Origin of the sequence: Bacillus siamensis, from assembly GCF_051628075.1 — a bacterium.
Lineage (GTDB): Bacteria > Bacillota > Bacilli > Bacillales > Bacillaceae > Bacillus > Bacillus siamensis.
The window spans coordinates 3366397-3424067 of the sequence record NZ_CP155579.1 but is presented as its reverse complement, the minus strand read 5'-3'; the positions used below and the strand labels follow the sequence as shown (position 1 = coordinate 3424067).

Annotated in this window: 55 protein-coding genes (2 of these 55 only partly in view); 47 read left to right on the top strand and 8 right to left on the bottom strand. The window is 44.8% G+C overall.

Annotated elements, in window-relative coordinates; all coding sequences use genetic code 11:
• The 4 genes from ABDB98_RS16965 to tagH all read left to right on the top strand — a co-directional run.
• Positions 1–985, top strand: partial view of a glycosyltransferase family 2 protein gene (locus ABDB98_RS16965; RefSeq protein ID WP_438420762.1) — the 3' portion only. The gene continues 554 nt to the left of window position 1, outside the view; the window shows 985 of its 1539 coding nt (coding positions 555–1539); its start codon lies off the left edge, out of view; its stop codon occupies positions 983–985.
• A gap of 49 nt (positions 986–1034) precedes the next feature.
• Entirely contained in the window at positions 1035–3209 is a 2175-nt protein-coding gene (locus tag ABDB98_RS16960; protein WP_438420761.1) for a CDP-glycerol glycerophosphotransferase family protein, read from the top strand.
• 184 nt (positions 3210–3393) lie between these two features.
• The gene (locus tag ABDB98_RS16955; protein WP_016937750.1) at positions 3394–4221 is read left to right on the top strand and encodes an ABC transporter permease; all 828 of its coding nucleotides are present in this window, start codon (positions 3394–3396) and stop codon (positions 4219–4221) included.
• Positions 4222–4241: 20 nt separating this feature from the next.
• Positions 4242–5786, top strand: coding sequence for a teichoic acids export ABC transporter ATP-binding subunit TagH (gene tagH / locus ABDB98_RS16950; protein ID WP_438420760.1), 1545 nt, complete (start codon positions 4242–4244; stop codon positions 5784–5786).
• Positions 5787–5825: 39 nt separating this feature from the next.
• Here the strand turns inward: tagH and galU are convergent, their stop codons facing one another.
• Positions 5826–6710: a UTP--glucose-1-phosphate uridylyltransferase GalU gene (gene galU / locus ABDB98_RS16945; RefSeq protein ID WP_016937752.1), complete on the bottom strand. Its 885-nt coding sequence runs from the start codon at positions 6708–6710 to the stop codon at positions 5826–5828.
• A gap of 229 nt (positions 6711–6939) precedes the next feature.
• Here galU and wecB point away from each other — a divergent pair, with 229 nt between their 5' ends.
• Positions 6940–8079, top strand: coding sequence for a non-hydrolyzing UDP-N-acetylglucosamine 2-epimerase (wecB, locus tag ABDB98_RS16940; RefSeq protein WP_060964130.1), 1140 nt, complete (start codon positions 6940–6942; stop codon positions 8077–8079).
• 30 nt (positions 8080–8109) lie between these two features.
• On the opposite strand, the gene tagU is transcribed toward wecB, so the two are convergent.
• A complete protein-coding gene (gene tagU, locus ABDB98_RS16935; protein ID WP_060964131.1) occupies positions 8110–9027 on the bottom strand; it encodes a polyisoprenyl-teichoic acid--peptidoglycan teichoic acid transferase TagU in 918 nt (305 codons plus the stop codon).
• A 181-nt stretch (positions 9028–9208) separates the two neighbouring features.
• On the opposite strand from tagU, the gene ABDB98_RS16930 reads away from it, so the two are divergent.
• The 12 genes from ABDB98_RS16930 to ABDB98_RS16875 all read left to right on the top strand — a co-directional run bounded on the left by ABDB98_RS16930 (position 9209) and on the right by ABDB98_RS16875 (position 23530).
• Positions 9209–9526, top strand: a complete 318-nt coding sequence (locus ABDB98_RS16930; protein WP_438420759.1) for a LytA — start codon at positions 9209–9211, stop codon at positions 9524–9526.
• A gap of 32 nt (positions 9527–9558) precedes the next feature.
• Positions 9559–11679, top strand: coding sequence for a SpoIID/LytB domain-containing protein (locus ABDB98_RS16925; protein WP_188154381.1), 2121 nt, complete (start codon positions 9559–9561; stop codon positions 11677–11679).
• Between the two features lie 21 nt (positions 11680–11700).
• Positions 11701–13191: an N-acetylmuramoyl-L-alanine amidase gene (locus tag ABDB98_RS16920; RefSeq protein WP_060964133.1), complete on the top strand. Its 1491-nt coding sequence runs from the start codon at positions 11701–11703 to the stop codon at positions 13189–13191.
• Between the two features lie 218 nt (positions 13192–13409).
• The gene (locus ABDB98_RS16915; RefSeq protein WP_060964134.1) at positions 13410–14069 is read left to right on the top strand and encodes an exopolysaccharide biosynthesis polyprenyl glycosylphosphotransferase; all 660 of its coding nucleotides are present in this window, start codon (positions 13410–13412) and stop codon (positions 14067–14069) included.
• 35 nt (positions 14070–14104) lie between these two features.
• Positions 14105–15553 carry a teichuronic acid biosynthesis protein TuaB gene (gene tuaB / locus ABDB98_RS16910; RefSeq protein WP_438420758.1) on the top strand — a complete coding sequence of 483 codons (1449 nt, stop codon included), beginning with the start codon at positions 14105–14107 and terminating at the stop codon, positions 15551–15553.
• On the top strand, positions 15550–16746 hold the full coding sequence (gene tuaC, locus ABDB98_RS16905) for a teichuronic acid biosynthesis protein TuaC (protein WP_438420757.1): 1197 nt from the start codon (positions 15550–15552) through the stop codon (positions 16744–16746). Before tuaB ends, tuaC begins: the two co-directional genes overlap by 4 nt.
• Before the next feature lie 4 nt (positions 16747–16750).
• The gene (gene tuaD, locus ABDB98_RS16900; protein ID WP_438420756.1) at positions 16751–18091 is read left to right on the top strand and encodes a UDP-glucose 6-dehydrogenase TuaD; all 1341 of its coding nucleotides are present in this window, start codon (positions 16751–16753) and stop codon (positions 18089–18091) included.
• Between the two features lie 67 nt (positions 18092–18158).
• Positions 18159–19646: a teichuronic acid biosynthesis protein TuaE gene (gene tuaE / locus ABDB98_RS16895; RefSeq protein ID WP_438420755.1), complete on the top strand. Its 1488-nt coding sequence runs from the start codon at positions 18159–18161 to the stop codon at positions 19644–19646.
• Complete coding sequence (gene tuaF, locus ABDB98_RS16890) at positions 19643–20323, top strand: teichuronic acid biosynthesis protein TuaF (RefSeq protein WP_438420754.1); 681 nt, start codon at positions 19643–19645, stop codon at positions 20321–20323. The genes tuaE and tuaF overlap by 4 nt, the downstream gene beginning before the upstream one ends.
• 23 nt (positions 20324–20346) lie before the next feature.
• On the top strand, positions 20347–21105 hold the full coding sequence (gene tuaG, locus ABDB98_RS16885; RefSeq protein WP_438420753.1) for a teichuronic acid biosynthesis protein TuaG: 759 nt from the start codon (positions 20347–20349) through the stop codon (positions 21103–21105).
• 19 nt (positions 21106–21124) lie between these two features.
• Positions 21125–22321: a teichuronic acid biosynthesis protein TuaH gene (gene tuaH / locus ABDB98_RS16880; RefSeq protein ID WP_438420752.1), complete on the top strand. Its 1197-nt coding sequence runs from the start codon at positions 21125–21127 to the stop codon at positions 22319–22321.
• Positions 22322–22453: 132 nt separating this feature from the next.
• Positions 22454–23530: a glycosyltransferase family 4 protein gene (locus ABDB98_RS16875; protein ID WP_438420750.1), complete on the top strand. Its 1077-nt coding sequence runs from the start codon at positions 22454–22456 to the stop codon at positions 23528–23530.
• Positions 23531–23637: 107 nt separating this feature from the next.
• On the opposite strand, the gene ABDB98_RS16870 is transcribed toward ABDB98_RS16875, so the two are convergent.
• Positions 23638–24876 carry an LCP family protein gene (locus ABDB98_RS16870; RefSeq protein WP_438420749.1) on the bottom strand — a complete coding sequence of 413 codons (1239 nt, stop codon included), beginning with the start codon at positions 24874–24876 and terminating at the stop codon, positions 23638–23640.
• Positions 24877–24880: 4 nt separating this feature from the next.
• Positions 24881–25528, bottom strand: a complete 648-nt coding sequence (locus tag ABDB98_RS16865; protein WP_007614107.1) for a YigZ family protein — start codon at positions 25526–25528, stop codon at positions 24881–24883.
• 222 nt (positions 25529–25750) lie between these two features.
• Here ABDB98_RS16865 and degS point away from each other — a divergent pair, with 222 nt between their 5' ends.
• From degS to ftsX, 26 genes are all read left to right on the top strand, one after another.
• On the top strand, positions 25751–26914 hold the full coding sequence (gene degS, locus ABDB98_RS16860) for a two-component sensor histidine kinase DegS (RefSeq protein WP_047475788.1): 1164 nt from the start codon (positions 25751–25753) through the stop codon (positions 26912–26914).
• Positions 26915–26990: 76 nt separating this feature from the next.
• Entirely contained in the window at positions 26991–27680 is a 690-nt protein-coding gene (gene degU, locus ABDB98_RS16855; RefSeq protein ID WP_003219701.1) for a two-component system response regulator DegU, read from the top strand.
• Positions 27681–27777: 97 nt separating this feature from the next.
• Positions 27778–28626 (top strand): DegV family protein, encoded by an 849-nt coding sequence (locus tag ABDB98_RS16850; RefSeq protein ID WP_438420748.1) that lies wholly within the window; start codon positions 27778–27780, stop codon positions 28624–28626.
• A 107-nt stretch (positions 28627–28733) separates the two neighbouring features.
• On the top strand, positions 28734–30119 hold the full coding sequence (locus ABDB98_RS16845) for a DEAD/DEAH box helicase (RefSeq protein ID WP_438420747.1): 1386 nt from the start codon (positions 28734–28736) through the stop codon (positions 30117–30119).
• 57 nt (positions 30120–30176) lie between these two features.
• On the top strand, positions 30177–30461 hold the full coding sequence (locus ABDB98_RS16840) for a late competence development ComFB family protein (protein WP_438420746.1): 285 nt from the start codon (positions 30177–30179) through the stop codon (positions 30459–30461).
• Positions 30462–30466: 5 nt separating this feature from the next.
• A complete protein-coding gene (locus tag ABDB98_RS16835; protein ID WP_438422166.1) occupies positions 30467–31156 on the top strand; it encodes a phosphoribosyltransferase family protein in 690 nt (229 codons plus the stop codon).
• A 73-nt stretch (positions 31157–31229) separates the two neighbouring features.
• Entirely contained in the window at positions 31230–31649 is a 420-nt protein-coding gene (locus ABDB98_RS16830; protein WP_438420745.1) for a TIGR03826 family flagellar region protein, read from the top strand.
• Between the two features lie 69 nt (positions 31650–31718).
• Complete coding sequence (gene flgM / locus ABDB98_RS16825; protein WP_016937773.1) at positions 31719–31985, top strand: flagellar biosynthesis anti-sigma factor FlgM; 267 nt, start codon at positions 31719–31721, stop codon at positions 31983–31985.
• A 14-nt stretch (positions 31986–31999) separates the two neighbouring features.
• Entirely contained in the window at positions 32000–32482 is a 483-nt protein-coding gene (locus ABDB98_RS16820) for a flagellar protein FlgN (protein ID WP_438420744.1), read from the top strand.
• 15 nt (positions 32483–32497) lie between these two features.
• Entirely contained in the window at positions 32498–34015 is a 1518-nt protein-coding gene (gene flgK, locus ABDB98_RS16815) for a flagellar hook-associated protein FlgK (protein WP_049627498.1), read from the top strand.
• A 12-nt stretch (positions 34016–34027) separates the two neighbouring features.
• Positions 34028–34945 (top strand): flagellar hook-associated protein FlgL, encoded by a 918-nt coding sequence (gene flgL, locus ABDB98_RS16810; protein WP_060964149.1) that lies wholly within the window; start codon positions 34028–34030, stop codon positions 34943–34945.
• Positions 34946–35034: 89 nt separating this feature from the next.
• Positions 35035–35604: a DUF6470 family protein gene (locus ABDB98_RS16805; RefSeq protein ID WP_060964150.1), complete on the top strand. Its 570-nt coding sequence runs from the start codon at positions 35035–35037 to the stop codon at positions 35602–35604.
• 29 nt (positions 35605–35633) lie between these two features.
• Positions 35634–36065, top strand: a complete 432-nt coding sequence (gene fliW, locus ABDB98_RS16800; protein WP_016937778.1) for a flagellar assembly protein FliW — start codon at positions 35634–35636, stop codon at positions 36063–36065.
• Positions 36059–36283, top strand: coding sequence for a carbon storage regulator CsrA (gene csrA / locus ABDB98_RS16795; protein WP_003151402.1), 225 nt, complete (start codon positions 36059–36061; stop codon positions 36281–36283). The genes fliW and csrA overlap by 7 nt, the downstream gene beginning before the upstream one ends.
• A 144-nt stretch (positions 36284–36427) precedes the next feature.
• Positions 36428–37582 (top strand): flagellin, encoded by a 1155-nt coding sequence (locus ABDB98_RS16790; protein ID WP_438420743.1) that lies wholly within the window; start codon positions 36428–36430, stop codon positions 37580–37582.
• 248 nt (positions 37583–37830) lie between these two features.
• Positions 37831–39351 (top strand): flagellar hook-associated protein 2, encoded by a 1521-nt coding sequence (locus tag ABDB98_RS16785; protein WP_438420742.1) that lies wholly within the window; start codon positions 37831–37833, stop codon positions 39349–39351.
• A gap of 19 nt (positions 39352–39370) precedes the next feature.
• Entirely contained in the window at positions 39371–39772 is a 402-nt protein-coding gene (fliS, locus tag ABDB98_RS16780) for a flagellar export chaperone FliS (protein ID WP_188154393.1), read from the top strand.
• On the top strand, positions 39772–40116 hold the full coding sequence (locus tag ABDB98_RS16775; RefSeq protein ID WP_438420741.1) for a flagellar protein FliT: 345 nt from the start codon (positions 39772–39774) through the stop codon (positions 40114–40116). Before fliS ends, ABDB98_RS16775 begins: the two co-directional genes overlap by 1 nt.
• Positions 40117–40125: 9 nt before the next feature.
• Positions 40126–40503 carry a hypothetical protein gene (locus ABDB98_RS16770; RefSeq protein WP_438420740.1) on the top strand — a complete coding sequence of 126 codons (378 nt, stop codon included), beginning with the start codon at positions 40126–40128 and terminating at the stop codon, positions 40501–40503.
• Positions 40504–40697: 194 nt separating this feature from the next.
• A complete protein-coding gene (hpf, locus tag ABDB98_RS16765; protein WP_060964155.1) occupies positions 40698–41264 on the top strand; it encodes a ribosome hibernation-promoting factor, HPF/YfiA family in 567 nt (188 codons plus the stop codon).
• Positions 41265–41429: 165 nt separating this feature from the next.
• Positions 41430–43955: a preprotein translocase subunit SecA gene (gene secA / locus ABDB98_RS16760; RefSeq protein ID WP_438420739.1), complete on the top strand. Its 2526-nt coding sequence runs from the start codon at positions 41430–41432 to the stop codon at positions 43953–43955.
• 74 nt (positions 43956–44029) lie between these two features.
• Positions 44030–45131, top strand: a protein-coding gene (gene prfB, locus ABDB98_RS16755; protein WP_438420738.1) for a peptide chain release factor 2 whose coding sequence is annotated in 2 segments (ribosomal slippage) — positions 44030–44101 and positions 44103–45131 — 1101 coding nt in all. Because the reading frame shifts where the segments join, the coding sequence is not laid out codon by codon here.
• Positions 45132–45299: 168 nt separating this feature from the next.
• Positions 45300–46148, top strand: a complete 849-nt coding sequence (locus tag ABDB98_RS16750; RefSeq protein WP_438420737.1) for a YitT family protein — start codon at positions 45300–45302, stop codon at positions 46146–46148.
• Between the two features lie 35 nt (positions 46149–46183).
• Positions 46184–46525 (top strand): cytochrome c551, encoded by a 342-nt coding sequence (cccB, locus tag ABDB98_RS16745; RefSeq protein WP_016937788.1) that lies wholly within the window; start codon positions 46184–46186, stop codon positions 46523–46525.
• A 218-nt stretch (positions 46526–46743) separates the two neighbouring features.
• On the top strand, positions 46744–47430 hold the full coding sequence (gene ftsE, locus ABDB98_RS16740) for a cell division ATP-binding protein FtsE (RefSeq protein WP_003151418.1): 687 nt from the start codon (positions 46744–46746) through the stop codon (positions 47428–47430).
• Positions 47423–48313 (top strand): permease-like cell division protein FtsX, encoded by an 891-nt coding sequence (gene ftsX, locus ABDB98_RS16735; RefSeq protein WP_013353766.1) that lies wholly within the window; start codon positions 47423–47425, stop codon positions 48311–48313. The genes ftsE and ftsX overlap by 8 nt, the downstream gene beginning before the upstream one ends.
• Before the next feature lie 46 nt (positions 48314–48359).
• On the opposite strand, the gene ABDB98_RS16730 is transcribed toward ftsX, so the two are convergent.
• On the bottom strand, positions 48360–49766 hold the full coding sequence (locus tag ABDB98_RS16730) for a right-handed parallel beta-helix repeat-containing protein (protein ID WP_438420736.1): 1407 nt from the start codon (positions 49764–49766) through the stop codon (positions 48360–48362).
• A gap of 209 nt (positions 49767–49975) precedes the next feature.
• On the opposite strand from ABDB98_RS16730, the gene ctpB reads away from it, so the two are divergent.
• The 4 genes from ctpB to ABDB98_RS16710 all read left to right on the top strand — a co-directional run bounded on the left by ctpB (position 49976) and on the right by ABDB98_RS16710 (position 54678).
• Entirely contained in the window at positions 49976–51334 is a 1359-nt protein-coding gene (ctpB, locus tag ABDB98_RS16725; RefSeq protein ID WP_438422165.1) for a carboxy-terminal processing protease CtpB, read from the top strand.
• Between the two features lie 374 nt (positions 51335–51708).
• Positions 51709–52062 (top strand): swarming motility protein SwrAA, encoded by a 354-nt coding sequence (gene swrA / locus ABDB98_RS16720; protein WP_012118562.1) that lies wholly within the window; start codon positions 51709–51711, stop codon positions 52060–52062.
• Positions 52063–52136: 74 nt separating this feature from the next.
• A complete protein-coding gene (locus ABDB98_RS16715) occupies positions 52137–53333 on the top strand; it encodes a PDZ domain-containing protein (RefSeq protein WP_438420735.1) in 1197 nt (398 codons plus the stop codon).
• Positions 53334–53610: 277 nt separating this feature from the next.
• Entirely contained in the window at positions 53611–54678 is a 1068-nt protein-coding gene (locus ABDB98_RS16710; protein ID WP_438420734.1) for a DUF3810 domain-containing protein, read from the top strand.
• Positions 54679–54778: 100 nt separating this feature from the next.
• Here the strand turns inward: ABDB98_RS16710 and ABDB98_RS16705 are convergent, their stop codons facing one another.
• The 3 genes from ABDB98_RS16705 to ABDB98_RS16695 all read right to left on the bottom strand — a co-directional run.
• Positions 54779–56116: an MFS transporter gene (locus ABDB98_RS16705; protein ID WP_438420733.1), complete on the bottom strand. Its 1338-nt coding sequence runs from the start codon at positions 56114–56116 to the stop codon at positions 54779–54781.
• Positions 56117–56141: 25 nt separating this feature from the next.
• Entirely contained in the window at positions 56142–56711 is a 570-nt protein-coding gene (locus ABDB98_RS16700) for a TetR/AcrR family transcriptional regulator (protein ID WP_438420732.1), read from the bottom strand.
• Between the two features lie 71 nt (positions 56712–56782).
• Positions 56783–57671, bottom strand: the final stretch of a protein-coding gene (locus ABDB98_RS16695) for a PEP/pyruvate-binding domain-containing protein (RefSeq protein WP_438420731.1). 1613 nt of this gene lie beyond the right edge of the window; 889 of the gene's 2502 nt are visible here — the last part of the coding sequence; the start codon falls outside the window, past its right edge; it ends in the stop codon at positions 56783–56785.

The following is a 57671-nucleotide window of genomic DNA, read 5'->3' as shown; positions in this document are numbered from 1 at the left end:
TATTTTCTATCATCTCGGCCCGCGGGCAAGAATGATGAGCTTACAATTTCTAAAAGATAATGATATCAGATATCCGGAAATGAAATTTGCTGAAGATAAGCAATTTTTTATGGATGTTCTTTTGTCGTGCGGAGATATTTCAACGTCAACAGAACCGGTTTATTATTTGAACAGAATGGACAATAATGAGTCGCTGACAAAAAAGACGAATATTATGGAAAAAACCGATACGAACATAGCCGTAATGAAGTATATTCTGAACAAAAAATTAGATACTGAGAAAGAAAAGATGGCGATGAACCGTCTGATTGAATTCGATTCCATTACGCGGCTTTTCGATCGGATGCACTTCCTGAAAAGCGAAAATAAAGAAGCTTACTACAATAAATTCAATGAAATTCTGAATGTATTAAAGAAGACGAAGTACGATATTTCCGAGACGTTTTTTCATCCGATCCATAAAACAGCCTACCGCCTGCTGATTCAAAAACGGTATGATGAAGTCGAAAAGCTGTTCCGATGGTCTAAAAAAGAGCCCAATAAAAACATCGTGATCCGGGACGGACTGGCTTATTTAGAAAGCCCGCTGACGGATGAAGAAAATAAACTGGTCGAACTGCGCATGCACGGGGAAACGGAAAGCGCGGTGTTCGCCGATGATAAATTCACCATTACGTTCCGCTTGTTCGGACAGGACAGAAATAATGCCCAATATATTCAGTTTCAGCACAGAGAAAAAATGAAAGAATACCACCAGTTTCCGGTACAGTCACTGGGAGACGGGCGGTACGTCCTTGAACTCCCGTTACGTGACATTGAAAAAGTCGGACTTGGCGGTTATATTATGTATGTCATTTATAACGATTATGAACGGGTCATGTTAAACAGAGAAGACGATGAAAAGGTAACTGCAGAAGCGAACGGACTGCACTATCAATTCTACCGGACAGTGAAGGAGAACCTATCGCTGAAAGTATCAAAATGATGATTGTGATTGGATATGTTTAATTGAAACAGAGGAGTAGACTTATTTTATGGGTATAGAAAATCCTGTCAGATACAAGTTAAAACATCTTAATATAAAGGAAGATACATTCAGTATTACGATATCCTGTGAAAATGCCGCTTTAGAGGAAGAGCCTTCTCTTCAGATTATAAATCGTAAGACAAAAGCGGAACTTTCCGTCCCTCTGAAACGGTTGCCCGGAGAAAGCGGGGAGTACCATGCTGTTATGGGCACGGAGCTGCTTTCTGAACATACGGACGGCAAAGGATGTCTTGATTTCTATGTCTCCTTTATCAATGATGACAGTGATATCAATAAAAAACGGTTAAAATCCAGCCTTGAACCTATTGAACTGTCTTCTTATAAAGATGAGGCTCATCATATGTTCTTTTTCCCTTATACGACCAAGAAAGGGAATTTCTCCTTAAAGCTGCTGCAGAGAAAGTTCGTCACGCGAATTGATGAAATGGAGCTTGAATCTGACGGCAGCTTACATCTGAAAGGTTTTGCATTCCGGCTGAATGCAGCAGAAACCTTAAAGATAAAAGAAAAAAACCTGATTCTGAAAATGAAAAAAGGTAAAGATGAGGAGCCTCTCATTCTGAAGTATCCGCTTCATGACGTGCCGAGACACGACCTTGATGAATATGTTCAGGATACAACGGCACTTGACACGATAGGCTTTGATACAAAAATTGATTTGAATGCCATTTATAAAGAATTGAATCAGCAGCTTATCTTTCAATTCCATATTCAATTCATTTTTGAAGATGCCGGGACGGGTGAAGAGGTTATCACCAACAGCAAGCCGTTAAAGGCACTGAAATCTGAACAAGTAAACCCTAACCAATTCACGATTCTGAAAACGGAAAAAGGACCTGCCAGATTTCATGTTTTCACGAAAAAGAAAACAAAAAATCTCCATCTGAGAATGAATGATTACAGTTTCAGCACCCGCGTCGAGTATTTTGTGAAAGGAAAGCTGAAACGGGGAGCATCCTTTGTACGCAAAAGAAAGAATAAGCTGAAAAAGTTTATTGAGAAAAGAATACAAAACACTTATAAAGCAGGATTCAGGCTTGCAGGGAAAATGCCCGTCAAACAGAAATTTGTCATGTTTGAAAGCTTTGCCGGAAAACAGTACAGCTGCAATCCGCGGGCAATTTACGAATACATGAGCAAAGAAATGCCTGAATACCGTCTGTGCTGGAGTGTAAATCCCGCTTATACACAGACATTTAAAGATAAAGGAATTCCTTATATCGAACGTTTTACGTTTAAATGGCTGTTTGCCATGGCAAGAGCCGAGTACTGGATTGTCAACAGCCGTATGCCGCTGTGGATCCCGAAACCCGAGCATACGACATATGTCCAGACATGGCATGGAACGCCTTTAAAGCGTCTTGCCGTTGATATGGATGAAGTGCATATGCCGGGAACAAACACTGAAAAATATAAGCGCAATTTTACGACAGAGGCTTCAAAATGGGATTATCTGATTTCACCGAACGCATATTCAACAGAAATTTTCGCTCGGGCGTTTCAGTTTAATAAAACCATGATTGAATCTGGATATCCGCGGAATGACTTCCTTCAGACGGATAACAGCCCTTCTGTCATCAGAGCGCTGAAAGAAAGAATGAACCTTCCGCAAGATAAAAAAGTGATCATCTACGCACCGACATGGCGGGATGACCAATTTTATAAGAAGGGAAAATACAAGTTTGACCTTGATTTAGACCTTCACCAATTGAGAGAAGCGATCGGCGACCGTTACGTCATTATTTTACGGATGCATTATCTGGTTGCGGAAAACTTTGATCTCGGACCGTATGAAGGATTTGCGTATGATTTCTCCAGCTACGAAGATATCCGTGAGCTGTATATGGTCTCTGATTTACTTATAACGGACTATTCATCTGTCTTTTTTGACTATGCAAATCTGAAAAGACCGATGCTGTTTTATGTGCCTGATATCGAAACGTATCGGGATAAACTCAGAGGGTTTTACTTTGACTTTGAAAAAGAAGCGCCCGGCCCGCTGGTCAAAGAAACGGGTGACGTTATCAAGTGGGTGAATGAAACGGAATCAGACAATTATAAGCTTCCGGATTCGTTCGGGCCTTTTTATGAGAAGTTCTGTTATTTAGAGACCGGGGAATCGTCTGAAAAAGCCGTAAAAGTGATTTTCGGGGACAAGTAAATAAGTGCAAAAAAGCATAATTTAACCACGTTAATTATGCTTTTTTGCTTAAAAGACGGCATGTTGCGCTCACCGGCCGCAGGCTTGTTATGAAGTGAAAAATACATCGTAATCTGTTACAATTATGAGCGGTGCTTTTGTAAGTCAAAGCTATTACCAAAACTTACGACTAAGGAAGATTAGAATGAATGCATTGGTAAAAATTCTGAAAGAGCAATTCAACTCTTTTCCGCTGATTATGCGGCTTGCAGTGTACGAAACGAAATCAAAGTATCAAGTGAACTATTTGGGTATATTGTGGCAGTTTCTCAACCCTATGATTCAAATGCTGGCTTATTGGTTCGTATTTGGTCTCGGGATTCGCGGCGGACATGATATGGTGCTTGGAAATGGAGACAGCGTACCGTTCATCGTCTGGATGCTGGCCGGCTTAATTCCTTGGTTCTTTATCAGTCCGACGATATTGGATGCATCTAACAGCGTTTTTAAACGGATAAATTTAGTATCGAAAATGAACTTTCCGATCAGTTCACTGCCTTCTGTAGTGATAGCATCGAATTTATTCAGTTACTTTGTGATGATGGCGATTTATATTATTGTGCTGCTGAGCAACGGGCTGTTTCCGACGCTTCACTGGCTGCAATATATTTATTACTTGTTTTGCATGATCAGTTTTATGTTTGCTTTCGGCCTGTTTAATTCGACCATCAGCGTATTAATCAGGGACTATCAGTTTTTGCTTCAGGCCGTCACAAGGCTTCTCTTTTTTCTTCTGCCGATTTTCTGGGACATTGCCGAGAAATTTGGAAACAGACCTGAAGTTTTGACCATCTTGAAGTTAAACCCTCTTTTCTATATTATCGAGGGCTTTAGAGACAGCTTTATGGAAGGGCAGTGGTTTTTCCACGATATGAAATATACGCTGTATTTCTGGTTCGTCACACTGCTGTTGTTAACAGTCGGTTCACTTCTTCATATGAAATTCAGAGATAAGTTTGTTGACTTTCTTTAATATAGTAAGGAGATTATACGATGAAACTAAAAGTTTCGTTCAGAAATGTTTCAAAACAGTATTTTCTATATAAAAAACAGTCTGACAAAATTAAAGGGCTGTTTTTCCCAAACAGAAATCAAAAAGGTTTTTTCGCTGTCCGAAATGTTTCTTTTGACGTCTATGAAGGAGAAACGATCGGATTCGTAGGAATCAACGGTTCGGGAAAATCAACGATGTCTAATCTGCTTGCAAAAATCATTCCGCCGACAAGCGGTGAGATTGATATGAACGGGCAGCCGTCTTTAATCGCCATTTCTGCCGGATTAAACAATCAATTAAGCGGTAAGGACAACATTCGTTTGAAATGCTTGATGATGGGTCTCAGCAATCGGCAGATAGACGAGCTTTATGAAAAAATCGTTGAATTCGCGGATATTGGCGACTTTATAGATCAGCCTGTTAAAAGCTATTCAAGCGGTATGAAATCCCGTCTCGGTTTTGCCATATCGGCGCATATGGACCCTGACATCCTTATTATCGATGAGGCGCTCTCAGTAGGGGACCAGACTTTTTATCAAAAATGTGTGGACCGCATTACGGAATTTAAAGAACGCGGCAAAACGATCTTTTTCGTCAGTCATTCCATCGGACAGATTGAGAAAATGTGTGATCGGGTGGCTTGGATGCATTACGGCGAAATGCGTATGTTTGATGAAACAAAAGCGGTTGTGAAAGAATATAAAGCTTTTGTGGATTGGTTCAACAAGCTTTCAAAGAAAGAAAAAAAGAAATATCAAAATGAGCAGATTGAAGGCAGAACGCGGGCTGCCGAGGAACAGCAAATCACTCAGGCGCAGCAAAAGAAAGCGAAGCCCAAATTCATTGCCAATACGATTCAGATTACGCTGCTTGCATTGCTGGCTGCAGGAGCGGCTGCTTCGATGTTTTCAGACAAGCCTCTGCGTGCGATCGCATCTTTCGGCGACGTCAAACAGAGCGATGCCGGCCTTTATGAGTCTGTGAATAAACCTGCTTTGGTAAAAGCTGAAAAAGCGGATCTTTACGCCGGAAAAGATATAAAAGGGAAAATCTCGGCAAGTGTAAGTTTCGGTACGAAGGTGCAGGTAGAAGCCGAGAATAACCAAGCGGCCAAAGTGAGATTAAACGATAAAGAGTACTTTATGAAAAAGACTGATTTGCATAAAGTGAACGCTTTAAAAACGACGGATGTTCAGCTCAGCGATTTAAGCAGCAGTTTATCAGGCGAAACGACAGAAGAGTTTCTCTCATATATCAATAAGAGCCTTGACGACGTGCGGAGTAAATTGAAAAATCCAGCTGACGGGCAAACGGATGACGGACGGAAAGTATTAAAAGTATCCGATGCGAAAACGGATTTTGTGATTGACAATGATACAGTCTCCGAAGTGATATTTCATTTATCGCGTCCCGCAGACATCTCAGCTTTAAGTAAAAAAGGCGGCAGCAAAATCAATCAGAACTTGTTCATGCTCAAAAACCAGAAATATACTTTCTCTGTGAACAACGCTGATCAAACACTGACCGTAACATCTAAAAAGTAAAGATCACATAAAAAAAGCTGCCGGACTCGGCAGCTTTTTCTATTCGTCAGCTTCTTCTTTTTCAAGAAGATCCTTCATAAACGGAATTAATTTATGGCGGATATCTTTGTCCTGTAAGGCAAATTCAAGCGTCGTTTCGATGAACCCCAGTTTTTCTCCGACGTCGTAACGTTTTCCTTCGAAATCATAAGCGAAGACACGCTGAATGTCATTGAGCTTTTGAATGGCGTCCGTTAGTTGAATTTCTCCTCCTGCACCGACTTCCTGCTGTTCCAAATACATGAAAATTTCAGGAGTGAAAACGTATCTTCCTAAAATCGCCAAGTTGGAAGGAGCTGTGCCCGCTTCAGGCTTTTCTACGAAATTTCTGACTTGGTAACGGCGTCCTTCATTTGTTAACGGGTCAATTATTCCGTATCGGTGTGTATCACTTTCAGGAACTTGCTGAACCCCGATAATGGAAGACAATGTTTTTTCATATTCGTCCATCAGCTGGCGAAGTCCCGGTTTTTCGGCCTGGACAATATCATCGCCGAGAAGAACGGCAAAAGGTTCATCGCCGATGAAGTTGCGTGCGCACCAAACGGCATGACCGAGTCCTTTTGGCTCTTTTTGGCGGATATAGTGGATATCCGCAATGTTTGATGATTTTTTCACTTTTTGCAGCAGTTCGATTTTACCCTTCTCTTCCAAATTGCGCTCCAGTTCAGGCGCATTGTCGAAATGGTCTTCAATTGCTCTTTTTCCTTTTCCGGTTACGATAATAATGTCTTCGATGCCGGATTCGACAGCTTCTTCGATAATATACTGAATTGTCGGCTTATCAACGATTGGGAGCATTTCTTTAGGCATTGCTTTTGTGGCAGGCAAAAAACGTGTGCCTAAACCTGCTGCCGGAATAATGGCTTTGCGTACTTTCTTCACTGAATAACACCATCCTTGTTTCTGCTGAATCTTTTTTTCAGAACTATAACCTAGTCTTTTTCCACTTTACCACAATTGATTAAAATTCACACCTTTTAATCCGCTTTCAAAGAGTCTTGTAAAGGATTTTGCTTTGTTTGCCGTTAAGCTTTACAATATCTAAGAAACGGCATAAATATGTTAACATGAAGGGAATATCCGACATATAAAACGAGGTGCAGACAAACCGTTGAAAAAACTAAAAGTAATGACCGTATTCGGTACAAGACCTGAAGCAATTAAAATGGCTCCGCTCGTGTTAGAGCTTGAAAAATATCCGGAAATTGATTCACTGGTGACTGTAACCGCACAGCACAGACAGATGCTGGATCAAGTGCTTGAAGCATTCAGCATTAAGCCTGATTATGATTTGAACATTATGAAAGAGCGTCAGACGCTTTCTGAAATTACATCTCATGCCTTGCTGAAACTGGACAAGCTGTTCCAAGAAGTAAAACCAGATATCGTTTTGGTCCACGGAGATACGACGACAACTTTCGCGGGAAGCCTTGCCGCCTTTTATCATCAAATCGCCGTCGGCCATGTGGAGGCCGGTCTGCGTACGCAAAATAAATACTCTCCTTTCCCTGAGGAAATCAACCGGCAGATGACGGGCGTGATCGCTGATGTGAATTTTGCGCCGACAAGCCAGGCTGAACAGAATCTGCTTGCGGAAAATAAAAAGCCGGATTCTATATTTGTCACGGGAAATACGGCGATAGACGCACTCCAAACGACAGTGCGGGAAGATTATTTTCATCCGATTTTTGAGAAACTGGACGGAAGCAGGATGATCCTCCTGACAGCGCACAGACGTGAGAACTTAGGAAGGCCGATGGAACAGATGTTTAAGGCTGTCAGAAGAGTCATTGAAGAGTTTGAGGACGTACAAGTCGTTTATCCCGTCCATTTGAATCCCGCAGTACGTGAGGCCGCAGAAGCCCATTTCGCTGATTCGGACAGAGTGCATTTAATAGAGCCGCTGGAGGTTGTGGATTTTCATAATTTCGCTGCGAAAGCCCATTTCATTATGACCGACTCAGGCGGAGTGCAGGAGGAAGCGCCTTCCCTCGGTAAGCCGGTCTTGGTGCTCCGGGATACAACTGAACGCCCCGAGGGAGTGAAAGCAGGAACATTAAAGCTTGCGGGCACAGATGAGGAAACCGTGTATCAGCTGACAAAACGGCTTTTAACCGATCAGGCCGAATATGAACGGATGTCAAAGGCGTCCAACCCCTATGGTGACGGATCTGCGTCAAAACGGATTGCGGAGGAGCTGCTTTATCGGTACGGCTATAGAAAAAAACGTCCGCAGCCTTTTACAGAATAAAAAACTCTGCATCGCATGCAGAGTTTTTTATTATTTCAGGCTTTCTTTTAATTCTTTTTTGACTGAAGCGAGGCTTGCTTCATCTAATTTGTAATAATAGATATTGTTGATTCTCGTTCCCGTTCCCTTCAGTTCATGCTGAATAACTTTGCCGCGGGCGTTTTTATAGTCAGTCATAACCGTCCACATATCATCGAATGACATGTTTGTTTTCATATTGTTTTCAATGACCTTAAACATATCTCCGAATTTTGTGACAGACGAGATGTTTGCCCCTTTAGATATAATCCCTTCAATCACTTGGCGCTGGCGCTGCTGCCTGCCGAAATCCCCCCGGGGATCTTCTTTTCTCATACGCGTGTAGGCGAGTGCTTCTTCACCGTTCAGGCTGATATTCCCCGTTCCGAAAGAGTGCCCGTCGTAGTTGAAGGCAAACGTGCTGTTCACCGTAATCCCGCCGAGTGTATCCACCGTATCTTTGAAGCTCTCCATGTTTACTTTCACAAAATAATCTACCGGCACGTCAAGCAGGTCCTCGACGGTATCCGCGGCCATCTGCGTCCCGCCGAAAGCATAGGAGTGGTTGATTTTATCCATCGTACCTTTGCCGGAGATTTTCGTATACGTATCACGCGGAATGCTGACCATTTCTGTTGTATTCGTTTTAGGGTTGACGGTCATATAAATCATCGTATCCGCGCGCCCCTTATCATTTTTCCGTTCATCGACGCCCATGATTAAAACAGAAATCGGGTCCTTCTTTCCGAGATCTATATCTGTGTCACGTTTGTCCGATTTTTTTAAGTCTTCCTGAATACTTGCCACCGTTGAAGCTGCTTTGTGCCACAAGTAGTAGACGTAGCCTCCTGATGATAAAACTAACAGCCCGATGATCGTTACGATTGTCAGAAGAACTTTTTTCTTCTTTCTTTTTCGTTCAGCCCTCATTTGTCATCACCTTTTCTATTAACTTTCACGATGCAATTTACTAATCTTTATAAACCCAGTCATATTTTTACTTCTAACCGTGTAATAGACGAAATTCTTAAAAAAAAGGTTACAAAAAGACCTTAAAATTACCTTAAAAAAAAGTTAGTATAAGACGATACATAAAGATGAGGTGAAAAAAATGAAAAAAATTGTTGCAGCTTCGTTCTTAATACTGCTTTTTTCAGTTGTGTTAGCAGCATGCGGAACGGCGGATCAATCAAAGAAGGGAAGCGGTTCTTCGGAAACGCAGGCTCAAAAAGAAACGGCATATTATGTCGGTATGGCGGATACGCACACAATTGAAGTAAAAGTCGATGATCAGCCTGTCAGCTTTGAATTTTCTGACGACTTCTCTGATGTTCTGAATAAATTCAACGAAAATGACAAAGTCAGCATTACTTATTTCACAAATGATAAAGGCCAAAAAGAGATCAAGGAAATCGAGAAAGCAAAATAATACATCATGATCAGCAAAAGGCGGGATAAAAATTGAAGAAAACAATATGGGCTGTCTGTTTTTCTGTGATATTCAGCCTGGCTTTATTACCGGAAAGCACTTTTGCGGCCAGTTCTGATATCTCAGTAAAACTGACGAATTATATTGGTAATAAATCGACTCTGAATATCGAACCCTCCGGAACTTATAAACTGACGGGAAGCGGTGTGTCCTCCGTTGTCAGATTGGGAGGCGCATCCAAATATGATACGGCAAACGCCGCGACATCAAAGTATTGGAAAAATCCGTCCAACGTAGTCGTCGTTAATACGGATGCTTATTTTGCGGACACGCTTTCCGTCATTCCTTTAGCGAATAAACTGAAAGCGCCTGTTCTGCTGACTGAATCGAAAAAACTCAGCAGCAGCACGGAAGCGCAAATCAAAAAATACAACCCGGATAATATTTTAATCATCGGCGGGGCGAACAGTATTTCGTCAGCTGCGGAAAAAACATTGAAAAAATACGGCCGCACGAAACGGATCAGCGGAAAAAACAGATATGATCTGTCCAAAAATATCGCGGCCGAAATGGGCAGCTATGACCAGGCAATCGTAGTAACCGGAGATGTTTATACGGATGCGCTGGCAATCGCACCTTATGCCGCGCAAAACGGCTATCCGATTCTCCTGACGAAAAAAGACTCCCTCCCGAGCTACAATCTGCCTAAAAAAGTGATCATCATGGGAGGCACTTCAAGCGTCAGCAAAGATGTGGAGAATCAAATTAAAAAGAAAGCTTCAGTGACAAAAAGAATTACCGGTTCAAACAGATATCAAATATCAGCAAATGCAGTCACTTCGCTGGGCATGGATGCAAGCAAAGCAGTTGCTGCCAACGGGACAAAATTAGCGGACATCGTTGTCGGCTCGAATATTGCCGCCGCAAATCATATGCCGCTTGTATACATCAAAAAAAGTGAAACGCCGGCCGACGAAGCCAGCCTTTTTAAAGCAAAAGGCACCTATTCTTATACATTAATAGGCAGCACGAATTCAATTGCAGATTCAGTTAAGGATGCTTATGCAAAAGAGTTTTATCTCGTAAACGGAAAAACGTACCGCATTGAAACATCCGGCGGCAAACTAGGCGTTGCCGGTATTAACAGCGGAAAAACGTCTTTCAAGGCGGTTCCTGAAAAATATTCAACATCGAACACAATCAGTATTGACGGAAAACCGTATTTGGGGAATATGAGTTTTTCTGCGGAATCCGGCAAATATGTAAGACCTGTAAATGAAAACATTCCTTTTGAGGATTATTTGAAAGGTGTCCTGCCGAATGAAATGCCGGGAAGCTGGCCGACAGAAGCGCTGAAGGCTCAGGCTGTTGCCGCCCGCACCTACTCTATCAGCAAGACGGGACAAACAGTTGCGGATTCAACGGCTTTTCAGGTATACGGGGGATACAGCTGGTATCCAAACGCCACCGCAGCCGTTGACGGAACAAAGGGGAAAGTGCTCACTTATTCCGGCAGATTGATAGATGCCACCTACTCGTCAAGCAATGGCGGCTACACTGAAGCCGGCGATGAAGTATGGGGCTCAAAAGTGCCGTATTTAGTAGCCAAAAAGGATACAAAAGATCCGGAAATCAGCTGGTCTTTAACATTGCAGAAACAGCAGCTGCCAGCCGGTCTGGATATGAAAAACCCCGCATCCTGGTGGTCCAAAACAAACGAAGCAAATGCTGCGCAGCTCAACGGAATAAAAAATTGGCTGATGAAAAATAAAGAAACCAATGCAAATTCCATAAAAATTGCAAGCATCTCTGATCTCTCGCTCACCGGAAAAACAAAAGGGCAGCGGGCAGAAGACGCCGCGGTGAAGGTGACATACCATGTGAATGACAAGTCGAAAGGCTATGTCATGAACAAGACTGCATCCTTTGAGGTGAAGGCGTCAGAACTCAGAACGATGATCGGAGCTTCATCTTTTAAAAGTACATACGCCAGTGCGTCCGCTGATTCTGCGAAAATCACGATATCAGGAAAGGGATACGGACACGGCGTGGGAATGAGTCAATACGGAGCGAGAGAAAGAGCGGAGGCCGGAGAGCCGTATACTTCTATTCTTGCGTTCTATTATCCTAATACAGCACTTACAAACTACTAAACTTCTGTGGAGGAGATCGGATTGAAATTCATCATAAAATGTCTCCCTGTCTTCATTCTCGGGGTCATTCTTTTTGTCCCATCCGCTTTGGCTGACAACACGGTCAAAAGGATCGGCGGAAGCACCCGGTATGATACGGCTGTACAGGCGGCAAAACAATCATGGAGCGAAGCAAAAACGGTTATTATCACCGGCGGGACTTCATATGCCGATGCGATTGCTGCTGCGCCGCTTTCATATCAAAAAAATGCGCCGCTGCTGTTTACCAATAAAGATCAGCTGTCTGCCGGCACAAAAAAGGGATTAATTGATTTAAAAACGAAAAATGTGATTATCGTAGGCGGCACACCTGCCGTTTCGAAAAATACCGAGAATCAAATTGCTAAATTAGGCATCAGCGTCAAACGTTTATCAGGAAGCACGAGATATGCCACAGCCGCAAAAGTGGCGGGTGAAATGACAAGATCTTCTACAGCCTTAGTGGTAAACGGGTTTGTTGATGCAGATGGAATGGCTGCGATTTCTTATGCATCCGCGAAAAAATATCCGATTTTATTCACCAATGATTCAACACTGAATGGATCCACGTCAAATGCGATCAAAAGCCTGGGGATTAAAAATACGATTGTCATCGGCGGCACCGGCAGCATCAGCAGCTCACTTTACAATAAGCTGCCGAATCCTTCAAGAGTCAGCGGCAAAAACCGCTATAACCTGTCTGTGAATCTTGCGAAAAAGACAGGCCTCAGCACAGGCTATACGTTTGTTACCAATGGTTTTAAAGAGCCGGATACCATCGTCGCAGGCGTTTTAAGTGCCAAACAGGGAAGAGTTCACCTTATGACGAATGGGGACAGTCTGTCAAAGGACGTCCGGACGTATATCGGAAGTAAACGCATCACCAGCTTCACCGTCATAGGGAGTGCATCATCTTTAAGCAACAATGCGGCATCGCAGCTTAAAAATCCAGTTGTCGGCAAAACGGTCTTTATTGATCCGGGACACGGCTACCAGGATTCAGGAGCAACGGGCAATGGCCTGCTTGAAAAAAATGTGAACCTTGATATCGCAACACGCCTAAACAATCAATTATACGGTGCGGGTGCGCTTACTGTAATGTCGAGGACAGGCGACACCTTTGATTCGCTTGAGGAGAGAGTGAGCAAAGGGGCGAAGGCGAACGCCGATATTTTCATCAGCGTTCATGCAAACGCGAATGATAACAGCAGTGCAAACGGTACGGAGACATATTATGATCCAACCTACCAATCCGCAAACAGTCTGAGACTTGCCCAAAATATTCAGCCGAGAATGGTTTCTGCTCTCGGCACGCGTGACCGCAGTGTGAAAACTGCCGGATTTTACGTCATTAAGTATTCTAAAATGCCGAGTGTCTTGTTAGAAACCGGTTTTGTCACAAGCCCGATTGATGCCAATATTTTAAAACAATCAACGAAAAAGGACAGACTCGCGGCGGGGATCACCCAAGGCGTTTCCTCCTATTTCAGATAGTATTTTCCATTTAAAACAGACCGATTCATACCGGTCTGTTTTTTTATTTTTCATTATGGTTTGACTCAAATATGGATATGAATAGATTTACAATAAAAAAACAATAATCGAAACATTCTAATAAACATTAACGTTTCCTTTACTTCCAATTAACATCCATCTGCTAAACTCACGGCATAGGTCATCAAACATCCCAACAAATCGTGAGGTGTGTGTCAGTGGGAGCAGAGAAAAGCATGAATGTAAATAATAACTATGCAGTGCGGCAGGGGACTTCCGCTGCCGTAACGGAAAGAACGGCCCGTTATTTGGCTTTTAAGCGATTCATGGATATTGTGTTTGCGCTTGCGGGGCTTTTGGCGGCGCTTCCGATAATAGGCCTGTTCTCCATACTGATTCGTTTGGAGTCGCCCGGCCCGGCTTTTTATAAGCAGGAGCGGGTAGGCAAAGACGGGAAGCCGTTTTATTTGTATAAGCTCCGCTCTATGAAAATAGATGCTGAAAAATCGGGTGCGGTCTGGGCGCTGAAAAAGGATCCCCGCGTGACAAAGGTCGGCGCTTTTATCAGAAGGACCCGTATTGATGAGCTGCCGCAGCTGGTAAATGTGCTTCGGGGAGAAATGAGCCTGATCGGCCCGCGCCCCGAACGGCCCGTGTTTACGGAACAGTTTCAGGCAGAAATCCCGGGATTTACGGAGCGGCTGGCTGTTAAGCCGGGATTAAGCGGCTGGGCGCAGGTCAATGGGGGATATGACATGACACCGAGGGAAAAGCTGATGTTTGACTTATACTATATCCGCAACCTGACCTTTTCATTGGAACTGAAGATTATGCTCAAAACGTGCAAAGTAATCTGGACCGGTGACGGGGCACGATAAAAATTCTGGTCAGCAGACAAAAAGTAGGGAAAACGATGCCTAGTATTACAAATCAAATTTTGAGCGGCGCCAAATGGACAAGTATTTCGACAGCGTGTATTACGGTCATTCAAATCGTTCAATTCGCCCTGCTCGGGCGGGTCATGTCACTGGCTGAATTTGGCCTTGTCGGCATGATCACAACGGTAGCGGTGTTTGCCCAAATTGCGCTTGATATGGGGTTTGGCGCCGCGCTCATTCAAAAAGATCATGTCACTGAAAAACAGATGTCTTCCTTGTACTGGCTGAATATCATAACGGGGCTTGCACTGTTTGCGCTGCTGTTTTTCAGCAGCCCGCTCATTGCTGATTTTTATCAGCGGGAGGAGCTTGACTATTTAGTCCGCGTGCTGGCCGTCATGTTTTTAATCGCACCGATCGGTCAGCAATATCAGTATATGCTGCAAAAAGCGCTGGCATTTAACACGTTAAGCAAAATTGAAATCTTTTCAAATGTGCTGTCCTTCGTTTACTTGGCGGCTGCGGTTTTTTATACGGACCCGATTCTCGCGTATGTGATTTCCCAGGTGCTGCTGCAATCGTCGAAAGGGCTTCTGTACTGGATGGCCTGCAGAAAAACATGGCGTCCGTCGTTCGTTTTTGATCTGAAGGGAATGAAAGGCTTCTTTTCTTTCGGAGCCTTTCAGCTGTCTTCCCGGCTTGTGAACCGGCTCGGGGCGAATATTGATATGATTCTGATCGGCAGTTTTATCGGCGCCGAGGCCCTTGGCATTTATAATCTGGCCTATCAGATAGTCACGCTTCCGGTATTAAAAATTAATCCGATCATTACAAGAGTCGCATTTCCCGTCTTTGCGAAAAACAAGCATGAAAACAGCGCCATCAGAGAAGGCTTTCTCAATATGACCAAAATGCTCGCGCTGATATCTTTTCCGCTTTTGCTCGGTTTGGTTTCAGTGTCGGATGCATTCGTGGCTTCGGTATTCGGAGAAAAATGGCTGGCGGCTGTCCCGGTCTTAAATGTTCTCGCCATTGTCGGGATTTTAAGGGTCCTGATGAACCCGAACGGATCTGTGCTGCTGGCAAAAGGGCGGGCCGATCTGGCGTTTTATTGGGACGCCGGGGTGATGCTGCTGTATGGTGCATCATTGTACGCCGCCGTGCTGTCCGGAAATCTCTTGACGGTAGCCTGGACGTACGCATTCATCAGCATCTTGAATTTCCTGATCGGCCGCTGGCTGTTGGCATATGTCATTAAGCTGCGGCTGTCGGCTTACTTCAAAGCCGTGGCCAAACCGTTTCTGCTTACGGCGGCGATGGGTGTCATCGCCTTTACAGCCAGCCTCGGAACGGAGCGGATCAGCCTTAATGTAAAGCTGCGTCTGGCGATCTCAGTAGCCTGCGGCGCATTGTGTTATTTATTTCTTTTAATCAAAGCTTATCCGCAGATGAAAAGTAAATTAAGAAAAGGGCGTTTGCTATGAAGGTATTATGGATGACAAGTGTCTATCCGAGCAGTGAAAAGCCGGGGGAAGGTGTTTTTCATGAAACACAGGCGCAAGAACTGAGAAAGCTTGGCGCGGAGATGACCGTCATCTGTCCGCGGCCGAAACTCGCCGCGCCATTCCGGCTGCTGAAAAAGACATATCGGCAAAAGGATATAAGGCCTGCACATGAATGGCGGAAAGGCGTGTCCGTACACCGGCCGTTTTATCAGGCGGTCCCCGGGCAGCTGAAATGGGCGCAGCCCCATAAAAGAATGGCGGCATCGGTTCTTTCTGCGATCAAAAAGAACGGTCTGAAGCCTGACCTGATTCACGCGCATTTCGCCATGCCGTCAGGCGGAGCGGCCGCCATTGTGTCAAAGGCCCTGGGAATTCCGTATGTCCTGACCTTGCATGGCAGTGATGTTAATGTCTATCCGCATTACAGCAAAAGCGCTCATCGCGCATTCACATTTGCGGTGCTGGAGGCTGCCGATATTTATGCCGTCAGCGGCAGTCTGCGGGAACAAATGAAGAAGCTGAGCGCAGCGGATTGCAGCGTGCTTCCGATCGGCATCACGCTTGACGCCTTCCAAAAAAGAAACGAGACGAAAGAAGCCATCAGAAAACGGCTCGGCCTTCCTACGGATAAAAAGCTGATCGTATTCATCGGCAGGCTTGTCAAAGAGAAAGGCGTTTTCGACTTATCAAAAGCCGTTCAGTCATTGGATGAAAGATTTGAAGCCGTCTTTGTCGGTGACGGGCCCGCCGCATCCTCATTGCGGGAAGCCGCTCACATCGTCACGGGGCAAGTGCCGAATGACAAGATACAGGACTATCTGCTGGCGTCGGATATCATGGCCCTGCCGTCTTACAGTGAAGGCATGCCGACTGTGGTCATTGAGGCGCTTGCTCTGAAGGTGCCGGTGATCTGCACTGATGTCGGAGGAGCGGCTTCTTTATTCGGTAAACACCGGGGGCTGCTGATCAGACCGGGTTCACCCGAAACGCTGGCGGAATCCATCCTGCAATATGAAAAAGGAGAGGCATGGACAACGCAAACAGCCGAAGAACTTTATCAAACCGTCCGCACGTATTTTGACGCAAGCCAAAACGCAAAAGCGCTGAAAGAGAAATACCGGACCGTCATGAACCGGGCCGGGCAAGAGGAGAACCTTTCGAAAGAGGGATGAAGCTGTGAAAAAAATCGCTGTATTAGGAACAGGGTATGTAGGTCTTGTATCTGGAACTTGTTTTGCGGAAATCGGCCATCATGTGACTTGCTGTGATATCAATGAAGCGAAAATCAGAAGCCTGCAAAACGGAGTCATCCCGATATATGAACCGGGGCTTGAGGAATTAGCTGAAAAAAACGTCAGTGCCGGGCGTTTGTCCTTTACGGCAGAGATTGGGCCGGCTGTGAAAGCCGCTGATATCATCTATATTGCCGTCGGTACACCGATGTCAAAGACGGGTGAAGCCGATTTGACCTATATCAAGGCCGCGGCGCAAACAATCGGGGAACAGCTGAACGGATACAAAATCATTGTCAGCAAAAGCACCGTTCCGGTCGGGACGGGAAAGCTCGTTTACCAAATCATCAGCGAAGCGTCGAAGGGGAAATATCCGTTTGATGTCGCGTCAAATCCTGAATTTCTCCGCGAAGGCTCGGCGGTGCGGGATACGATGCAGATGGAGCGGGCGGTCATCGGCGCCACAAGCGAACATGCCGCTTCGGTTATTGAAGAGCTTCACAAGCCGTTCCGTACGAAGATCGTGAAGACCAATCTTGAAAGCGCGGAAATGATTAAGTATGCCGCAAATGCTTTTTTAGCCGCCAAAATATCTTTTATTAACGATATCGCAAATATTTGCGAACGTGTCGGCGCGGACATTTCTCACGTGTCAGAAGGCGTCGGCCTTGACAGCCGGATCGGGAATAAATTTCTCCAGGCGGGCATCGGGTTCGGCGGGTCCTGCTTTCCGAAAGATACAACGGCTTTATTGCATATCGCAAACAGCGCCGGATATCCGTTTCAAATGATGGAAGCCGTCATAGAAACCAATCAGAAGCAGCGGGTTCTAATAACGGAAAAATTAAACCGCGCCATCGGTTCTGTAAAAGGGAAAACCGTAGCCGTACTGGGGCTGGCCTTTAAACCGCACACAAATGACGTCCGCTCCGCCCCGGCTCTTGATATCATTCCGCGTCTTAAAGAGCAGGGCGCTCACGTAAAAGCGTATGATCCGATCGCGATTCCCGAAGCGTCTGCGGCATTAGGAAACGGCGGCATTGACTATTACACAGAGCTGTACAGCGCCATCAAAAATGCGGATGCATGCCTGATTACAACCGATTGGCCGGAAGTCAAGGAAATGGATCTTCAGAGGGCGAAGCAGCTGCTCAAACAGCCGGTCATCATTGACGGCAGAAATATGTTCCCGCTGGAATATATGCGGGTTTCAGGATTCACTTATCATTCCGTCGGACGTCCGGCGGTTCATGCCGATCGGCAAATAAAAGAACTGGCAAGATAGAAAAAGATTTGTCTTCAGGCTCTCGGCAGCCCGGCTCGGCTGCCGGTTTTGGAAAGGGGTTTGCCATGTGATTATCAAACGTTCAGCGGCACATGTTCTTGTGCTGCTTGCCGCTGTCATTACAGGAGGATTTATCATGGTGGAGGCGGTCAGGACGGATGCCGGCTTCGGAAAAATCACCGTGCTGCTGCTTGCCGCCATGATCGGGATTGCCGGTCTTGCTTTGCTATCCGCCTTTACCGCAAACGGTCAGATGTTTATGGGGCTCATTTATGTCTTGATCGCGTGTACATTTTTAAATCAGGCCTTCTTTGCGATCCATCTCGGATTTTTCAGCTTATTTATATACCGGCTGTTATTAATCGGGGCGGGTGCTCTTCACATCGCCGGCATCCTGACAAACCGTCATCATATTGACAGATGGAATCGGGTGAATGTAAAAGGCATCCTGATGTTCTTCGCCTTATGGTTTACATACGGTCTCATATCGTTATTGTGGGCAAAATCCGTGACGTACGGGATCAAATATTTAGCATTAATGGCGATGGGCATGTTTCTGATTTATCTCATCGTCATGTTTATTCAGCGCTTTGATCAGCTGATGGTTTTTTACGGCATATGGCTTGTGATGACCATTTTTGTGATGGCGATCGGCTTTTACAACCATTTTACTCACCATCAACTGCCGAGCTCTACGCTTTATAACGGGCCGCAATACAAACAGCATTATCCGACGTCCGTTTTCTTTAATCAAAATGATTTTGCGACGTTTTTGTGCATCAGTTTCTTTCTGTACGCGGCGGCGGTGAAAAATGTGAAAAACGGCTATGTAAAAGCCGTCAGCCTGCTCTTTGCGATCAGCGCTTTGTATTTAATCATGTTGACCGGTTCACGCGCGAGCCTGCTGGGCATATGCGCGGGGGCGGCTGTATACGTCTTTATCCTGCTGCCTTCTCTGCTGAAAAAACTCGCGCTGTACGCAGCGGGAGCGGGTGCTGCGCTGTTTGCGGTTTTATTTGCGGGCCGTATCACAAATGCCGTCTTGAATCTGTTTTCAGCTCCGCAGGCGATGCCGGGACAGCACCCGCTTCCATCGAACCTCGCGCGGGCGAATCTTTTAAAGAACGCCTTTTACTACGTGATTGATTCCTGGGGGTTCGGAGTGGGTGCCGGAAACGTCTCGTACTATTTAAAAGCCGAGCCCGTTTATGATACGGGCGGCGTAGTTGAGGTGCACAACTGGCTCGTCGAGATTATGGCGAACTTCGGCGTGCTTGCGATGCTCGGCTATCTGACAGTCTATTTGTACCTTTTTTGGACACTTTATAAATGCCATGAAAGAAAATCGGAAAATCAGTCAAGACTGATCACAGAAGGACTCATCACGGCAATGGCCGGTTTTTTGGTAAGCAGCATCAGCCCAAGCTCCGTATCAAATTTATTTTTCCACTGGGTATTTCTCTCACTCGTGATTGCGGCGGTCAATATTCTGAGGCGTTTACAAAAGGAGCCTGCCGTTACGGCGTACTATGAAAAACAGGGAGATGCGAGATGAAGGATATGTTGACAAGAATAATCCGGCGTATCAAAAAGAATATCATTTGGATCATTGCGGGGCCCGTTGTGCTAGGGGCGGCGGGTTATCTATTGCCGTCAAAAATCACCGGAAGCAGCAGTTTCACATCGGAAGCTGCGATTGCCGCCGGAAACTATGATCATCCGCTTTATAACAACACAAAAGAAATTCCGCTCCTTTTGACGAGCGATGCTTTTTTAAAACAGGCTCTGCCTGACAAAACAGACGAAGAAAGGACGGCCGTGAAAAGTAAACTGACTGTCGAAACACAATCAGATTCATTGATCACGGTCAGCTACAGCGGCCAAAACAAGCAGGAGACCGAATCAGTGTTTCAAGCCGTCATGAAGACTTTTCTGAAGAATGATCAGGAACTGTTTGAGAAACGGGCAAAAGTGGTCCGGCAGAGCATTGATGCACTTGAAGGAGAAACCGTCAGCGCGGATGCCAAAGTGGATAAGGAACGATTTTTATACGAATTGAAAAATACACAGCTGAACCTAAAATCAGCCGCCGTCATCAATTCAGAGCCGGTGAGTGAAACGGCGGGACAAGGCATGCCGCCGAAAAAGAAAGCGGTTCTGGGTGTTTTGATCGGCATTGCAGTTGCATTTATGTTCATTGTCATTCCTGAGTTTTTTAGAGAGTCCTTTTAAAAATCTGCGATGGAGATGTGACCATGACAAACTGGAAACCTTTCGTATCTGTCATTACACCGTCTTATAATGCAAGTGAATATATCGAAGACACGATTCAATCCGTTTTACATCAAAGCCATCCGCATTGGGAAATGATCATTGCGGATGATTGTTCAACGGACGGAACGAGAGATATTTTACGGCAATATGAACAAAAGGATGAGCGGATCCGCGTCGTTTATTTAGACGAGAACAAGGGAGCCGCGGCTGCCAGAAATACAGCCCTCGAGCATGCCGAGGGGCGTTATGTCGCATTTTTGGACAGCGATGACAGATGGAAGAAGGAAAAGCTTCAGAAACAGCTGGCGTTTATGTCAGAGCGGTCCTGCGCCTTTTCATTCACGGGCTACAGCGTCATGGAGCAGGACGGAACGCCGACGGATAAAACGATTCAAGCGCCTGAAAGCCTGTCATATGATGAAGCTTTAAAAAACACGATTATCGGATGTTTAACGGTCATGATTGACAGAGAGCAGACGGGGCAGATTCAAATGCCTGATATCAGAACGCGGCAGGATTTGGCGACTTGGCTTTCCCTGCTGAAAAGGGGAATTACAGCTTACGGTCTGAATGAGTGCCTTTCAGAATACAGACTTGTGCAGAATTCGATTTCAAGCAACAAGTGGAAAGCCGCCAAAAAAACATGGTTTGTCTATAGAGAAATTGAGCGCCTGCACTTTATCAAGGCTTCATGGTGTTTTATGCAATATGCGAAAAACGCGGTCATGAAAAGGCTGTAGGCGTCAGAGGGGCTGGGTGATGAAGGTGGAACCGATTGTTCACGTAATCGTCGGAGCGGCGGAATGGGGTCATGACCGGCTGAGATACAGACGGCACCGGCTGGCTGAATTTCTCGCACGGCAAAAAGAAACGAAAAGCGTCATTTGGGTATGTCCGTCTCCGCGCGCAAATGACGGACAGATGACCGGAATTTCCGAGGGAATCCGGCAGTTCGCGGTAAAGGATCTCTTCCGGCAAAAAGCATTCCGATTCGGCAGGTATACAGATATGTGTTACAGGCATAAGCTTTCACCGTTGCTGGCCGTGCTGAAGGAAGAAGGAGAAGGTGCCCGCTGCTGCTTATGGTACACCTTTCCCGGTTTTCCGCTTCTATCAGATCTTTACCCTTGGGATGAAGTGATTTACGATTGCAGCGATCTGTGGGCCGCTCCGATCAGCGGCCGTGCCGGTGTGCTGTCAAATGTAAGAAGAAACATCATTAAACAGGCGGAAATGAGAATCATTCAGCGGGCGGATTCCATTACCTGCACATCTGACTTTCTGCACCGGGAGGTCGGAAAAAAGCTGGAGAATCCGCGCCAGAAAGTGTTCACCATTGAAAACGGAGTGGAATATGACCTGTTCTCACGGGAAAATCAACAGCCGGATGCAGACATTTTACGTGGAAGAAACGGAAACGTTCTCGGTTTTATCGGCGGAATCAAACCGAAGCTTGATTTCGCGCTTTTGGCGGAAACGGCAGATTTACGGCCGGACTGGACGATTTTATTGGTAGGCCCGAACACGGCTCAGGATGACCCGGATTTCAAGTCGCTTCTGGAGCGCCCGAATGTTATCTGGACGGGACCCGCCGCGCCGAATGAAGTGCCGTCCTATATGCAGCTCGTCGACATCGGCATTATGCCTTATAAAAATTCTCCTTATAATGACGCGGTATTTCCGCTCAAGCTTTTTGAATTTTTAGCTGCCGGGAAACCGGTTGTCGGGTGCAACCTTACTTCTACGGCAAAAATCAAAAGGCCTTTCGTTTATGAATACGTTGAAGGCAGCGACCCTGCAGATTTCATCGCGGCCTGTGACGCTCTGCTGGCATCGGAACGGAGCGGATCATATGAGACGTTGCGCCGTGAATTGGCCCGGAGACGGGATTGGAACGTTTTATTCGGCCGAATGCTCGAATGCACGGGTATATTGAAAAATGCGCAATCCCATTAAAAGGGAAAGCGTATTTTTTGATTTACGTGTTTCTTTTTGATGATGCTTGTTATAATAACTAGTAAGAATTATAATGGAAGGAACGGTTCAATATCAGAAAAGACTTCATATAATTCCAAAGGAGACTTCTTTATGCTTGACGAACGCATGTTTCGCATAGTTGTTGCGTTTTTTGTCTCTCTGCTAACGGTTTTAATCCTAACTCCTATCGTGAAAAAAATTGCGATCAAAATAGGTGCAGTTGACCAGCCCAGCAACCGAAAAGTACATGATAAAATAATGCCCCGTATGGGCGGATTGGCTATCTTTATCGGCGTAGCGGCAGGGGTGCTCGCGGCCGGCATATATAATGAAACGAAGATGACTGCTATCACGGTGGGCGCGTTTATTATTGTTATTTTAGGAATCCTTGATGATAAATACCAATTAAGCGCAAAGGTAAAGTTTTTCGTCCAGTTAGCCGTGGCCATTATGATTGTGAGCACGGGACTGAAAATGGACTTTTTCTCCGTGCCGTTTTTAACGGAACGTTTAGAATTGGGATGGATCGCTTACCCGCTGACTGTGTTATGGATCGTCGGTATCACGAACGCGATGAACCTGATAGACGGTTTGGACGGACTCGCTGCGGGCCTGTCAGTCATCGGACTGTCCACCATCGCAGTAATGGCGTTATCCGGAGGCAAAATCCTGATTCTGTCACTTTCTCTCGTAGTGATAGGAAGCACACTCGGATTTTTATTTTATAATTTTCACCCGGCAAAAATATTTATGGGAGATACCGGATCGCTCTTTCTCGGATACGTCATCTCAGTACTCTCATTATTAGGTCTTTATAAAAGCGTTACTTTATTCAGTATCATCATTCCGATCATTATTTTGGGCGTGCCGATTTTTGATACGACATTCGCTGTCATCAGGCGGATTTTAAACAAACAGCCGATCTCGGCGCCTGATAAGTCACATATACACCACCGGCTGATGGCCTTCGGGCTTTCACACCGTACGGCTGTCATCATCATTTATTTAATCGGCTTTATTTTCAGCATCAGTGCAATCCTGCTGAAAAGCGCGACCATATGGCTTTCGCTGTTTATTATTTTTATATTGATTGTATTTATGCAAATCATAGCAGAGGTCACAGGGTTAGTAAATGAACAATTTAAACCATTTACCAAGTTTTACAAGAGATTGGTAAAGAAAAATTAAAAAGAGCAGATCATGCGAATGGTCTGCTTTTTTATGGATTCTTCTATTCTCTTATTATATAGAAAAACCCGATCCTTCTCAAAGGATCGGGTTTGCTGTTACTAGCCTTAATAGCCTGTTGTGCCGTTTGAATTTGTGCTGCCGGACTGTGTGCTGTCCGTTCCGTTTGCATCTGGAGTACCGCTGGTTGAATCGGTTGTGCCGCCGGTTCCCGTGCTGCCGGAAGTCGAATCAGTCGTGCCGTCGTCTGTTCCTGTGCTGCCGGAAGTTGAACCGGTCGTACTGTCCGTTCCGGTGCTGTCAGAAGCAGAATCGGCCGCGGTGCCGCTTCCGGACGGGTAATCTAAATGTTTCTGCAAGGTTTGCCGTACTTTTTCGAGATTGGCCGGATCCGGTTGGAAATAATACGTTCCGCCCGTAGATGCGGTTCCGCCGCCGCCTAAATATAAATCTGATCCTGTAATGGACAGTGTATCAATCTTTTTGCTGGTAAAGCCGCTGTAAATCTGCTGAAGAGCGAGCCCTTCAGTGATTCGGATGTTCGTTTGTACATTATTGCTCGCTGTTTCAGCGATTTTATCGATTTTAGCAATATTTCCAGCCTTAGACATTTGGTCGATCAGAGCATTGAGGATTTGCTTTTGACGGTCATTCCGGCCGAAGTCTCCGCGCTTATCCTGCTTTCTCATCCGCGCGTAAGCCAGAGCCTGCTCACCGTTCAAATGCATGTTTCCTTTCTTGAAGTAAATCCGTTTCTTTTTACTGACGTCACTCATTTCGTCGAAGTCAAACGGCACTTTTACATTGACTCCGCCGACTTCATCAATAACATCCTTAAATCCGTTAAAATCCACAGTGACATACTTATCAATCGGAATGTCTAACAAGTCCTCTACGGTCGCCACGGTTTCATCCGCTCCGCCCTTAGCAAAAGCCGCATTGATTTTTGATTTTTTACCGGTTGTGTCGCCGGCAAGCGTCACCCGCGTATCACGCGGAATACTCAGCATTTTCATTGTTTTATTTCTCGGATCAAGGGTAACGACAATAAGAGAATCTGATCGTCCGCCTTTTCCGCTAGTGGCATAATTTTCGATCCCCATAAACAAAATGGAGAACGGTTTTTTCTTCATATCTATGACTTCATCCCGAAGCTTTGATTTATCTCCGCGGGAAAGGGCATCATATGCATTATCTGCCGCATTGATCGTTTTGTATACTTTGTACCCGCCGACCCCGGCAGCGACTAACAAAACGAGGGTAAGCAGCAGCAAAATCCGTTTGAAAATAATCTTTCGTTTGCTTTTCTTTTTCTTTCGAACACGCACTCTTACACGTTCAGCCATTACATTAGTCTCCTTTAGGGCTGACGTCTGTTTCTAAATACGTCAGTTCTCCCTCTGTATTCTTACTCTTGCCGTTCGTCAGTTCTGTCATCCATTTTATAAACTCGTCTTTGTCTTTTTCTTCAACGTACGTTTCAAATTCGACGTGATCTGCATAATGGATATCCTTCAGTAAAAAAACTGACTCCCTCAATTCATTCTCTATCTTGCCGAGCCACGTATAATCCGCCGATGTATGCATAATCCGCATCAGCTTCCGCTCCGTAACCCCTATATGATTTAACCCCTCAGACACTGACTTCCCGTATGCACGAATCAATCCGCCTGCTCCGAGCTTTATTCCGCCGAAATACCGGGTAACCACCGCACAGGTATCTTTCAGGCCGCGTTTTTTCAGCACTTCCAGCATGGGTACGCCTGCTGTGCCGCTTGGTTCTCCGTCATCATTCGCCTTTTGTATATGATCCGTTTCTCCGATCAGATAAGCTGAGCAGTTATGAGTCGCATTCCAGTGCTGTTTTTTTATCTTTTGTATAAATTCCTGCGCTTCCTCTTCAGAAGCAGCACGGCTCAGGTGGCAGATAAAACGTGATTTTTCAATCACAATCTCGTGTTCACCCGTTTCTTTAACAGTTAAATAGCTGTGCAGCATGATTGCTGGACCCTCCTGACAAGCATTAAAAGACTTGTTTCTACAAATTCGAACAGACTTTAGAATTTTTGCGCATATTTTGGTATCATGAAAGAGTAAGATACTATATAAAAATGTTTTTTTCTAGAATATACGCATTCTTTCATTATAATTCGACATAAATTGCAGTTCAATTACATTTATAATAAAAATACATAACAACACCGTTACGGAGGGAGACTGATGAATAAATCGAAGATGGACTCCAAAGTTTTGGATTCTATACTCATGAAAATGCTGAAAACCGTGGACGGGAGCAAAGACGAGGTTTTTCAAATCGGAGAGCAGTCGCGCCAGCAATATGAGCAGCTGGTCGAAGAACTTAAACAGATCAAACAGCAGGTCTACGAAGTGATTGAGCTGGGCGACAAACTTGAAGTTCATACTCGGCACGCAAGAAACCGTTTGTCTGAAGTAAGCAGGAATTTCCATAAGTTCAGCGAAGAAGAAATTCGCAACGCCTATGAAAAGGCGCACAAACTCCAAGTGGAACTGACGATGATTCAGCAGCGTGAAAAACAGCTGCGGGAGCGCAGGGATGATCTGGAACGCCGGCTTTTAGGGCTTCAGGAAATCATTGAACGGTCAGAATCATTGGTCAGCCAAATAACCGTCGTTCTGAATTACCTGAATCAAGACCTTCGCCAAGTAGGGCTTCTGCTTGCCGATGCGCAGGCTAAACAAGATTTCGGTTTAAGAATTATCGAAGCCCAAGAGGAAGAAAGAAAAAGAGTTTCCAGAGAAATTCATGACGGTCCCGCGCAAATGCTGGCAAATGTCATGATGAGATCAGAATTGATAGAACGGATCTTCCGCGACCGCGGCACGGAGGACGGCTTTCAGGAAATCAGAAATCTTCGGCAGAATGTGCGGAATGCCCTTTACGAAGTCAGAAGGATTATATATGATTTAAGACCGATGGCATTGGACGATTTAGGGCTGATTCCGACACTGAGAAAATATCTTTATACAACTGAAGAATACAACGGAAAGGTGAAAATACATTTTCAGTGTATCGGAGACACGGAGAACAAAAGGCTTGCCCCGCAATTTGAAGTGGCGCTTTTCCGTCTCGCTCAGGAAGCCGTCACAAATGCTCTCAAACATTCAGAATCAGAGGAAATTACGGTAAAAGTGGAAGTAACCGCTGATTTTGTCGTTCTTATCATTAAGGACAACGGAAAAGGCTTTGATATTAAGGAAGCTAAACAAAAGAAAAACAAGTCATTCGGCTTGCTGGGAATGAAAGAAAGAGTAGATCTGCTTGAAGGAACGATAACGATAGACTCTAAAATAGGTCTTGGGACATTTATCATGATTAAGGTTCCGTTATCTCTCGGCCTATAATTTGTTAAATAGAGCCAAAAGACATATTGACCGAACAGCGGCGTATATAGAACAATAGGATAAGGAGGCGTAGCGTGTGACTAAAGTAAATATTGTTATTATCGACGACCATCAACTATTCCGTGAGGGTGTAAAAAGAATATTGGATTTTGAACCTACCTTTGAAGTGGTAGCAGAAGGTGACGATGGAGATGAAGCGGCTCGTATCGTCGAGCATTATCATCCCGATGTCGTCATAATGGACATCAATATGCCGAATGTAAATGGAGTAGAGGCTACTAAACAGCTTGTTGAGCTGTACCCTGAATCTAAGGTGATTATCCTCTCCATCCATGATGATGAAAACTATGTGACCCATGCTTTAAAAACAGGCGCAAGAGGCTATCTCCTGAAAGAGATGGACGCGGATACTTTAATTGAGGCAGTGAAAGTAGTAGCCGAAGGCGGTTCGTACCTTCACCCGAAAGTAACCCACAATCTTGTCAACGAATTCCGACGTCTTGCGACAAGCGGAGTTTCCGCTCATCCTCAGCATGAGGTTTATCCGGAAATTCGGAGACCATTACATATATTAACGAGACGGGAATGTGAAGTGCTGCAAATGCTTGCAGACGGAAAAAGCAACCGCGGAATCGGTGAATCATTGTTTATCAGTGAGAAAACAGTGAAAAACCACGTGAGTAATATTTTGCAGAAAATGAACGTTAACGACCGGACACAAGCTGTTGTCGTAGCCATTAAAAACGGCTGGGTAGAGATGCGTTAGTCATGTATGAGAAGACTTGCCATAATAGGCAAGTCTTTTTTTATAGCTTCATATCTATTAAAATACTTATTAAGTACTTAATAAGGCAGGTAAAGTGATGAATATTGCAGTTGTAACAGACAGTACAGCATATATTCCGAAAGAGATGAGAGATGAACATCATATTCATATGATTCCTCTTCAAGTGGTTTTCGGTGAAAAAACATTCCGCGAAGAAACAGAGCTCGACTGGAGAAGCTTTTATAAAGAAGTGAAAAATCATGATGAGCTGCCGACTACGTCACAGCCTTCTTTCGGTGAATTGATTGCATTGTACGAAGAACTGGGCAAAACATATGATGCGGTCATAAGCATACACTTGTCCAGCGGAATCAGCGGAACTTATAACAGCGCCGCTTCGGCAAACGCTATGGTTGATAATATCGAAGTTTATCCGTTTGATTCAGAGATCAGCTGTTTGGCACAAGGTTTTTATGCATTAAAAGCTGCACAGCTTATTAAAGACGGTGTTGACTCTCCGGACGAGATTTTAAAAGAGCTGGAAGAAATGAAGAAAACAGTCCGTGCATACTTTATGGTTGATGATTTATCACATCTGCAGAGGGGCGGGCGCCTAAGCAGTGCTCAGGCTTTTATCGGCGGTCTGTTAAAGGTAAAGCCTATTCTTCATTTTGACAATAAGCTAATTGTTCCTTTTGAGAAGATTCGGACACGCAAAAAAGCGATTTCTAGAATTTTCGAGCTGTTTGGCGAGGATGCAAGTAAAGGAATCCCGATGCGGGCAGCTGTCATTCATGCAAACAGGGAGGAAGAAGCCGCGGATATTATTCAAGAATTAAGCGGTAAATACCCTCATGTCGAATTCTATAACAGCTATTTCGGTGCCGTGATCGGAACGCATTTGGGCGAAGGCGCCATCGGAATCGGCTGGTGCTTTAAAAACTAAGTGGAAATCTCCGTTTTCAAGGGCGGAGATTTTTTTGTTTTTTAATTTTCGGGATTCGACAAAAAAATTCCCGGCAGATATACTTTGAGCAGAAAGGAGGCAGAGAAATGTCCGAAGATGCTTCAGAATTTTCAGAGGTGCGGGATTTCTTTTACGGCAGGCATTTGTTGAGATCTGAGATACCGTTTTCAGATCAGCGTATCAATTCTTTTATAGAAAAAGAATATATAACGGCCGAGCCGTCTGTTATCCGCAGGAAAAACCGTTACGCCTGCCGCCGATGCGGCCAGTCTGACCAAGCCTGCTTTGCCGCATTCTGGGCGCCTTCTGCCAAAAGACATATTACCTATTGCCGTGCCTGTGTCGTAATGGGAAGGGCTGATGAACTGACGTCATTATATTCTTGGAATCAAACCTCAGAAAGCAGCTGGGAGCCTGTAAAGCTTGCTTGGGAAGGAACACTGACAGACGGACAGAAGCAGGCGGCCGGCGCGCTTATAAAAGCGATAAAAGATAAACAAGAACTGTTAGTGTGGGCGGTTTGCGGATCAGGGAAAACAGAGATGCTGTTTCCGGGTATAGAGTTTGCACTGAATCACGGATTGCGGGTCTGTGTCGCGACTCCGCGTACAGATGTTGTGCTTGAACTTCTGCCGAGACTGAAACAAGCATTTGAGAATGTTGAAGTTTCAGCTCTGTACGGCGGCAGTGAAGACAAAGGCAGTTTAACTCCGCTAATGATCTCAACCGCTCACCAGCTGATGCGATATCGGGACATTTTTGATGTCATGATAATAGATGAAGTGGATGCATTTCCTTTTTCAGCCGATGAGACATTAAGATTCGCGGTTGATAAAGCCAGAAAGAACAACAGCGCCCTTGTTTATGTAACGGCAACTCCTTCAGACGCATTAAAAAAGAAGGCTGAAGCCGGTTTGCTGAAAAGCGTCCGCATACCGGCCAGATATCATCGAAAACCTCTCCCGGAGCCGCGTTTTTTATGGTGCGGCAATTGGAAGAAGAAGCTTGAGAAAGGAAAACTGCCGCACTCAGTAACGGATTGGGTCCGGCAAAAACTTCAATCACGGCTGCCGGTTTTCTTATTCGTTCCGTCTGTACACGTATTGAAAAAGACAACGGATTATTTTCAGAAATTAAATATCCGCGCAGAAGGCGTACATGCGGAAGACACATTCAGAAAGGATAAAGTGAAACGGTTCAGAGACGGCCGGCTTGATCTGCTGGTAACAACTACGATTTTAGAAAGAGGAGTTACCGTACCTAAAGTTCAGACATGTGTCCTCGGCGCGGAAGCACCTATCTTTACTGAGAGCGCACTCGTGCAGATCGCAGGCAGAACGGGAAGGCACTATAAACATTTCAGCGGTGATGTCGTCATGTTTCATTTCGGAATGACAAACGGAATGAAAAAAGCAAAAAAACATATAGAACATATGAACAAATTGGCACAAAAAAGTAAATTGTTGGACTAGTTAATTTCAGAAAACGTGATACAGTATACTCATACTTTCCTATGAGGAGCTGTCAACATGCTTGTCAATTCTAAAGAAATCATATTAAAGGAACTTCTCGACCGCCATATGCCTCAGCTTCATATGAAATGCACATGCCGCGTATGCAAAAATGATGTACTGGCTCTTTCATTAAACCGGGCTGAACCGGCATATGTTACTGATAAAAAGAAAGTTGCTTATGCAAAAGCAGAGATGGTAGATAAACAGAAAAATACGGCGCTGCTTGTCATTCTGGCTGAATCAGCCTCGATTGTTTCAGTTAAACCAAGCGAGTTCTGTGAAAATCGGGAAGGAGCGTAATATCTCTGAATTGTTTATTGTGTGATTCACCAATTTCAAGTTCACTGACCTGGAGATCTCTATTTTCCCTTGCGCCGGAACAAGAGGTATGCAGCGCATGCAGCAATCAATTCGAAAAAATTGAAGGTCCCGTATGCTGTTTGTGCGGAAGGTCTCAGGAGTCAAATGAAAAATGCGCTGATTGCATGTTGCGGGAATCAAAAACGGAAAAGCGCTTTTTACTGCGGCAGAACCGTTCGGTATATTTGTATAATGATGCGATGAAGGATGCATTGACCCGGTTTAAATTTCGGGGTGATGCGAAAATCATTCAAGCATTTGAACGTGATTTTGCTGCCGGCTTTAAAGCGGCATACCCGTCAAATACACATACCCTCGTCCCTATTCCGCTGAGCGGCGAACGGCTGGCGGAACGCGGATTCAATCAATCCGAGCTGCTGGCCTCTCTGCTCGGAATGCCCGTCATTTACCCCCTCATCCGACTGAACAATGAAAAACAATCCAAAAAAAGCAAAACAGAAAGGCTCTCCGCAGAAAAAAAGTTTTCAGCTGCTGAAAACTCCGTCGAAGGTATGAACGTCATTTTAATAGACGATATTTATACGACGGGCGCCACACTGCATCAAGCTGCCGAAGCTCTGCTGACAGAAGGCAAAGCGTTATCGGTCTCCTCTTTTACTTTAATCAGGAGCTAAATCATTCATTTTTTCTGCCGATATAATTGATAGAAATATAAGGCAGATAAATGAAGGAATAGGAGTTAAAACGATGGGTGAATTGGCAAATTGTCCAAAATGCAATGCTTTATTTTTTAAAACGAACCTGCAGACCGTATGCCAGGCATGTATTAAAGAAGAAGAAAAAGCATTTGAAACCGTCTATAAATTTTTAAGAAAGCAGATCAACAGACAGTCGACGATGCAGCAGATTACTGAGGAAACAGGTGTGGAAGAAGAGCTGATCCTCAAGTTTATCAAACAAAAAAGGATTCAAATCAGCCATCTTCCGAATTTGGCATACCCTTGCGAAAGATGCGGAAATCCGATCAGGACGGGGAAATTCTGCAAGTCCTGTCAGACTGATATCGAGTCGCAATTAGATCATATGAACCAAAAAACAGCTGCTGAATTCAAAGAGAAAAATAGTACTAAAGACACATACTATGCCTATAATACCAAAAACACCTGATTCCCTAAACTAACTGATAACGCAGTCGATAAAAGAATTAGACTGCGAACAGAAAGCGAGAGGAATCCAATGAAAATCAATCAGTACGGAACACAATCCGTTAATCCATACCAAAAAAATTACGAAAAGCAAGCCGTACAAAAAGAGGCTGCAAAGCCGAAAGACAAAGTGGAAATTTCTTCTCATGCAAAAGAGCTTCAAAATGCTTCAGATGCGGTCACTAAAACACGTCAGGAAAAAATCGCTCAGCTAAAAGCGGATATAGAGAGCGGAACATATAAAATAGATTCAAACAGCATCGCTGAAAAAATAATGAATTTCTATAAAAAGCAATAAAAAGGAGAAAGCCAATGTCAGCAAAGCCAATTATCGATCAACTGAAGCGACTTTGCGCACTGCATGAACATCTGCTCACGCTGTCTGAGGAGAAAACGGAAGCACTGAAAGCAGGTAAAACAAAAGAGCTTTCCAACATATTGACCAAAGAGCAAAAGTATATTCAGGCAATCGGGCAGACTGAGGAAGAACGAATCAAGTTAACTTCCCAGTTTCTCAGCCGCGGTGAAGATAACACAATTGCTGCATGTATCTCAAGAACTTCAGGCAGTGAAAAACAGGAGCTTGAAGGATTATTTCACTCTTTATCTGCGCTTCTTAACCGTCTGAAAGAAGTGAATGAGATGAATAAGCAGCTCACGATTCAGGCTTTGCAATTCATCTCAGGGGCATTCGATATGATCATGCCGGATGAAAAAGAGAATATGAATTATAAAGAGCCGCAAGCGGCGCGCCAGCCTGTCAGCCGTTTGACATTATTCGATTCAAAAGCTTAGAACGGAGGATTTTCAATGCCATCGACATTTATGGGGCTCGAAACAGCAAGGCGTGCACTGAGTGCGCAGCAGACTGCATTGAGCACAGTTTCAAATAACGTTGCAAATGCAAATACAGAAGGATATACAAGGCAGCGCGTCACATTACAATCGACGAGTCCTTACCCCGCTGTATCAAAAAACAGTGAGCTGACGGCCGGCCAAATCGGAACCGGGGTCAAAGCCGGTTCAGTGGAGCGTGTCAGAGACAGTTTTTTAGACTATCAGTACAGAACTGAAAATACAAAATTAGGCTACTATACAGCCCGTTCCAATTCATTGTCGCAAATGGAAGGCGTCATGAAAGAGCTTGATGATAACGGATTAAACGGATCACTCAGTTCGTTTTGGAATGCCCTTCAGGACCTGGCGACGAACCCGGAAAATACGGGAGCGCGCTCAGTCTTGCAGGAGCAGGGGAAATCTCTTGTCGAGAGTTTTAACTATATATCAAGCTCTTTGACTAACATTCAGGGGGATATTAAAAAGAACCTGGATAACACAGCGGATCAGGCCAATTCAATTTTAAATCAGCTGAATGACCTTAATACTCAAATAGCGGCAGTTGAGCCGAGCGGTATGCTTCCTAATGATTTATATGACCAAAGAGACAGATTGATTGACCAGCTATCTTCTATGGCAAATATAAAAGTCTCATATAATAAGTCGGGCGGACATGCCTTGGCGACTGCTGAAGGCACGGTCAACGTGGAATTGCTGAACGGAAACAACAATTCTCTCGGAACACTGCTTGATGGTAATACAAAAACCGTTTCAGAAATGAAAATCAACTACGACCAGGACAGCGGTCTTGTGTCAAGCGTATCTGTCGGCAGCAATGCGGTTAATGCGGATGCATTTACCGGCAAAGGATCACTTTTAGGTCTTATTGAGTCATACGGCTATATGTCAAATGGAGAAGAAAAGGGCCTTTATCCTGAAATGATGACTGCTCTTGATAATATGGCGCTCTCCTTTGCTGACGCGTTTAATGCAGTTCACGAAAAAGGAAAGACCTATACAGGCGAACAGGGCGCAGCATTTTTTGATTTCAGCGGTGATGAAGCGGTGCCGGTAAAAGGGGCGGCAGCGAAAATAAAAGTCAGTGACAAAGTCCTTGCGTCTACAGACAATATCGCAGCGTCGTTAAACGGAGAAAAAAGCGACGGCACAAACGCGACAAACCTGGCAGCCGTGCAGAACAGCAAGCTGACAATTAATGGTGAAACCACTACAATTAATGACTTTTATGAATCCCTTATCGGCAAGCTGGGCGTTAATTCACAAAAAGCGGCCAATCTTATGAACAACTCTGAAAGCAACACCCTTTCGGCCGATCAGCGGAGACAATCAGTCAGCGCCGTGTCATTAGATGAAGAAATGACAAATATGATTCAGTTTCAGCACGCTTATAATGCCGCTGCGCGAATCATAACGATGCAGGATCAAATATACGATAAAATTATTAACGGTATGGGCACCGGAGGAAGATAAGGAGATAAGTAAATGAGAGTAACTCAAGGGATGATCGCAAAAAATTCTCTTCGATTTATCGGCTCAAGTTATGACAAGCTCGATCGGCTTCAGCAGCAAGTGTCTACGGGGAAAAAAATCACCAAAGCTTCTGATGATCCGGTCGTCGCAATGAAGGGAATGCAGTACCGTACTCAGCTTGCGCAGGTCAACCAGTATCAGCGGAATGTTTCGCAAGGTTTCACATGGCTGGAAAACTCGGAATCCAGCGTAAACTCAGAAACGGATATTATGGGGAAAATCCGGGACTTGATGATTAAGGCAAAAAGTGATTCGAACGGTGAAACGGAATTAAAAGCCATCGGTACAGAAATCGGCCAGCTGAAAAAGCAGCTCGTTTCTGTCGCGAATACTCAAGTGAACGGGCGTTACCTGTTTAACGGAACAAATTCAGATGTCCCGCCGATCACTGAAAATGCCGACGGCACGTATACGTACAACTATGAAAATTACACTAGTGCTTCGGATGTTAATATCAACATTTCGAACGGGGCAGTGCTGAAAGTGAATTCTGACCCGAATTCAGCTTTCGGAGGCGTCGCTCAAAATGGAGATAATGTATTTGAATTTCTCAACTCATTAGAAGCTTCTTTAAGCAAAGGTACGCTTTCTGAAGCAGATTCAAATCAAATTCTGTCAGACATCGACGGTTTTACTGACAAAATGAATGCTGAAAAATCCAATATCGGCGCCCGAACAAACCGTTTGGAACTCATTAAGACAAGGTTGGAATCTCAAGCTGCTACCGCTGAAAAAGTATTGTCAGATAATGAAGATGTAGAAATGGAAGATGTGATTGTTGATTATTTATCTCAGCAGACGGTTCATAAAGCTGCGCTGTCAGTAAATGCGAATATCATTCAGCCGTCACTGATCGACTTCCTGAAATAATATATGAATGTCTTCTATATATAAAAAAAGCGACTCACAACAGGGAGATCGCTTTTTTTACTAGAACACTCTAAAGAGGAGGGGTCTCTATGCAGATGCCGAGATTGATTATTGACAGTGTGCCTGCTAAAATCGGTATAACCTTTCAGAAGGAAGAAATCGAGATGGAACAGCCGCCCGCTGACCTGGAAATCGAACAGCCGCCGGCAGAGCTGAACATTGAAAGCACGCCGGCCAAACTGACGATTGATCAGACGAGGGCGTGGGAGAACTTAAATCTGAAATCATTTGAGAAGCTGAACGCTGAAGCCGCCCAGAAAGGTGCGCAAGCATGCAGTGAGTTTATTGCGAAAACAGTCAGAGAAGGGAAGGAAATGGCGGCTATCGAAAAGAAAACCGGCAATGTGATGGCTCGTCAGGCAGCGGATGTCAGTCCGCCCGATCCATTCGGCGAATTCAGCGACTTTCTGCCTGCGCAGTTTCTCGTTGACATTGACTGCATTCCTTCAATGCTTACGGTTGATATTGAAGCCCGCAAACCTTCAATTGAAGCCACCGCCCATAAACCGGTATGGAATTACACACCGGGGAGAGTTCAGATTGATATGATGCAAGACCCTAAAGTGACGATTTCGGTTGACGACGGTAATACAGAATAAAAGATGAAAGTGGTAAAGGATTGTGAAGCATGATTATTAAAACAAAATATCACGGAGAAATCAGAATAGACGAAGGGCAGATTATCTCATTTGAAAACGGGCTGCCGGGATTTAATGACGAGACTCAATTTGTTGTTCTTCCTTTGTCGGAAGATTCACCGTTTTTGGCGCTGCAGTCTGTCAAACAGGAGCATATTGCCTTTATTGTCGCCAGTCCGTTTATTTTCTTTAAAGGATACGAATTTGACATTGACCAATCGACGCTGGAGCTTTTGCACATTGAAGATATAGAGGACGTCGAAGTGATGGCGATTTTAACGCTGGAAGAGCCTTTTGAAAACACGACCGCCAATTTAAAAGCGCCGATTATCGTCAATAAAAAGGAAATGAAGGCGAAACAAATCATTTTACATGATGCTTCCTATGAAACAAAACATTTGATAGGAGGAGGATCATGCTAGTTCTCTCGAGAAAAGTGAATGAGTCCATTCAGATCGGGCCGGATATTGAAATCAAGGTGATTGCCATCGAAGGAGAGCAAGTGAAACTGGGAATTGAAGCGCCGCAGCACGTGGATATTCATCGGAAGGAAATATACTTGTCCATCCTGGAAGAGAATAACAGAGCTGTATCTTTTAATACTGATTTATTACTTAATTTATCCTCACAAAAAAAGTGAGGATTTTTTTATTTTCAATATAAACAATAGAAGCGGCCGTCCGATATATATAGTGTAGCCAATGAGAGGAAAAATTTCCTTCAAAAATGATGCTGCGCAAATGCACAAGGACGTGCGAAAAACAATTCAGGGAGGAAATACAAAATGAGAATCAACCACAATATCGCGGCTCTTAACACTAGCCGTCAGCTGAATGCAGGTTCAAGTTCTGCTGCAAAAAACATGGAAAAATTATCTTCAGGTCTTCGCATCAACCGCGCTGGTGATGACGCAGCGGGTCTTGCGATCTCTGAAAAAATGCGTTCTCAAATCCGCGGTTTAGACATGGCGTCTAAAAACGCTCAAGACGGAATCTCTCTTATCCAAACGGCTGAGGGTGCATTGAACGAAACTCACAGCATTCTTCAGCGTATGAGCGAGCTTGCAACTCAAGCGGCGAACGACACGAACACTACTTCTGACCGTGACGAGCTTCAAAAAGAGATGGACCAATTATCATCTGAAGTAACAAGAATCTCTACTGATACTGAGTTTAACACAAAGAAATTGCTTGATGGCACGGCTGACAAACTGACTTTCCAAATCGGTGCTAACGAAGGCCAAACAATGAGCCTTTCAATCAACAACATGAACGCTGATTCTTTAAAAGTTATTGGCCAAGTTGGCGAAAAGACAGCACTTGATGGAAACTCTGAACTCGAAGTAAGAAACGATCAAGGTGAAGCCGTGAAAATTTCATTCACTGCGGCTGGAACTTCTGATGTAGATAAAACAACTGCGTCTTATGATGAGACTAGCAAAACTGTAACTGTAACATTAGCGCAAAAAGCTGATGGTACTATTACTGCTTCACAAGAAGACGTTCTAAATTCTTTAAATAAAACAGGGGCTGTTAAAGCTACTGCTATTGATGGCGCAGACTTAACTAAAAAAGCTACTGCGGGAGCTGACACTACAACTTCTACTACAGTAACTAAAGACGCTACAAAAGGTATCGACATCTCATCTTCAGCTAAAGCTGCGTCTTCAGCTCTTACAACAATCAAAACAGCTATCGACACAGTATCTAGCGAGCGCGCTAAACTTGGTGCGGTTCAAAACCGTTTAGAGCACACAATCAACAACCTTGGTACTTCTTCTGAGAACCTGACTTCTGCTGAATCACGTATCCGTGACGTAGACATGGCTTCTGAGATGATGGAGTACACGAAAAACAACATCCTTACTCAGGCTTCTCAAGCAATGCTTGCGCAAGCTAACCAACAGCCTCAGCAAGTTCTTCAATTGCTTAAAGGTTAATGACGGAAAGATCCTGGTTCTCCAGGGTCTTTTTTTTATTCCTTCAGTTATCTCCCCTCAGCATGCCAAGGAATCCTATTGACAAAATGAAACGTTATAATTTGCAGTTAAATTATTGAAAACCTTTTAATCTGACCGATATAAGAATAAGATCATACATTTATGGAGCTGTGATATGATAAACAGTCGGAAACTCACTGTTGTCATAGAGCCGTCTACGACTAAACGCCGAAAAGGAGAGGGTACATATGGTCACAAGAATCACAGGCCTTAATTCCGGTCTTGATGTAGATTCTCTGGTGAAAAAAATGATGGATGCCGAAAAGCAGCCGCTTAATAAATTAAACCAGCAAAAGCAGACGCTTGAATGGAAGCGCGATGCTTATCGGGAAATGAATACCCAGATTGCCGACATGTATTCCACTACATTTAATAATATGCTGATGTCCACAAACTGGAATAAAAAAACAGTAACAAGTTCGGATTCCAGTGTCAGCGCGGCGGCCGTCAGTGCTGAGCAAAATATTTCAACAAGCATGTCTGTTCAGCAGCTGGCCACGCCGACGACATATAAATCCTCAGGCGCCATTCATTTCACCTCAGGCCAGAGCCAAACATTGAAATTCAATGTCACAAACCCGGGTGAAACGAAGCCGACAGAGGTAAGCGTCACGATCGCCGCAACTGATACGATTGATGATGTGGTCACCAAACTGAACAGCTCGGGCCTCGGGGTGACGGCTTTAAAAGAGAAAATCTCCAACGGCACGGATTATGTGGATACGATCGCGTTCACTTCCAATAAAACGGGAGAAGGGTTTGCCCTTGCCGCAGGTGATGACGCAACTAAAAGCTTCCTGAAAGATCAGCTCGGTTTTGCCGTTGATGATACAACGAATGAACTTACGGCCAATGCCGAAGGGAAAAACGCGAAGTTTACGTTCAACGGGCTTGAAATGACCAAAACGTCAAATAACTTTACGATCAACGGCATCAAATATACGCTGAACAGCGTGACGGAAAGCAATAAAACGGTTACGATCAACAGCACGACTGATACGGACGGGATTTTTAATAACATTAAAGATTTTGTTGATAAGTACAACACGTTAATTAAAAGCGTAAACGCGAAGGTGACGGAATCAAAATACCGTGATTATACGCCGTTAACCGATGAACAAAGAGAAGCGATGACCGATAAGCAGGTTGAGCAGTGGGAGGCAAAAGCCAAAAGCGGCTTATTACGGAGCGACAGCACGCTGCAAAACGGTTTGGCGGAGATGCGGCTGGATCTGTACTCGACGGTTACGATTGACGGTAAAAAATATCAGCTCACGGATTTCGGAATCGAAACGTCTGATAACTACGCCGATCAAGGAAAGCTTGTCATTAAAGATGAAGCAAAACTGAAACAGAAAATTACCGAGAATCCGTCTCTCGTGGCTAAGCTGTTTAATGCGGACAGCCCTGATACAGCGAAAACCAAAAACCCGGAAGAGCAGGGGATTGCCCGGAGATTAAAGGACACATTAAACAAAATGCAGACTCAAATTTCGAAACAAGCGGGCACGGAAAGCTCAGTATCAACGAGCTTTGCTATCGGAAAAAGCCTGGACGAAGTAGATAAAAATATTTCCGATATGAAAACAAAGCTGGATGACATCGAAACGAGATATTATAAAAAGTTCAGCGCATTGGATACGGCATTGGAGAAATTGAACAGCCAATCTTCATATCTCACGTCAATGTTAGGATCTTCAACATCATAATCTTGGAGGTTTCATAAAAATGGCAATAAATAATCCTTTTGCTGCTTATCAGCAGACATCCGTCTTTACAGCCGCTCCGGAAGAGCTGACCCTTATGCTTTATAACGGCTGCCTGCGATTCATTAAGCTGGCCAGGCAGGCAATGAAGCAAAACAATCTTGAAGCCAAAAATGAAAATATCGTAAAGGCGCAAAACATCATCCAAGAGCTCAGCATCACGTTAAACCGGGAGATTGAGATTTCTGAACAAATGTCATCAATCTATGATTACATCCGCCGCCGCCTGATTGAAGCGAACGTGCAGAATAATGAAGGATTGTTAGATGAAGCGGAAAAGCTTGTTACTGAATTTCGCGATACGTGGAAACAAGCCATGCAGAGCGAACGGAAAAACAGCCATGGCGCGGGCGGCCTTGCCTGATGAACAGCAATGTCCTTTCTTTGTATAACGAAACGAAGAACATGCACGCCGCACTGAAGGATGCCCCGGAAAGCGACGGCCTCATCAGCAGCTTTACGGCATTTACGGAGAAAAGGGAAGAGATGCTTGCGGGCATAAAGCCGCCTTTTTCCGAAGAAGAAAAAACGCTGCTTCAGCAGGTGGCTGCGATAGACCGCTTGATTACCGGAGAAGTGAAACGGCTCCAGGATGGCATCCGAAATGAAATAAAAACTCTCAAGAAAAAACGGGTGTACCATAATACGTATTTTAATCCGTATCATCAAACGACAAGTGACGGCCGTTATTACGACAAACGCAAATAGGTGAGTGTTTTGAGAAGTTTGAACGATTACCATTTGGTGTCAGCATACTACCAGCTTCTTTTTACCATTGATGAGGGGCTTTGCTACCTATTGGATACGCAGGTTGATTTTTTTAAGACGGAGGGCGAACGGATTTACAACGATTTGATTCAGGCTTTTTTTCATCTCGATTCCTCTCATGCGCTTCTCTTGTCTATCGTTGAGTGCCAATGCGTGGAGACGGCGATTCGGTCATTTGACGAGATTTTTCAGGATTTCAGCATGTTAAATGATTATGATTTCCCGTCCGCTCCATTTCAGGAGTTTTTAAAAACCATCTTTCTGCCGCATTATAAGGTGTGGATGGAGCAGACGCACGACTGCATCAAACCGTATGTTCTTCACTAGACCTGCTGCAAGCGGCAGGTCTTTTGCCTGCGTCTTCTGCATATACTGATAATCCTGCCGGAAGCAGCGGATATAAGCCGACACCATTCGTCATCGTTCACCGAATTTACACATTATTTTAACGTTTCAGCAGGGATCAGAAGGGGAAAAAGAGAAATAGTTACATATCCTTAGATAAAGGGAGGCGTTCTTTGATGAACTACAATATCAGAGGAGAAAACATTGAGGTTACACCTGCGTTAAAGGATCATGTGGAAAGAAAAATCGGCAAGCTGGAACGATATTTCGAGCAGAGCGTCAATGCCGATGTGAACGTCAACTTAAAATTCTATAATGATAAGGAATCCAAAGTTGAAGTCACCATTCCGATGACTGATCTGTCGCTTCGTTCTGAAGTGCATAACGAGGATATGTACAATGCAATTGATCTCGCAACAAACAAGCTGGAACGTCAAATCCGAAAGCATAAAACAAAAGTCAACCGAAAATTCCGCGAGCAGGGTCTTCCGAAACATTACTTCGAGAACGGAAGCGCAGCTGATACAAACGTAGCGGTTCAGGACGAAATTGAAGATGACAGCCCGGAAATTGTCCGTCAGAAACGTTTTAATTTAAAACCGATGGATAATGAAGAAGCGATTCTCCAAATGAATATGCTCGGACATAATTTCTTCGTATTCACCAACGCGGAAACGAATCTGACAAATGTCGTTTACCGCCGGAATGACGGCAAATACGGATTAATTGAACCGACTGAATAAACCATCCAGCCTTCCGTGAACGCGCGGAAGGTTTTTCTCTTTCTTTATCTGCAAATTCTTTGGAAATAGCAAAAGGTATGTTATGATAATGAGAGGTATACATGGACAGAAAATTATCATTTATTCCATGCGAAATCTGCATGTGAACATAGAGGAGCGTTATAGATGCTTGGGATTTTAAATAAAATGTTTGATCCGACCAAACGTGCGCTGAACAAATACGAAAAAATAGCGAATGACATTGATGCTGTAAAAGGAGATTATGAAAATCTCTCTGACGATGCGCTTAAACAAAAAACGGCAGAATTTAAAGAGCGGCTTGAAAAAGGAGAAACGACGGATGACCTTCTTGTCGAAGCGTTTGCCGTCGTTCGTGAAGCTTCACGCCGCGTAACCGGCATGTTTCCGTTTAAAGTGCAGCTGATGGGGGGCCTTGCCCTTCATGAGGGGAACATCGCCGAAATGAAAACAGGGGAAGGGAAAACGCTGACGTCCACCCTTCCGGTATATTTAAACGCGTTGACGGGAAAAGGCGTTCACATCGTAACGGTCAACGAATATCTGGCAAGCCGTGATGCCCAGCAAATGGGAGAAATTTTCGAGTTTCTCGGGCTTACAGTCGGCCTGAACCTGAATTCGTTGTCAAAAGACGAAAAACGCGAAGCCTACGCGGCCGATATCACATATTCAACAAATAATGAACTCGGCTTTGATTATTTGCGTGACAACATGGTGCTTTATAAAGAACAAATGGTGCAGCGCCCGCTTCATTTTGCTGTTATTGATGAAGTCGATTCCATTTTAGTCGATGAAGCGAGAACGCCATTGATTATTTCCGGACAAGCTCAGAAGTCTACAAAACTGTACGTGCAGGCAAATGCGTTTGTCCGCACACTCAAGCAAGATCAGGATTATACGTATGACGTCAAAACGAAGGGCGTTCAGCTGACGGAAGAAGGAATGACAAAGGCTGAAAAAACGTTCGGCATCGACAACCTGTTTGATGTCAAAAACGTGGCGTTGAACCACCATATCAACCAGGCTTTAAAAGCCCATGCGGCGATGCAGAAAGACGTGGATTATGTTGTTGAGGACGGCCAGGTCGTCATCGTCGATTCCTTTACCGGCCGTCTGATGAAAGGACGCCGCTACAGCGAAGGCCTTCACCAGGCGATTGAAGCGAAAGAAGGCCTGGAGATTCAAAATGAAAGCATGACTCTGGCGACAATTACGTTCCAAAACTATTTCCGTATGTATGAAAAGCTTGCCGGCATGACCGGTACCGCAAAAACGGAAGAGGAAGAATTCCGCAATATTTATAACATGCAGGTTGTATCCATTCCGACCAACCAGCCGGTCATCCGTGAAGACCGTCCGGATTTGATCTACCGCTCAATGGAAGGGAAATTCAAGGCGGTGGCGGAGGATGTCGCCCAGCGCTACATGACCGGACAGCCTGTTCTTGTCGGTACGGTTGCCGTTGAAACATCTGAATTGATTTCTAAACTTCTGAAGAATAAAGGAATTCCGCATCAGGTGCTGAACGCGAAAAACCATGAGCGTGAAGCTCAGATCATTGAAGAAGCGGGACAAAAAGGCGCTGTCACAATTGCGACCAACATGGCAGGACGCGGAACCGACATTAAACTCGGTGAAGGCGTAAAAGAGCTTGGCGGCCTTGCAGTCGTCGGTACGGAACGCCACGAATCCCGCCGGATTGACAACCAGCTCCGCGGACGTTCAGGGCGCCAGGGAGACCCGGGTATCACACAATTTTATCTTTCAATGGAAGATGAATTGATGCGCCGTTTCGGAGCTGAACGGACGATGGCGATGCTTGACCGGTTCGGTATGGATGACTCTACGCCGATTCAGAGCAAAATGGTGTCACGCGCCGTGGAATCGTCTCAAAAACGTGTCGAAGGAAACAACTTCGATTCCCGTAAACAGCTTCTCCAATATGACGACGTGCTCCGTCAGCAGCGCGAAGTCATTTACAAGCAGCGTTTTGAAGTCATTGACTCTGAAAACCTGCGTGATATTGTGGAAGGCATGATCAAGTCTTCACTGGAGCGTGCAATTGCTGCTTATACGCCGAAAGAGGAGCTTCCGGAAGAATGGAATCTTGACGGCCTCGTGGAACTCGTGAATACAACGTATCTTGATGAAGGCGCGCTTGAAAAGAGCGATATCTTCGGAAAAGAACCGGATGAAATGCATGAGATGATCATGGACCGCATCATGACAAAATATAATGCAAAAGAAGAGAATTTCGGCACAGAGCAGATGCGTGAATTCGAAAAAGTCATCGTATTGCGTGCCGTCGATTCAAAATGGATGGATCATATTGATGCGATGGATCAGCTGCGTCAAGGGATTCACCTTCGCGCCTATGCGCAGACAAATCCGCTGCGTGAATACCAAATGGAAGGTTTCGCTATGTTTGAGCACATGATTGAGTCCATTGAGGACGAGGTTGCGAAATTCGTCATGAAGGCCGAGATTGAAAGCAATCTGGAACGCGAAGAAGTTGTTCAGGGCCAAACAACGGCTCACCAGCCGCAGGACGGCGATGAGGCCAAACAAGCGAAAAAAGCGCCGGTACGCAAAGTCGTAGATATCGGACGCAACGCGCCTTGCCATTGCGGAAGCGGAAAAAAATATAAAAATTGCTGCGGCCGGACAGAATAGTCACGACTGTATGCATCGAACATGACCGGGTCTGCGTCTTATGGCGCCCCGGATCTTTTAATGAGGTGAATGGAATGGAATTATCAGAAATCAGGGCAGAGCTCGAAAATATGGCTTCTCGTTTAGCGGACTTCAGGGGGTCTCTTTGACCTTGAATCAAAGGAAGCCCGCATTGCAGAATTAGATGAAAAGATGGCGGAACCGGAATTCTGGAATGACCAGCAGAAGGCCCAAACTGTCATCAACGAAGCGAACGGTCTGAAAGAATACGTGAACTCCTACCATCAGCTGAGCGAGTCTCATGAAGAGCTCCAAATGACACATGATCTTTTAAAAGAAGAACCCGATACGGATCTTCAGCAGGAGCTTGAGAAAGAGCTGAAGTCATTAACGAAGGAATTGAATGAATTTGAGCTTCAGCTGCTGCTCAGTGAACCGTATGACAAAAATAACGCGATTTTAGAACTTCACCCGGGTGCCGGCGGTACAGAATCCCAAGACTGGGGTTCCATGCTGCTCAGAATGTATACCCGCTGGGCGGAAAGACGCGGATTCAAAGTTGAAACGCTTGATTATCTGCCAGGTGATGAAGCCGGAATTAAGTCGGTTACACTGCTCATTAAAGGCCACAATGCATACGGCTATTTAAAAGCGGAAAAAGGCGTACACCGCCTCGTGCGGATTTCTCCGTTTGATTCATCTGGCCGCCGCCACACGTCATTCGTGTCATGTGAAGTCATGCCTGAATTCAATGAGGAAATTGACATTGAAATCCGGACTGAAGACATTAAAGTTGATACGTACCGGGCAAGCGGTGCCGGCGGACAGCACGTCAACACGACTGATTCGGCCGTTCGGATTACCCACCTGCCGACAAATGTAGTCGTTACATGCCAGACGGAACGTTCACAAATCAAAAACCGAGACAGAGCGATGAAAATGCTCAAAGCGAAGCTGTACCAGCGCAGAATTGAAGAACAGCAGGCGGAGCTTGACGAAATCCGCGGCGAACAGAAAGAAATCGGCTGGGGCAGCCAAATTCGCTCTTACGTATTCCATCCGTACTCCATGGTGAAAGACCACCGGACCAATACGGAAATGGGGAACGTACAGGCGGTTATGGACGGAGATATTGATATCTTCATTGATGCCTACTTACGCTCTAAACTGTCTTAATCCGGGAACACACCTGCCTTTGGCATGGTGTGTTTTTTTATCCGTTCTCTTTTCCATTTTTCACAATAGCGCTTTAGCAAATTAATACGGTATTTGGCTGTTATTTACTTCTAAGCCGGGAAGACTTAAAATGCTATCGAGAGAAAATCGGAGAACGGAGGATTTTGCATGAATGTGAATCACAATAAGCCGCTCCGTCTGATCAAAGATTACATATATATCGTGATCGGCGCGGCGATTACAGGGGTCGTGTTTAACGTATTTTTGCTGCCGAACCGTATAGCAGCGGGGGGAGTAAGCGGAATCAGCACCATTTTGGAGACATTTGGTTTTGAGCCGGCTTACGTGCAGTGGATCATTAATATCCCTTTGTTTATCGCCGGCGTGATCATTCTCGGCGGGAAATTCGGAATGAAGACACTTGTCGGTTCCATCGTTCTGCCGCTTGCCGTCTTTTTAACGAGAGACCTGCCTGCCGCGACGACCCATGAACTGCTGGCGGCGATTTTCGGAGGCGTCGGGATCGGCACGGGGATCGGTATCGTGTATCTCGGCAAAGGCTCCACGGGGGGAACGGCACTGGCGGCGCAGATTATCCACAAATACACGGGGCTTTCACTGGGAACGTGCCTTGCCATCATGGACGGATTAATTGTGCTGAGCGCGATGCTCGTTTTCGGAGTGGAACAGGGACTGTATGCGATGCTTGGGGTATTTATTTCAAGCAAAACGATTGATGTCGTGCAGGTCGGGTTCAACCGCTCCAAAATGGCTTTAATCATTACGCAGCATGAAGAAGCCGTCAGGTCGGCTGTGTTTACGGAAATTGACAGGGGTGTGACGAAGATTTCCGCAGTCGGCGGGTATACGGAACATGACCGGCCGATCTTAATGTGTGTCGTCGGCCAGACCGAATTCACAAAACTGAAACAAATCGTCAAACAAATTGATGAGTCAGCCTTTGTCATTGTCGCAGACGCAAGCGAGGTGCTCGGCGAGGGTTTCAAACGCGCATAAACAGGGTTATAATAGCGAAGGGGTGCATCTTACATATGAAATCAAAATGGGCGCTATTGGCGCTGGTTCTGACCATGTCCGTCCTGCTGGCGGCATGCGGCGGAGCCAATGAATCGAAAAAAGAAAGCTCTGACAGCTCAGGCGGATCGAAAGCATCTGCGTCAGCGGGCGAAGAGCTTTATCAGCAAAGCTGTATCGGCTGTCACGGTAAAGATTTAGAAGGCGGCGGAGGTCCGAATTTACAGGAAGTCGGCGGGAAATATGATGAAGCCAAAATTGAAAGCATCATTAAAAACGGACGGGGCAATATGCCGAGCCATCTTGTAAATGATGAGGAAGCCGCGAAGATCGCAAAATGGCTGTCACAGAAAAAATAACAGAAAAACCTTGCCTGTTATAGGGGCAAGGTTTTTTCACGGCCTGGGAATGAAAAGAAACTGTAATAGTAATATGTCTAAATTTGACGTATAATGAAGTGTACTGAGGAAAAGGAACTTTCAGATTTTTCATCTGTTTCCTGGTAAGCTGGCCATAAACCGCAGTATTTTTGCGAACTCTATGGCTGCAAGACATAAATAAAAGATTAGGTGATTTCATGATAGAGATGAAAGAAGTATATAAATCCTATCCGAACGGTGTAAAAGCGATTAACGGGCTGTCAGTCATGATTCATCCCGGAGAATTTGTATATGTCGTAGGACCGAGCGGAGCCGGTAAATCTACTTTTATTAAAATGATTTACAGAGAAGAAAAACCGACAAAAGGGCAAATATTGATTAATCATAAAGATCTCGCGGCTGTGAAAGAAAAAGAGATTCCTTTCGTGCGGCGTAAAATAGGTGTTGTTTTCCAGGATTTTAAACTTCTTCCGAAATTGACGGTATTTGAAAACGTAGCGTTTGCGCTTGAGGTTATCGGAGAGCAGCAGTCAGTCATTAAAAAACGCGTGCTCGAAGTGCTCGACCTTGTGCAGCTGAAGCATAAAGCGCGGCAGTTTCCCGACCAGCTTTCCGGAGGAGAACAGCAGCGTGTTTCCATCGCAAGATCCATCGTCAACAATCCTGATGTCGTTATAGCTGACGAACCGACGGGCAACCTTGATCCGGTCACATCATGGGAAGTCATGAAGACGCTGGAAGAGATTAACAACCGCGGAACGACCGTCGTGATGGCGACACACAATAAAGAAATAGTAAACACCATGAAGAAACGGGTCATCGCGATCGAAGACGGAATTATTGTGCGTGATGAGTCAAGAGGGGAGTATGGTTCTTATGATTAAAATTCTCGGGCGCCATTTGCGTGAGAGTTTTAAATCTCTCGGAAGAAACACATGGATGACTTTTGCATCCATCAGCGCCGTTACCGTTACATTGATTTTGGTCGGCGTGTTTTTAGTCATTATGCTGAATTTAAACAACATGGCTAAAAATGCTGAAAAAGAAGTGGAAATTAAAGTATTAATTGATCTGACGTCAAATAAGAAAACGCAGGATACGCTGCAGAATGAGATTAAAGACATCTCGGGAATCCAAAGCGTAGAATTTTCATCTAAAGATAAAGAGCTTGATCAATTGGTCAAAAGCTTCGGCGACAGCGGCAAGGCCATGAAAATGCAAGATCAGGAAAACCCGCTGAACAACGCGTTTATCGTCAAAACGACAGATCCGCATGATACGCCGAAAGTCGCGAAAAAAATTGAGAAGCTGGATCATGTGTATAAAGTGACATACGGGAAAGAAGAAGTCAGCCGTCTGTTCAAGATCGTCGGAGTGTCACGCAACATCGGGATCGCGTTAATCATCGGCCTTCTGTTCACGGCGATGTTCTTAATTTCAAATACAATTAAAATCACGATTTTCGCCAGAAGAAAAGAGATTGAAATCATGAAGCTTGTCGGCGCGACAAACTGGTTTATCCGCTGGCCGTTCTTCCTTGAAGGGCTGCTGCTTGGGGTATTCGGTTCTGTCATACCGATCGCTCTCGTGCTGAGCACGTACCAGTCAATGGTCGCTTGGGTGGCTCCGAAAGTTCAAGGCTCATTTGTTTCACTCCTGCCGTACAGTCCGTTTGTGTTCCAAGTATCACTTGTGCTCATTCTGATCGGCGCGGTTATCGGAGTATGGGGAAGTTTGACTTCCATCCGGAAATTCCTTCGTGTATAAATGCAAAAGCCAGTCTTTGTGAGACTGGCTTTTTTTGATGGTTCTGTTATTGAATGACGGGCAGGGCCGGTGATCCCGGCTTTAATGTAAAGTCATAAGACGATTCGTCACGGTACATCGGATCGGCATATATGGAATTTGAATCGTTTGCTGTTCCTTTTTTGTACGCTGCGAATGAATCATATTCTTTGTTCTTCCAATTCCAAATGCCGTCTTTTCCCGTTTCTTTGTGATAGACGTTATGATTAACAATATTGCCTTCGTTTTTCGTATAATCATTTGCGATAAAAATTCGTGAACCGCTTGCCGTCATGATGTTCTTTTCGATGGTGTTCCCTTTTGTATCGTACTGGAGCAGCAGCTGGCCGCCGGCAAGGTCCTTCTTGTCATTTCGGTACATGATATTGTGAGCGATCACGGAATTGATTGTGCCGCCTCGTTTTGTGTCATATCCCCCGATTGAAATACCCGTGTAAGCATTGTTGTACACTTTGTTATCCGTAATCCGTATATCTTGTGCGTACTTTCCTTTATGCTCGGAAGTGGCTTCAATGCCGAGGTCATTGTTATAAACGGTATTTTTCTTAATGTCCACATGTTCTGCACCGTCAACGTATATACCGCCAGCAGAGTATTCATTGCCGTAGGCGGGGTTTCCGTAAGAAGAGTTATGGCTCACCGTATTGTTTTCAATGACGCCGTTTCGCGCATAGTCGTTTTGCTTGGAAGTTCCTTCATAGCCGATCACGTCAATCCCGATATTGTTGTTGTCCCGGATGGTATTGCCGGCGATCTTAAATCCGTCAACATTCCCGTTCAGCACGACCGCTTCGCTTGCGCCGAGCGTCAGTTTTTCAACGGTGTTATTTGTGATGCTGACATCCTTCATGGCGCCCGAGCCGTAAAACGCGATGCCGTGTGCATTTCCCTCATCAGCCGTTGTTTTAATATTCCGGATATGGTTGCCGTCAATGGCGATATGACTGCTTGATCCGGTGACGTAGATGCCCATGGCTGTCGCATCTTCTGATGAGACGGATAGGTTTTCAAGCGTAATGCCGTGAATGGTAATGTACTGTTTATTGCGGATTTGAATTAACGGTGTTTCAGAATCGCTTTTAGGCGCAGATTTGCCGCTGATGGCGACATGCTCATTCTGATAGTTCTGAAATGTAATCGGCTTTTTCGCCGTCCCGCTGTGCTTTACTTCAAATGTTTCGTCGTACGTTCCTTCCCGAATCAATACGGTTGTTCCGGCCTCAGCCTTTTCCGCCGCATGCTTCAATGTGCGGAACGGCTTTTCTTTCGTTCCGTCATTTTGATCGTTTCCCGCGGGAGAAACATACAGAGCGTCAGCCTGTGATTTTTCATTGGCCTCTGTTTTATGCCAGACAAAGGCGGTAATGCCTGCGGCCAGCACCGCCGCGGATAAAATCGACAATTTTATGTTCATATCGCATTCTCCTGTATATTTAATGAATTGCATACAAAATATTATACGTTACCCATTTATATGAAACAATCTATCGGTTCCGTTTTTTTGTTGCCGTTACATGAATTCTTTTCGGTTTACACATACTATCTCCAGGTTTTCGTAAAAGGACTAAGAGGAGGTAAACGATGAAGCAGAAAATGATCGCAGCGATAGCGGCCGTCAGCATCATGTGCGGCGGAGCCCATACTGCCGGGGCGGCACAGCCGAAATCATCAGAAGCAGAAAGAAGCCAGGCAATGGAAAAAATAGAAAAAGCATATGAGCTGATCTCGAACGAATACGTGGAAAATGTGGATAAAGAAAAGCTTCTTGAAGGAGCGATTCAGGGGATGCTGTCTACATTAAACGACCCTTATTCCGTTTATATGGACAAGCAGACCGCCAAGCAGTTTTCCGATTCTCTGGATTCATCTTTTGAAGGGATCGGCGCTGAAGTCGGTATGGAAGAGAATAAAATCATTATCGTATCACCGTTTAAGCAATCTCCGGCTGAAAAGGCAGGCCTCAAGCCGAATGATGAAATCATCAGTATAAACGGCGAGTCAATGAACGGGAAAGATTTAAATGAAGCCGTGCTGAAAATCAGAGGGAAAAAAGGATCGAAGGTTTCTATTAAAATACATCGTCCGGGCACTGAAAAACAGCTGTCATTCCGGATTAAAAGAGCGGAAATCCCGCTGGAAACCGTATTTGCTTCACGTAAGGAATCAGGCGGGCATCATGTCGGCTACATCGCTATATCGACATTTTCCGAGCATACTGCTCAGGACTTCGCCGCGGCGCTGAAAAAGCTTGAGAAACAAGGGATTGACGGACTCGTTCTTGACGTAAGAGGGAATCCCGGCGGCTACCTTCAAAGCGTCGAACAGATTTTAAAGCATTTCGTCACAAAAGACATGCCGTATATCCAAATCGCGGAACGCAACGGAGATAAAAAACAATATTTCTCAACTTTAAAACATAAAAAGCCGTATCCCGTTAATGTCATTACGGATAAAGGGAGCGCTTCCGCTTCCGAAATTCTTGCGGGCGCGCTGAAAGAAGCGGGGCATTATGACGTTGTCGGTGATACCTCCTTCGGTAAAGGAACGGTACAGCAGGCCGTGCCGATGGGAGACGGCAGCAACATTAAATTGACGCTTTACAAATGGCTGACACCGAAAGGCAATTGGATTCACAAAAAAGGCATTACTCCGACAATCGCCGTAAGCCAGCCGGATTATTTTGCGGCGGGACCGCTTCAGCTGAAACAGCCGCTTCAGTCTGATATGAACAGCGCGGATGTCAAACACGCGCAAATCCTGCTGAAAGGCTTGGGTTTCGACCCGGGCAGGGCGGACGGCTATTTCAGCGGCACAATGAAAAAAGCCGTCATGGCGTTCCAAGATCGGTACAAACTTGATAAAACAGCTGTCATTGACAAACAAACAGCGGAAAAAATGAATCAGCTGATGAATGAGAAGAAATCTGACGAAAAAAATGATATACAGCTGCAAATGGCGTTAAAATCATTATTTGTTAAATAAATGAAAAGGAGGCTTTTTTTAAGCCTCCTGTTTCTTTTGTCATGTTTCACAAATGAACCAAAAGACATATAATTATGACGATTTTGACAAGATATTAAAAAAATTTTCACATTTAAACATTTATAAAGGACAAACATTACCCGATATTTATAGGGAAGAGAGACTTTATGCCGAGTTAATATGTATTCAAAATGAAACTTTTGAAAGTTGCCTCAGTCAGTTTTAGTTCTTACAATAAAAGAAGGTTCTAATAGAGAACAGTTTTTTAGTTTGGCAGCTGCATTTCAGTATTGAAAGCAGAAGTGTTTGCGGCGCTTCAGCACGGCAGCTGTAATCACCCGTGCTTATCTGGATAAAAAAATGGGGGTTCACAATTGAAGAGGGCAAGTATTGTGCGTGAAAAAAAATATTATGAATTAGTGGAACAACTAAAAGACCGAACAAAAGACGTTACATTTTCATCAACAAAAGCACTAAGTCTTCTTATGCTGTTCAGCAGATACCTGGTCAATTACACAAATGTTGAATGTGTTCACGATATCAATGAGGAGTGTGCAAAGCATTATTTCACCTACTTAATGAAAAACCATAAACGTTTAGGAATCAATCTGACGGATATTAAACGGTCCATGCTTTTGATCAGCGGTGTAATCGAGGTGGAAGTCGACCACTATCTGAAAGATTTCTCTCTCTCAAATGTGACGTTGTGGATGACGGAAGAGAGATAGACGTTTGAGATATTCAAGCCAATGATTATTTGGTAGAATAGAATTAAAATGTTTGGCTTGAGGCGGTGAAAGCAATGTCTGTTCAATGGGGAATTGAACTTCTGAAAAGTATCGGTCTGTTTTTTTTGCACCCGATGTTTTGGTTTTTTATCATCATAAGTCTCGCCTGCGGATATTTGCGGATTAAACGTGAACGCCATACGTTTCATACAAAAATCGCAGATATGTATGACGAGCTTATCTTTACATACATAAAAGGGCTTATACCGGGTATTCTTCTCTCCATATTATTTTTTGGACTGGGAATTTCGATTCCATTCGGTCTTCTCGGCATAATTGCGGCTATGACGGCTTTGGCATCGCTGACGTTCCGTATGAACTGGCTGTCATCAGCTTATATTGTCAGCGCCGGCATGTTGATTGCGTTTATCCTTCAGTATACCCACACAGTGCCGTTTGCGGATCGGTTTCCGCAGGCATTCGGCGTGAATTGGGCATCAGCGGCCGTGTTTATGGGCCTTTTGATCATCACGGAGGGAGCGGCTGCTTACCGTTCAGCGCACCTGAAAACATCTCCGGCGCTTGTCGTCAGCAGCAGAGGTCTGCCCATCGGCCGTCAATTGGCGAATCGCGCATGGCTGCTTCCGCTTTTCTTATTGGTGCCGGGCAGCGGGCTTGAGTCACACCTTTCTTGGTGGCCTGTCTTTACCGTGCCGGGCGGCTCTTTCCATCTGATCTGGATTCCTTATATCGCCGGCTTCGGACAGCGTGTGCAGGGATCCCTTCCGGAAGTCAGCATACGGATAACGGCGAAACGTGTCATGATTCTCGGGATTATCGTCACCGCATTCGGGGCAGCGGCCCTTTGGTGGAGTCCGCTTGCCGGTGCTGCCGCTTGTATTGCGGTGCTCGGACGCTTGTTCTTATCATTGAGACAGCGGCTGAACGATAACGCGGCTCCGTTTTATTTCTCTAAGCGGGATCAGGGCTTAATGGTGCTCGGCATCATTCCGAATACGCCCGCGGAAGATCTTGAGCTGAAGATCGGTGAGATTATAACGAAAGTAAACGGCATTCCCGTGAAGCATGTATCGGATTTTTACGAAGCACTTCAAAAAAACCGCGCATTTGTAAAAATGGAGATCATCGGCCTGAATGGTGAGCTCCGGTTTGATCAGCGCGCGTCCTATGAAGGCGAACATCATGAATTAGGTATTTTATTCGTTCAGGATGAACATGAACATGAGCAAGAAGAAATGACAGCATTATAATGTGATTTTTCATAATTATTCGGAATAGTTTCAAGAACTCCTAAACTAGATTTCAAAATAAAACAGCTAAGAAAATTATATTTTCTTAGCTGTTTTATTTTGAAATAATAAAAAAATAAATGAAGGAGAGGTATGGCTTATTGGAAAGGTTATTGCTAACTCCAAAACCTTTAGAAGATGAATCTTTAGCAGGATATATATTAAGAATTCTGATTATAATGGTTATGTTGGATAGGGGGAGTACATTATAAAAAAGCTTTTACTTAAGAGATTACCGTTGATTTCACTTGGAGTTATAGCTTACATACTGACAAAATACGCGCAGAACCATCAGGATTGGGCGGAAAAATACAGTAGGTCTGTATATCCGTTATTGTCAAAAATAGTAGGATTTGTACCTTCTTGGGTCAAGTTTTCTGTTAGTGAATGGCTCGTCGTGTTGGTTGTGTTACTTTTTCTATTTTATATCGTTTATTATGTGCGCAAGGTTATCATGAGTAAAGGTGTACGTAGGATGGTAGTTTATCGTGGTGCTCTAGGAATCGTTACGATCTGTAGCGTGATATATTTTTGTTATACTATTTTGGGTGGAATAAACTATTACAGATATTCTTTTTTGTCTCATACCGAATATAAAGAAGAGAACTACAGCAAGGAAGAACTGGTTAAATTGAGTAAGTCACTTGCCGTTGAAATGGAATTGGCAAGGGAAAAGTTAGCGGATACTGATCTTTTGGCTCATGTACCAGAGGTTTTTGATTATTATGCACAACACGCAGTGTTCTCGATGCAAATGTTATCAAAGAAATATCCTGTTTTGGAGCATTCATATTCAACACCAAAACCAGTGGTGATGTCAAAACTAATGTCGCATGCAGGGATACATGGTATTTTTGTCCCTTTTACTTATGAATCCAATATCAATGTTAATGTGCCCGTTTTCTTGGTGCCTGCTACTATGGCGCATGAATTGGCACATCAGAGTGGTTTCATGCATGAGGATGAGGCTAATTTTATAGCATATCTGGCATGTAAGCAGCAGGATGATCCAATGATACTTTACAGTGGTTTTTTTCTAGCATTTGATTATTCTATATCTGAGCTAAAGAAAGTGGATCCGGATCAGGCGTCTGATATAATGTCCAGTCTGTCCAAGGCGGTGCAGCATGATATAGAACAAAATGAGCAGTACCGGGATAAGTATGAGGGTGTTATTTCAAGCATTTCAAGAAATGTAAATGATGTATATCTGAAGGCAAATAATCAGACAGACGGTTTGAATAGCTATAGTGATATGGTGAATTTGTTGCTGGCAGAGCAGCGAGAGATAGAGAAGTACAATTAAATGTACAGCGGGGGAGTGCGGTGACACTTCGAGAGAGAAAAATAAGAAGGAAAACTAGAAAAGGTTCCGGAAAGCGGATGCTCACGGAACCTTTTTTTGTTTACGCCGAATGGCTTTTTTTCGTATCAACGGTTTCGCCGGATTTAATTCCAAGCGATACGAACAAGCCGATCACAGATACGCCGATCAATATTATAAACAGAATGTGAAATCCGGAGATTAAACCGATCAGTGCTGAAGAAATAATGCTTCCGAAATAACGGAAGGTGGAAAAAATCCCGGATGCGATACCGGACATGCCCGGTTCTACCGTCGCCAGAGAAGACACCTGCATGCTCGTCAGCCCCGCACCGGACGCGATGCCCCCTACAATAAGCGATGCTATAAGGAACGGGACGGAATGGGAATTAACCAAAAGCAGAAATAAAAGATTGGCTCCGGCCATCAGCCCGAAGGACAGAAAAATCATTCTTCGCGCGCCCCATTTGTGATGCAGCTGAGCTCCGCCCCAGTTGCTGGCGGACATAAAAATGGAAAAGACTGAAAGAGCCATACCGCTGTGCGACGTATTCATGCTGAAGTGGCCGGTCATAAAGAGCGGCATCATCAATAACACGGCATACATCATTAAATTGCTTAACAGAACGGACAGATTGGCGCTTGTAAAGGTTGTGTTTTTAAACAGGTCAAAATCAATAATCGGATGTTTCGTACGCAGCTCCCGCCTGAAAAATAGCGGAACAAATACGAGAATGAGCAACGCGTACACCCAATAGCCCAAAGAGCTTTCATTTTTCGTCAAAAGAATAATAGATACAATGCTCCCGGCAAGCAGAACGGACCCGATGATATCAAGCGGCGCGTCAGAGGTTTCTTCTTTATATTTAGGAAACATGATAAATGCCGTCCCGAGTGCGATCGCCAGAAACGGAATGTTGACCCAAAAAATAGAATGCCAGCTGAAACTCTCGATTAAAAGTGACCCGATAAACGGACCGAGAGCTGCGCCCAGCCCGGCACCGAGGCCGAAAAAACCAAATACTTTCGGAAGCCGTTTTTCGGACACGACATGGCGGATGATGGCGATGCTGTTTGGCGTAAGCAAAGCGCCGCCGGCAGCCTGAAGCGCCCGGAAGAAAATCAATAAAAAAAGACTTGGCGAGAGGGCGCACCCCAATGAAGCGATCAGAAAAAGGCCGACACCCCATAAATACATTTTTTTATTTCCGTACATATCACCGAGCTTGCCGGCAATAGGCTGTGTCACGGCCATCACAATTAAATACACCGTCACGACCCATGTGATGCTGGCAATTGATTCGCTGAATGAGCGGGAAATGGATGAAAGAGCGACTGCGATCATCGTCGAATTGATAGGAACGAGTATGGCTCCCAGCAAAAGCGAAACGATCAGCGCCCATTCTTTCTTTGAACTCATCCTTCATCCTCCTAGGAGCCGGACATTACCGGCTGATAATTCCTTTAATAAAAATCTCAGTGCTGTGTTTCAGCATCGTTTCTTCAGAAAGAGTGATGACTCTTTTCCCCAGCTGCAGCCGGTGCATAAAATAACCGAAAATCATTGTCATAAAGACGTCTGCATTAGCTTCTTCGCTGCCGGGGCTTATACTATTCTTCTTTGTCAGTTCCTTAAAGTAAACGATTAAATCCTTTTTTACGGATTGCGGATATACGACAATATCCTGCAGGACGTCTTCGAATAATTCCGGTTCGCGCAGGCAGATGCGGAACACCTCTTTTTTTTGTTCCAATCGCTGCAAAAGGGTCGTGGCGAAATGAAGAAGATCCTCATACAGATTGCCTTCCGCCTTGGTGATCACGCTTTCCGGAACCGGCGTGTGCTGCTCAATCATGGCTTTCATTAGTCCTTGTTTGTTTTTAAAATTACGAAAAATCGTTGCTTCGCTTACATTCGCTTTTTCTGCGATTTCTTTTGTTGTCGCGGCGCGGTATCCTTTTTGAATGATAAGATTCATCGCAGCGTCAAGAATTCTCTTGTTCGTCGTTCTCAACTTGTTTCACCTCGCGTAAATACTGGCAGGACAAGTATACACCCGCCCTGCCCGTCAATAAAGAGGGAAACCTAGCATGAAGCGCGTTTGACTATCGTAATCTGTCCGTTTGTGCCGTCTACCGAGACGATATCTCCGTCATTGAGCCTGTCAGTCGCGACACGTGTGCCGAGAACAGCGGGAAGCCCGTATTCCCTTGCGATGATCGCCGCATGTGAGAGGATGCCGCCCGTATCCGTAATGACGGCCTTTGCATCCTGAAACAGACTGGTCCAAAGCGGTGTCGTCATTTTGCAGACAAGCACATCTCCTGATGAAAAACGGGAAAAATCACTTGCGTCACGAATGACTTTCACCGGGCCGCTTGCGATTCCGCTTGACGCTGCAAGTCCGTAAATATGATGTTCAGTGTTTTTTTCATCTTCTGTGATGGCGCCTGTAACCTGCTCAGCGGCTTTCAGCTGTTCGGGCGTCGGTGTGCCGAGATAAGCGGGCGCTTCAAGCAGCTGATATTGCTGGAAAAGCTGTTTACGTTCAGCGGTTTTTTCCTTCATCGGAACAGGCGTCACCAGCGCTTTCTCGACTTCATCGCTGTATAAGTACCACATATCCTCCCGGTCATCGATCACGCCTTGTTTTTGCAGCAGCTCGCCGATTTTCAAGAGACAAAGGCGCGCTTTGGCGTCCAGCATCGCATCGATATAAAAATGGTGATCATCTATGATGACGGATGCAGATAACGCCCACTGATAATAACGGTCAAACGTCTCTCGGAAGCCGTCATCTTCAATTCGATTCATGAAGGCGGCGTAAAGCTGTTTGCGTTTTTCTATCGTTTTATGAAACTCACTGTCAAAATCGTAGCCGTTCCGGACATAGTTTTGAATGTTAGCCAAAGCGAAATAAGGATTTTCCGCCCACGTTTCTTCGATCAGATCATGGCTTTTTACTGATCTCCAG

Coding starts and splice junctions, on each gene's coding strand:
- ABDB98_RS16960 (WP_438420761.1), top strand. CDS start 1,035: ATGGGTATAGAAAATCCTGTCAGATACAAGTTAAAACATCTTAATATA.
- ABDB98_RS16955 (WP_016937750.1), top strand. CDS start 3,394: ATGAATGCATTGGTAAAAATTCTGAAAGAGCAATTCAACTCTTTTCCG.
- tagH (WP_438420760.1), top strand. CDS start 4,242: ATGAAACTAAAAGTTTCGTTCAGAAATGTTTCAAAACAGTATTTTCTA.
- tagU (WP_060964131.1), bottom strand. CDS start 9,027: ATGAGGGCTGAACGAAAAAGAAAGAAGAAAAAAGTTCTTCTGACAATC.
- ABDB98_RS16930 (WP_438420759.1), top strand. CDS start 9,209: ATGAAAAAAATTGTTGCAGCTTCGTTCTTAATACTGCTTTTTTCAGTT.
- tuaB (WP_438420758.1), top strand. CDS start 14,105: ATGCCTAGTATTACAAATCAAATTTTGAGCGGCGCCAAATGGACAAGT.
- tuaC (WP_438420757.1), top strand. CDS start 15,550: ATGAAGGTATTATGGATGACAAGTGTCTATCCGAGCAGTGAAAAGCCG.
- tuaF (WP_438420754.1), top strand. CDS start 19,643: ATGAAGGATATGTTGACAAGAATAATCCGGCGTATCAAAAAGAATATC.
- tuaG (WP_438420753.1), top strand. CDS start 20,347: ATGACAAACTGGAAACCTTTCGTATCTGTCATTACACCGTCTTATAAT.
- tuaH (WP_438420752.1), top strand. CDS start 21,125: ATGAAGGTGGAACCGATTGTTCACGTAATCGTCGGAGCGGCGGAATGG.
- ABDB98_RS16875 (WP_438420750.1), top strand. CDS start 22,454: ATGCTTGACGAACGCATGTTTCGCATAGTTGTTGCGTTTTTTGTCTCT.
- ABDB98_RS16870 (WP_438420749.1), bottom strand. CDS start 24,876: ATGGCTGAACGTGTAAGAGTGCGTGTTCGAAAGAAAAAGAAAAGCAAA.
- ABDB98_RS16865 (WP_007614107.1), bottom strand. CDS start 25,528: ATGCTGCACAGCTATTTAACTGTTAAAGAAACGGGTGAACACGAGATT.
- degS (WP_047475788.1), top strand. CDS start 25,751: ATGAATAAATCGAAGATGGACTCCAAAGTTTTGGATTCTATACTCATG.
- ABDB98_RS16850 (WP_438420748.1), top strand. CDS start 27,778: ATGAATATTGCAGTTGTAACAGACAGTACAGCATATATTCCGAAAGAG.
- ABDB98_RS16845 (WP_438420747.1), top strand. CDS start 28,734: ATGTCCGAAGATGCTTCAGAATTTTCAGAGGTGCGGGATTTCTTTTAC.
- ABDB98_RS16840 (WP_438420746.1), top strand. CDS start 30,177: ATGCTTGTCAATTCTAAAGAAATCATATTAAAGGAACTTCTCGACCGC.
- ABDB98_RS16830 (WP_438420745.1), top strand. CDS start 31,230: ATGGGTGAATTGGCAAATTGTCCAAAATGCAATGCTTTATTTTTTAAA.
- flgM (WP_016937773.1), top strand. CDS start 31,719: ATGAAAATCAATCAGTACGGAACACAATCCGTTAATCCATACCAAAAA.
- ABDB98_RS16820 (WP_438420744.1), top strand. CDS start 32,000: ATGTCAGCAAAGCCAATTATCGATCAACTGAAGCGACTTTGCGCACTG.
- flgK (WP_049627498.1), top strand. CDS start 32,498: ATGCCATCGACATTTATGGGGCTCGAAACAGCAAGGCGTGCACTGAGT.
- flgL (WP_060964149.1), top strand. CDS start 34,028: ATGAGAGTAACTCAAGGGATGATCGCAAAAAATTCTCTTCGATTTATC.
- ABDB98_RS16805 (WP_060964150.1), top strand. CDS start 35,035: ATGCAGATGCCGAGATTGATTATTGACAGTGTGCCTGCTAAAATCGGT.
- fliW (WP_016937778.1), top strand. CDS start 35,634: ATGATTATTAAAACAAAATATCACGGAGAAATCAGAATAGACGAAGGG.
- csrA (WP_003151402.1), top strand. CDS start 36,059: ATGCTAGTTCTCTCGAGAAAAGTGAATGAGTCCATTCAGATCGGGCCG.
- ABDB98_RS16790 (WP_438420743.1), top strand. CDS start 36,428: ATGAGAATCAACCACAATATCGCGGCTCTTAACACTAGCCGTCAGCTG.
- ABDB98_RS16785 (WP_438420742.1), top strand. CDS start 37,831: ATGGTCACAAGAATCACAGGCCTTAATTCCGGTCTTGATGTAGATTCT.
- fliS (WP_188154393.1), top strand. CDS start 39,371: ATGGCAATAAATAATCCTTTTGCTGCTTATCAGCAGACATCCGTCTTT.
- ABDB98_RS16775 (WP_438420741.1), top strand. CDS start 39,772: ATGAACAGCAATGTCCTTTCTTTGTATAACGAAACGAAGAACATGCAC.
- hpf (WP_060964155.1), top strand. CDS start 40,698: ATGAACTACAATATCAGAGGAGAAAACATTGAGGTTACACCTGCGTTA.
- secA (WP_438420739.1), top strand. CDS start 41,430: ATGCTTGGGATTTTAAATAAAATGTTTGATCCGACCAAACGTGCGCTG.
- ABDB98_RS16750 (WP_438420737.1), top strand. CDS start 45,300: ATGAATGTGAATCACAATAAGCCGCTCCGTCTGATCAAAGATTACATA.
- cccB (WP_016937788.1), top strand. CDS start 46,184: ATGAAATCAAAATGGGCGCTATTGGCGCTGGTTCTGACCATGTCCGTC.
- ftsE (WP_003151418.1), top strand. CDS start 46,744: ATGATAGAGATGAAAGAAGTATATAAATCCTATCCGAACGGTGTAAAA.
- ftsX (WP_013353766.1), top strand. CDS start 47,423: ATGATTAAAATTCTCGGGCGCCATTTGCGTGAGAGTTTTAAATCTCTC.
- ABDB98_RS16730 (WP_438420736.1), bottom strand. CDS start 49,766: ATGAACATAAAATTGTCGATTTTATCCGCGGCGGTGCTGGCCGCAGGC.
- ctpB (WP_438422165.1), top strand. CDS start 49,976: ATGTGCGGCGGAGCCCATACTGCCGGGGCGGCACAGCCGAAATCATCA.
- ABDB98_RS16715 (WP_438420735.1), top strand. CDS start 52,137: ATGTCTGTTCAATGGGGAATTGAACTTCTGAAAAGTATCGGTCTGTTT.
- ABDB98_RS16705 (WP_438420733.1), bottom strand. CDS start 56,116: ATGAGTTCAAAGAAAGAATGGGCGCTGATCGTTTCGCTTTTGCTGGGA.